This is a genomic window from Cohnella suwonensis (assembly GCF_042655365.1).
Lineage (GTDB): Bacteria > Bacillota > Bacilli > Paenibacillales > Paenibacillaceae > Cohnella > Cohnella suwonensis.
The window spans coordinates 170059-227729 of sequence record NZ_JBHSMH010000041.1 but is presented as its reverse complement, the minus strand read 5'-3'; the positions used below and the strand labels follow the sequence as shown (position 1 = coordinate 227729).

Annotated in this window: 46 protein-coding genes (1 of these 46 running past the window's edge); 9 read left to right on the top strand and 37 right to left on the bottom strand. The window is 57.6% G+C overall.

All coding sequences use genetic code 11. From position 1 onward, the window contains the following. Positions 1–265: the beginning of an NAD-dependent DNA ligase LigA gene (gene ligA, locus ACFPPD_RS13725; protein WP_209745572.1), read on the bottom strand. The gene continues 1763 nt to the left of window position 1, outside the view; 265 of the gene's 2028 nt are visible here — the first part of the coding sequence; its start codon is at positions 263–265; the stop codon falls past the left edge of the window. Positions 266–445: 180 nt separating this feature from the next. On the opposite strand from ligA, the gene ACFPPD_RS13720 reads away from it, so the two are divergent. Next, positions 446–1462, top strand: coding sequence for a S66 family peptidase (locus ACFPPD_RS13720; protein ID WP_209745569.1), 1017 nt, complete (start codon positions 446–448; stop codon positions 1460–1462). A 94-nt stretch (positions 1463–1556) separates the two neighbouring features. On the opposite strand, the gene pcrA is transcribed toward ACFPPD_RS13720, so the two are convergent. The 10 genes from pcrA to ACFPPD_RS13670 all read right to left on the bottom strand — a co-directional run bounded on the left by pcrA (position 1557) and on the right by ACFPPD_RS13670 (position 16853). Then, positions 1557–3968 (bottom strand): DNA helicase PcrA, encoded by a 2412-nt coding sequence (gene pcrA, locus ACFPPD_RS13715; RefSeq protein WP_209745566.1) that lies wholly within the window; start codon positions 3966–3968, stop codon positions 1557–1559. Continuing rightward, positions 3949–4680: a heptaprenylglyceryl phosphate synthase gene (pcrB, locus tag ACFPPD_RS13710; protein ID WP_209745564.1), complete on the bottom strand. Its 732-nt coding sequence runs from the start codon at positions 4678–4680 to the stop codon at positions 3949–3951. Before pcrB ends, pcrA begins: the two co-directional genes overlap by 20 nt. A 574-nt stretch (positions 4681–5254) precedes the next feature. Continuing rightward, a complete protein-coding gene (locus ACFPPD_RS13705) occupies positions 5255–5914 on the bottom strand; it encodes a hypothetical protein (RefSeq protein WP_209745561.1) in 660 nt (219 codons plus the stop codon). A gap of 93 nt (positions 5915–6007) precedes the next feature. Further along, complete coding sequence (galU, locus tag ACFPPD_RS13700; protein ID WP_209745558.1) at positions 6008–6889, bottom strand: UTP--glucose-1-phosphate uridylyltransferase GalU; 882 nt, start codon at positions 6887–6889, stop codon at positions 6008–6010. 51 nt (positions 6890–6940) lie between these two features. Beyond that, the gene (locus tag ACFPPD_RS13695; RefSeq protein ID WP_209745553.1) at positions 6941–8308 is read right to left on the bottom strand and encodes a UDP-glucose dehydrogenase family protein; all 1368 of its coding nucleotides are present in this window, start codon (positions 8306–8308) and stop codon (positions 6941–6943) included. Between the two features lie 184 nt (positions 8309–8492). Then, entirely contained in the window at positions 8493–11012 is a 2520-nt protein-coding gene (locus ACFPPD_RS13690; protein WP_378082473.1) for a U32 family peptidase, read from the bottom strand. A 141-nt stretch (positions 11013–11153) separates the two neighbouring features. Beyond that, complete coding sequence (locus ACFPPD_RS13685; RefSeq protein ID WP_209745550.1) at positions 11154–13130, bottom strand: stalk domain-containing protein; 1977 nt, start codon at positions 13128–13130, stop codon at positions 11154–11156. Positions 13131–13175: 45 nt separating this feature from the next. Further along, positions 13176–14306, bottom strand: coding sequence for a S1C family serine protease (locus ACFPPD_RS13680; protein WP_209745547.1), 1131 nt, complete (start codon positions 14304–14306; stop codon positions 13176–13178). Between the two features lie 92 nt (positions 14307–14398). Further along, positions 14399–16306 carry a copper amine oxidase N-terminal domain-containing protein gene (locus ACFPPD_RS13675; RefSeq protein WP_209745544.1) on the bottom strand — a complete coding sequence of 636 codons (1908 nt, stop codon included), beginning with the start codon at positions 16304–16306 and terminating at the stop codon, positions 14399–14401. 328 nt (positions 16307–16634) lie between these two features. Further along, a complete protein-coding gene (locus tag ACFPPD_RS13670; RefSeq protein ID WP_209745542.1) occupies positions 16635–16853 on the bottom strand; it encodes a DUF2759 family protein in 219 nt (72 codons plus the stop codon). A 311-nt stretch (positions 16854–17164) separates the two neighbouring features. Here ACFPPD_RS13670 and ACFPPD_RS13665 point away from each other — a divergent pair, with 311 nt between their 5' ends. From ACFPPD_RS13665 to ACFPPD_RS13655, 3 genes are all read left to right on the top strand, one after another. After that, positions 17165–18781 (top strand): nitrite/sulfite reductase, encoded by a 1617-nt coding sequence (locus tag ACFPPD_RS13665; protein WP_209745539.1) that lies wholly within the window; start codon positions 17165–17167, stop codon positions 18779–18781. Between the two features lie 103 nt (positions 18782–18884). Further along, on the top strand, positions 18885–19058 hold the full coding sequence (locus ACFPPD_RS13660; RefSeq protein ID WP_209745536.1) for a hypothetical protein: 174 nt from the start codon (positions 18885–18887) through the stop codon (positions 19056–19058). 96 nt (positions 19059–19154) lie between these two features. Then, positions 19155–19754: a hypothetical protein gene (locus ACFPPD_RS13655; RefSeq protein ID WP_209745533.1), complete on the top strand. Its 600-nt coding sequence runs from the start codon at positions 19155–19157 to the stop codon at positions 19752–19754. 81 nt (positions 19755–19835) lie between these two features. Here ACFPPD_RS13655 and uvrA read toward each other — a convergent pair whose 3' ends face one another. Together uvrA and uvrB are read right to left on the bottom strand one after the other, a co-directional pair. Next, positions 19836–22691: an excinuclease ABC subunit UvrA gene (uvrA, locus tag ACFPPD_RS13650; protein ID WP_209745530.1), complete on the bottom strand. Its 2856-nt coding sequence runs from the start codon at positions 22689–22691 to the stop codon at positions 19836–19838. Between the two features lie 192 nt (positions 22692–22883). Continuing rightward, positions 22884–24887, bottom strand: coding sequence for an excinuclease ABC subunit UvrB (gene uvrB, locus ACFPPD_RS13645; RefSeq protein ID WP_209745526.1), 2004 nt, complete (start codon positions 24885–24887; stop codon positions 22884–22886). A 192-nt stretch (positions 24888–25079) separates the two neighbouring features. Here uvrB and ACFPPD_RS13640 point away from each other — a divergent pair, with 192 nt between their 5' ends. The 4 genes from ACFPPD_RS13640 (at position 25080) to ACFPPD_RS13625 (ending at position 28394) form a co-directional block, all read left to right on the top strand. Continuing rightward, a complete protein-coding gene (locus ACFPPD_RS13640; RefSeq protein WP_209745523.1) occupies positions 25080–26117 on the top strand; it encodes an SPFH domain-containing protein in 1038 nt (345 codons plus the stop codon). Between the two features lie 17 nt (positions 26118–26134). Beyond that, the gene (locus ACFPPD_RS13635) at positions 26135–27262 is read left to right on the top strand and encodes a TFIIB-type zinc ribbon-containing protein (RefSeq protein ID WP_209745520.1); all 1128 of its coding nucleotides are present in this window, start codon (positions 26135–26137) and stop codon (positions 27260–27262) included. 173 nt (positions 27263–27435) lie between these two features. Further along, entirely contained in the window at positions 27436–27702 is a 267-nt protein-coding gene (locus ACFPPD_RS13630; RefSeq protein ID WP_209745517.1) for an autorepressor SdpR family transcription factor, read from the top strand. Positions 27703–27707: 5 nt separating this feature from the next. Next, a complete protein-coding gene (locus tag ACFPPD_RS13625) occupies positions 27708–28394 on the top strand; it encodes an SdpI family protein (protein WP_209745514.1) in 687 nt (228 codons plus the stop codon). A 42-nt stretch (positions 28395–28436) separates the two neighbouring features. Here the strand turns inward: ACFPPD_RS13625 and ACFPPD_RS13620 are convergent, their stop codons facing one another. The 7 genes from ACFPPD_RS13620 to ftsE all read right to left on the bottom strand — a co-directional run bounded on the left by ACFPPD_RS13620 (position 28437) and on the right by ftsE (position 35583). Further along, a complete protein-coding gene (locus ACFPPD_RS13620) occupies positions 28437–28754 on the bottom strand; it encodes a DMT family transporter (protein WP_378082483.1) in 318 nt (105 codons plus the stop codon). Beyond that, positions 28754–29104 (bottom strand): DMT family transporter, encoded by a 351-nt coding sequence (locus tag ACFPPD_RS13615; RefSeq protein ID WP_209745508.1) that lies wholly within the window; start codon positions 29102–29104, stop codon positions 28754–28756. The genes ACFPPD_RS13620 and ACFPPD_RS13615 overlap by 1 nt, the downstream gene beginning before the upstream one ends. Positions 29105–29605: 501 nt before the next feature. After that, the gene (locus ACFPPD_RS13610) at positions 29606–31027 is read right to left on the bottom strand and encodes a PDZ domain-containing protein (RefSeq protein WP_209745505.1); all 1422 of its coding nucleotides are present in this window, start codon (positions 31025–31027) and stop codon (positions 29606–29608) included. Between the two features lie 145 nt (positions 31028–31172). Next, the gene (locus tag ACFPPD_RS13605; RefSeq protein ID WP_378082467.1) at positions 31173–32651 is read right to left on the bottom strand and encodes a S41 family peptidase; all 1479 of its coding nucleotides are present in this window, start codon (positions 32649–32651) and stop codon (positions 31173–31175) included. A gap of 93 nt (positions 32652–32744) precedes the next feature. Continuing rightward, the gene (locus tag ACFPPD_RS13600; RefSeq protein WP_209745501.1) at positions 32745–33926 is read right to left on the bottom strand and encodes a murein hydrolase activator EnvC family protein; all 1182 of its coding nucleotides are present in this window, start codon (positions 33924–33926) and stop codon (positions 32745–32747) included. Between the two features lie 63 nt (positions 33927–33989). After that, entirely contained in the window at positions 33990–34907 is a 918-nt protein-coding gene (gene ftsX, locus ACFPPD_RS13595) for a permease-like cell division protein FtsX (RefSeq protein ID WP_209745498.1), read from the bottom strand. Then, a complete protein-coding gene (gene ftsE / locus ACFPPD_RS13590) occupies positions 34897–35583 on the bottom strand; it encodes a cell division ATP-binding protein FtsE (RefSeq protein ID WP_378082465.1) in 687 nt (228 codons plus the stop codon). The genes ftsX and ftsE overlap by 11 nt, the downstream gene beginning before the upstream one ends. Positions 35584–35882: 299 nt before the next feature. Here ftsE and ACFPPD_RS13585 point away from each other — a divergent pair, with 299 nt between their 5' ends. Beyond that, positions 35883–37370 carry a VanW family protein gene (locus ACFPPD_RS13585; RefSeq protein ID WP_209745495.1) on the top strand — a complete coding sequence of 496 codons (1488 nt, stop codon included), beginning with the start codon at positions 35883–35885 and terminating at the stop codon, positions 37368–37370. A gap of 5 nt (positions 37371–37375) precedes the next feature. Here the strand turns inward: ACFPPD_RS13585 and ACFPPD_RS13580 are convergent, their stop codons facing one another. The 17 genes from ACFPPD_RS13580 to ACFPPD_RS13500 form a co-directional block, all read right to left on the bottom strand. Next, entirely contained in the window at positions 37376–39124 is a 1749-nt protein-coding gene (locus tag ACFPPD_RS13580) for a hybrid sensor histidine kinase/response regulator (RefSeq protein ID WP_209745493.1), read from the bottom strand. After that, complete coding sequence (locus tag ACFPPD_RS13575) at positions 39121–39660, bottom strand: heme NO-binding domain-containing protein (protein ID WP_209745491.1); 540 nt, start codon at positions 39658–39660, stop codon at positions 39121–39123. The genes ACFPPD_RS13580 and ACFPPD_RS13575 overlap by 4 nt, the downstream gene beginning before the upstream one ends. Positions 39661–39804: 144 nt before the next feature. Continuing rightward, a complete protein-coding gene (argH, locus tag ACFPPD_RS13570; protein WP_209745489.1) occupies positions 39805–41226 on the bottom strand; it encodes an argininosuccinate lyase in 1422 nt (473 codons plus the stop codon). A gap of 196 nt (positions 41227–41422) precedes the next feature. Continuing rightward, positions 41423–42664: an argininosuccinate synthase gene (locus tag ACFPPD_RS13565; RefSeq protein WP_209745487.1), complete on the bottom strand. Its 1242-nt coding sequence runs from the start codon at positions 42662–42664 to the stop codon at positions 41423–41425. Between the two features lie 170 nt (positions 42665–42834). Beyond that, complete coding sequence (gene argF / locus ACFPPD_RS13560) at positions 42835–43794, bottom strand: ornithine carbamoyltransferase (protein WP_209745485.1); 960 nt, start codon at positions 43792–43794, stop codon at positions 42835–42837. Between the two features lie 117 nt (positions 43795–43911). Beyond that, on the bottom strand, positions 43912–45111 hold the full coding sequence (locus tag ACFPPD_RS13555) for an acetylornithine transaminase (RefSeq protein ID WP_209745483.1): 1200 nt from the start codon (positions 45109–45111) through the stop codon (positions 43912–43914). A 13-nt stretch (positions 45112–45124) separates the two neighbouring features. Then, positions 45125–45916 carry an acetylglutamate kinase gene (argB, locus tag ACFPPD_RS13550; protein ID WP_209745479.1) on the bottom strand — a complete coding sequence of 264 codons (792 nt, stop codon included), beginning with the start codon at positions 45914–45916 and terminating at the stop codon, positions 45125–45127. A 16-nt stretch (positions 45917–45932) separates the two neighbouring features. Then, entirely contained in the window at positions 45933–47162 is a 1230-nt protein-coding gene (gene argJ, locus ACFPPD_RS13545) for a bifunctional ornithine acetyltransferase/N-acetylglutamate synthase (RefSeq protein ID WP_209745477.1), read from the bottom strand. A gap of 223 nt (positions 47163–47385) precedes the next feature. Beyond that, entirely contained in the window at positions 47386–48438 is a 1053-nt protein-coding gene (argC, locus tag ACFPPD_RS13540; protein ID WP_378082461.1) for an N-acetyl-gamma-glutamyl-phosphate reductase, read from the bottom strand. Between the two features lie 438 nt (positions 48439–48876). Beyond that, positions 48877–49812, bottom strand: coding sequence for a YitT family protein (locus ACFPPD_RS13535; protein WP_209745474.1), 936 nt, complete (start codon positions 49810–49812; stop codon positions 48877–48879). A 208-nt stretch (positions 49813–50020) separates the two neighbouring features. Continuing rightward, positions 50021–51140 (bottom strand): peptide chain release factor 2 gene (gene prfB, locus ACFPPD_RS13530; protein WP_378082460.1). Its coding sequence is split into 2 segments (ribosomal slippage): positions 50021–51061 and positions 51063–51140, totalling 1119 coding nucleotides; the frame shifts between segments, so codons are not numbered across the junction. Positions 51141–51175: 35 nt separating this feature from the next. Continuing rightward, positions 51176–53692, bottom strand: a complete 2517-nt coding sequence (gene secA / locus ACFPPD_RS13525) for a preprotein translocase subunit SecA (RefSeq protein WP_209745471.1) — start codon at positions 53690–53692, stop codon at positions 51176–51178. Between the two features lie 202 nt (positions 53693–53894). Next, complete coding sequence (locus ACFPPD_RS13520) at positions 53895–54155, bottom strand: hypothetical protein (protein WP_209745468.1); 261 nt, start codon at positions 54153–54155, stop codon at positions 53895–53897. A 221-nt stretch (positions 54156–54376) separates the two neighbouring features. After that, a complete protein-coding gene (gene hpf, locus ACFPPD_RS13515; protein ID WP_209745465.1) occupies positions 54377–54940 on the bottom strand; it encodes a ribosome hibernation-promoting factor, HPF/YfiA family in 564 nt (187 codons plus the stop codon). 230 nt (positions 54941–55170) lie between these two features. After that, positions 55171–55368, bottom strand: coding sequence for a cold shock domain-containing protein (locus ACFPPD_RS13510; RefSeq protein WP_209745463.1), 198 nt, complete (start codon positions 55366–55368; stop codon positions 55171–55173). Positions 55369–55484: 116 nt separating this feature from the next. Continuing rightward, on the bottom strand, positions 55485–56669 hold the full coding sequence (gene pseC / locus ACFPPD_RS13505; RefSeq protein WP_209745459.1) for a UDP-4-amino-4,6-dideoxy-N-acetyl-beta-L-altrosamine transaminase: 1185 nt from the start codon (positions 56667–56669) through the stop codon (positions 55485–55487). A 39-nt stretch (positions 56670–56708) separates the two neighbouring features. Further along, the gene (locus ACFPPD_RS13500; RefSeq protein ID WP_209745455.1) at positions 56709–57656 is read right to left on the bottom strand and encodes a dTDP-glucose 4,6-dehydratase; all 948 of its coding nucleotides are present in this window, start codon (positions 57654–57656) and stop codon (positions 56709–56711) included. Positions 57657–57671: the final 15 nt, after the last annotated feature.

The window sequence follows — 57671 nt, the reverse complement described above, 5'->3', positions numbered from 1 at the left end:
GATTTTGCGCCTTGTCCAAGCTCCACAGACGGGACAAATGACGATGGGGCTCGAAGCCTTTCAATAGCTCCCCTCCGACCCTGCGCGTAGGAGAGGAGGGCAGAACGGTTCCGTTCGCTTGTTCCAGCGCGACCAATTCATCGTAAAGCGCGTCGTATTCCTTATCGCTGATCGTCGGATTATCTTCGGTATAATATCGATGGCTATGCGCGTTAAGCTCGGCGACGAGCTCTCGCATCCGCTCCGGCGCGTTCGTATGTGCCATAGGGCAACCTCGCTTTTTCAAGTGGATTGTAAGCTTTTCCGATAGGGGTGGATTGAACTCGCACCCATAGTCTATTTCAGAGCCCGTACGCTGTCAAATCCAGACAATCCGATCTATAATAAGTGTCATTCCTAGCACGATGATTTCCATTTCGATAGCCAAGATAAAGGAGATCTGCGCATGATCACGTATCCTCGATTGAAGCCCGGCGCGACGATCGGCGTCACCGCCCCCTCTTCCGGTCTATCGCCGGATCTGCATTTCCTATTGAAGCAGGCAAGCGAGCGAATGACGCAAGAAGGGTTCGAAGTACGAATCGGAGAGACGCCATGGCTGCAAAACAAAGCGAAATCGTCTCCGGCGACCGTTCGCGCCCATGAATTCACGGAGATGCTTCGGGACGACGCGGTCGGTCTCGTCTTCCCTCCGTGGGGCGGGGAACTGTTGATCGAAATTGTCGAGCATCTCGACTTCGGCGCCATTCCGCCGAAATGGGTGCTCGGCTACTCCGACGTCAGCGTGCTTCTGCTCGCGATCACGCTGAGAACGGGCATCGCGACCGCGCACGGCACGAACCTGATCGACTTGCGCGGCGAATATTCGGACGAGACGACGGCGGCTTGGCGAACGGCGCTCTCTACGCCGGCCGGCGGAAGCTTCGAACAACGCTCGTCCCCGTTCTATCAGAAGGAATGGAACCACGACCATCCCTCTCCGTGCATATTTCATCTGAATGAACCGACAGAATGGAAAACCGTCTCGGGCGAAGACGCCGCGTTCCAAGGCAGGCTGCTCGGCGGATGCGTGGACGTCATTCGGCATCTGATAGGTACGCCTTACGGAGACGCGGCGAAATTCCGGCGAGAACACGTAGGCGGCGATCCGCTTGTCTGGTACTTGGAAAACTGCGAGCTGAACGCGGCGGACTTGCGCAGGTCGCTCGTGCAGATGCGGCTCGCGGGCTGGTTCGACGGATGTTCGGGCATCCTGTTCGGACGCAGCGGGGCGAACCGCCCGATGGGCGATTATGCCGAGATCGACGTCTACGAAGACTTGGCCCGCGAGCTCGGCGTGCCGATCGTCTACGATATCGACTGCGGGCACGTCCCTCCCCAAGTCACCTTCGTCAACGGCGCTTACGCCGAGATCGAGGTCACCGAGGGCAAAGGAACCGTCAAGCAAACGTACCTTCCTTAACCAAAGGGGCTTCAGCGTCCTAAAGATGCTGAAGCCCCTTTATGCGAGTAGAGATCGAGCCGATCGAATGCGAATAAAGGTCACGCCGTTCGAATCAGATCTTCGTCACCGGGGCGAACGAAGCGAGCAGCCGCTTCACGCCGGTCGGCGCCGGAAACGCGATCTGAAGCTCCGTGTCGTTGCCCGTTCCTTTGACGGAGACGACCGTTCCGATGCCCCACTTCGCATGCTGGACTTTGTCTCCGGCGACGATCGCCATGCCGTCTCCGGCCGGCTTCGCCGCGGAAGGCGTCTGCAGCGGCACGACATTGCTTCGATTGGCCGGAGCGATGGTCGGACGGGCGCCGAATCCGGATGGCGCGAGTCCTCCGCCCGCTCCCGAGTTCCCGCTTCCGCCGTAGCTAGGCGCGGATGGCCGGGCGCCGAAGCCTCCCGCGGAACGCGAGCCGTACCCGCCGCCTCCGTAGGAGCTTCCGCCGTAGGAACCGCCCGAGCCCGAGCGGCCTCCGCCTCCGGGAGAGAGAAGTTCTTTCAGCGTCGAAGGTATCTCCTCCAGGAATCGGGACGGCGGATTCATGCTCGTCCGCCCGTATAGCAATCTCGAGCGGGCCGAAGTCAGGACGAGCTTCTTCTCGGCGCGCGTGATGCCGACGTAGGCGAGCCTGCGCTCTTCTTCCAGCTCGTCTTGTTCCGCCAGCGAACGGCTGCTCGGGAAGATCCCTTCCTCCATGCCGACGATGAAGACGATCGGGAACTCCAAGCCTTTGGCGCTGTGCATCGTCATGAGGACGACGGCGTCGTTGTCTTCCTCTTCGTCGTCCATCGAGTCGATGTCCGCGACGAGCGCGAGCTCGGTCAGGAACGACGTGAGCGACTTGTCTTCGTTGCGTTTCTCGAATTCCTGCGTAACCGACAGGAACTCCTCGATGTTCTCGAGGCGGGACTTGGATTCGAGCGTATTTTCCGCCTGCAGCTCCAAGCGGTAGCCGGACAGCTCGAGCAGCTTCTCCGTCAGCTCCGTGACGGATAAGTATTCGACCATCGCGCTCAAGTTGCGGATCAGTTCGCGGAACTCGGACAAGGCCGTCTTCGCGCGGGTTTGGATATCGAGATGATAAAGCCCGTCGCCCAGCAATCCGTCTCCTTCGTTAAGAAACCGAAGCACCGAAATGCCTTTGCGGTTCGCTTCTTCGTGAACCTTCGCCATCGAAGTGTCCCCGAGCCCGCGCTTAGGCACGTTAATGATCCGGTCCAAGCTATTATCGTCGTCCGGATTGTTGACGAGTCTAAGATACGAGAGAATGTCCTTGATCTCTTTGCGGTCGTAGAACTTGATGCCGCCGACGATCTGGTACGGAATCTCCGACTTAATGAGCACTTCCTCGACGACCCGGGACATCGCGTTCGTCCGGTACAGGATCGCGTGATCGCCGTAACGTTTCGCGCTTTGGCGGTTTTTGCGGATTTCGCCGGCGATGAAGTAACCTTCCTCGTGCTCGGACTCGCCTTGGTACACCGCGATTTTGTCCCCGCCGTCTTGATCCGTCCATAAGTTTTTCGCTTTGCGGCCCGTATTGTTCTTGATGACCGCGTTCGCCGCTTCCAAGATGTTGGACGTCGAACGGTAATTCTGCTCGAGCAGAATGCTCTTCGCCTCGGGGTAATCCGCTTCGAAGTTCAGGATGTTCGTAATGTCCGCGCCGCGCCAACGGTAGATCGATTGGTCGCTGTCGCCGACGACGCAGATGTTGTGATGCTTGCTGGCCATCTGCTTGCAGAGCGTGTACTGCGCTTTGTTCGTATCCTGGTATTCGTCGACGTGGATGTATTTGAATTTGTTCTGGTAGAATTCGAGCACTTCCGGAACGTCCTTGAACAATTGGATCGTCATCAGCAGCAGATCGTCGAAATCGAGCGAGTTGTTCGCCTTAAGACGTCTCTGATACTGCGCGTACACCTTGGCCACGATATTCTGAAAATAATCCCCCTGCTGCTGCTCGTACTGAGCCGGGGAAATCAGTTCGTTCTTCGCCGCGCTGATCGCCGCTTGGACGCCCTTCGGCTCGAATTTCTTCACGTCGATGTTGTTATCCTTCATGACGTTGCGAATGACGCTCAGTTGATCCGTGGAATCGAGAATGCTGAAGTTGGAGCCGAAGCCGATCCGCTCGATGTCCTTGCGCAGAATGCGCACGCACATGGAGTGGAACGTGCTGACCCAGATGTCTTTGCCCGAGGGGCCGACCAGCTTGGAGACGCGTTCCTGCATTTCGCGCGCCGCTTTGTTCGTAAAGGTGATGGCGAGAATGCTCCATGGCGCGGCCATTCGCTTGGCGATGATATAGGCGATGCGGTGCGTCAGCACGCGGGTCTTGCCGCTTCCCGCGCCGGCCATGATGAGCAGCGGGCCTTGCGTCGTGATCGCCGCTTCCTTCTGCCTCGGGTTCAATCGATCGATGGACGCGTCGATATCGACTGCGTTCTCGTTATCGCGTTCGAAAAACATGAGCTTGCTCCTTTGCCGCGGGACGAAGCACGGCTTCAACCGTCGCCAGCGCCGCGTCCAGATTATCGTAAATGACGTTGCCGACGACGACCGTATCGGCCGATTCCGCGGCTTGCGCCGCCTTGTCGGGCCCGTCGATTCCGCCGCCGTAGATGAGATGGGCTTGCTTGAGCCCTTGCTTGATGCGCTTCAGAAGCGCCATATCGCCGAAGGCGCCGCTGTACTCGACGTACAGCACGGGCATGCGCCACAACCTGTCCGCCACTTGGGCGTAAGCGATCGCTTCATCCGCCGCGAGGTTCGCGTCCGCTCCGGTGAGCCGCGCCACCGTCGAATCGGGATTCAGCACGAGATAGGCTTCGCCGACGATCGATTCCCAGGGCAACAGGTGCCCGAAATCGCGGATCGCCTCGGCATGGTGGCCGATCAACCATTCGGATCGCTTCGTGTTGAGCACGCTCGGGATAAAATAACCGTCGAAGCCCGGCACGCCGCAAGAAGGGTCGGACAGCTCGAACGCGCAAGGCACCTCGTACCTGCGAATCCGGCTCATCAAATCGACCGTATTGTCGAAAGTCACGCCGCTCGAGCCGCCGACGAGTATCGCGTCCGTGCCCGACAGGCACACCGCGTCCAGCGTCGCGTCGTCGATCTCGCGGTCGGGATCGAGCTTGAAGACGTGTCTCCAGGAACCGTAAAAAGAAGGGAGCATGACAGCCTCCAATAAGAACATGCGTTTACGTTCTAGTCTACAGGAATTCGGCTGATCTTCCAAGAAGCAATGAGAGGAAGGCGCGGACGGCGTGCGGGTCGGGGATCGCCCGCAGGCGGGTCCTGATCGGTTTCCGGTCTTGCAGGCACTCCGCATCCTCCACCAACGACTCCTGGACCGGATTCCGGTCTTACAAGCCCTCCGTACCCTCCGCCAAGGCTGTTGGACCGGATTCCGGTCTTACAAGCCCTCCGCACCCTCCGCCAACGAATCCTAGACCGGATTCCGGTCTTACAAGCCCTCTGTACCCTCCGCCAAGGCTGTTGGACCGGATTCCGGTCTTACAAGCCCTCCGCATCCTCCGCCAACGACTCCTAGACCGGATTCCGGTCTTACAAGCCCTCCGTGCCCTCCGCCAAGGCTGTTGGACCGGATTCCGGTCTTACAGGCCCTCGCACACTTCGCCAACGATTCCTAGACCGGATTCCGGTCTTACAGGCACCCGACACTCCCCACCGCGGGCTCCTAGACCGGATTCCGGTCTTGCGAACATTCCGCCCCTCCACCCGACTCCTCATAGTACCAATTGACGCGCCGCTTCCTCCAACTCGTAGGCATGGATTCGCGTCGCCGAGGCTCCCAGCGGCCTAATCAAACCTTTTTTCCACAGAAGTCGCAGTAGCTGGATACTCGCCGTCTTTCCCGCCTGAAGGCAATGGCCCGCATCCCGATACCCGAACGGACGCCGCAGGCTTCGCGCGTACCGAATCATTTCTCGCTCATTCACCGATAACCCGTAGTGCGTCGCGTCCCCTTTGCTCGTCCGCTTGCCCAATATCGCGTACAGCTGGCGCCTGCAAACTTCCGGCCGCTTATCGATTTCGTCCCAACTGAACGGCACGAACGCATATCCGTATTGCGCGATCGTACGGATTCGCATTTGTTCGAAATCGAACCGGTCGCGCGTAACCGTCTCCGCATGGCTGACGAATCCTTCGCATTCGATGACGGCGCCCAGAGTCCGGTAGAATAAATCGCCGTAAATTCTCACCCCGGTCAACCCGACCATCTCGTACTCCATCTCCAAACCGTCTAATGTACCGATAACCGGCCACACGACTTCTTTCAACAACCGGATCTCCCCTGTCAGATTTCGCCGAAGCATCTCCAGTCTCCTCCCGCTGGCCGCACGTATCTGCTCTTCGAAATACCTTTCGAACTCTTTCTCGAACATTCTTCGCTCCCCCTCGTGTTCAAATGAAAAACGCCGCCTGTTCCCAAAGGAACAAACGGCGTGTGCTTCACGCGAATCAGTACGCTCGATCGTCTACCGGACGCCGAGCTTATGCAATAAATAAGAACGCACTTCGTCCTTCAGATCCGGGCGCTCGAGCGCGAAGTCGATGATCGTCTTCAAGTAGCCGAGCTTCTCCCCCGTATCGTACCTCGTGCCGACGAAGTTGTAGGCGAAGACGGATTCGTCCGCCATGAGGCGGGAGATCGCGTCGGTCAGCTGGATTTCCCCGCCCGCGCCGACGTCCTGCGTCTCGAGAATATCGAAGATCGCCGGGGTCAAAATATAACGTCCGATAATGGCCACGTTGGACGGAGCGCGATCGGCCGAAGGCTTCTCGACGACCCCGCGCACTTTCAACACGCGATCCCCGTCGCCGCCCGACGGGTCCGGATCGACGATGCCGTAACGGGACACTTCCTCGTCCGGCACGTTCTTGACCGCGAGAACCGAGCCTTGCACCCGGTCGTACACGTCCATCATCTGCCTCAGGCACGGCACGTCGTCCGATTGGACGATATCGTCGCCGAGCAATACCGCGAACGGCTCGTCGCCGATGAACTTCCGCGCGCACCAGATCGCGTGGCCGAGACCGCGCGGTTCTTTCTGCCGAATATAATGAATGTCGATCAGGTCCGACGGCTTCTGGACTTCCGATAACAAGTCGAGCTTGCCCTTGGCAAGCAAGCTTTGTTCGAGCTCGTAGGAGCTGTCGAAATGGTCCTCGATGGCGCGCTTGCCTTTGCCCGTCACGATGAGAATGTCTTCGATCCCGGAAGCGACCGCTTCCTCTACGATGTACTGGATGCCGGGCTTGTCGATAATCGGCAGCATTTCCTTGGGCATCGCTTTCGTCGCCGGCAAGAACCTCGTTCCCATCCCTGCGGCGGGGATGATCGCTTTGCGTATTCTCATGGCTCTGGCACCCTCTCTGTCTCTCGCGAGAAACGCAACGCTCGTAACGCCTTACGCCTGCGAAGCCAGCTCGCCGGGCTTGCGCGGGACGGGAGCGGCATCCTTCGGAACGGCCGGCAACCGGCCCACCCCGATGCAGACGACGCCTTGCGCGTTCAGCGCGGCCGCGTCGAGCGCGTTTCTTCCATCCATAATTATAGGTCTGTTCATCCAGTTTTTAAAGTCGTCCGCCTTGATCTGGCGAAATTCGCGCCATTCGGTCACGACGATCGCGGCATCGGCGCCCCTGAGCGCCTCTTCCGCGGAATCGCAAATGTCGACGCCGGCCGGCACCACCTTCTTCGCGGAGCCGTTCGCTCCCGGATCGTACGCGGCGATCGAGATGCCCGGATGCCTGCGCTTTAGCTCCGCGATCAAGCGAAGCGACGGCGCTTCGCGGATGTCGTCCGTGCCCGGCTTGAACGCCAGCCCGAGCAGCGTCACTTTCCGTCGGGACGGATCGGTCAGCGCGGCTTCCAGCTTGCGTACCATCCGCAGCGGAAGCATCGCGTTCGCCCTCATGGCCGCTTCCACGACCGTCTGCGGCGCGCCGGCTTCGTCCGCGATTCGCACGATCGCTCGAGCGTCTTTCGGCAGGCATGATCCGCCGAAGCCGAGTCCCGCGGCAAGGAAGTGCGGTCCGATGCGGGGATCCAGCCCCATCGAGTGGGCGACGGACGGATAATCGGCCCCCGTCTGCTCCGCGAGCCCGGCGATCTCGTTGGCGAACGAAATCTTCACCGCGAGGTAAGCGTTGGCGGCCAGCTTCGCAAGCTCCGCGCTGCGGCGATCGGTCGCCATGATCGGCCCGGGCAGCCGTTGATGCAGCTGCGTCAGCCGCTCCGCCGCCTCCGCGGAAGCCGTGCCGATGACGATCCGCGTCGGCTCGAAGAAATCGCGGACGGCGCTCCCTTCCCTCATGAATTCCGGAATGGATGCCACGTCGACCGCGCAGCCTGCCGGCAGCCTGGCCCTTAACCGCGCCTCCGCCCGCTCCGCCGTCCCGATCGGAACGGTGCTCTTGATGACGACGATGCGCCTCGCGCCGCCCGTCCACGGTTCGAAGCGATCGACGACAGACCAGAGCGCTCCGAGCGACATTTCCCCGCTATCTTCGGAAGGCGTCCCTACGGCCAGGAACGTCATCTCCGCTTCCGCGAGCGCCTTGGAAGGGTCATGCCCGAAGCTCAGCCTGCCCGCCGACACGTTACGCGCGACGAGCGATTCGAGCCCGGCTTCGTGATAGGGTACCGCCCCCTTCGACAAGGTGGCGATCTTGGCCGTGTCGATGTCCGCGCAATGCACGTAATGCCCCAAATCCGCGAATCCCGCCGCCGTCGTCAATCCGACGATCCCTGCTCCCACGACTGTTATTTTCATCGTATCCACGCTCCTCGACTTCTTCTGTACCGAGACGGCGCTTTCGCCGGTATCTGTACAGAGTGTAGCATCGGATTGAAAACAGCCATGCGCGATAATGTTAGCGGAACGTAAATTCGCAATCGTCGGCATACAAAAAACTCCCCGGCATCCGCCAAGGAGTTCCATGTTGACATCTCGCTATTTATTTCACCAACTGCCCGCGGGTAACGCCGAGCTGATTGGTCGCTTTCAGTTTCTTCCACACTTCCGGTCCGCGGACTTTGCCGTCGATCGCCGCGCGATACAGCGTCAGCACCTCGCGTACTTTGTCCGCCGTCTCTTCCAGGAATTCGACGCGGTACGAACGCACGCCAAGCTCCATGAACAGATCCAAATACTCGGCGCCCGATTGCTCGATCGCGTTGTACACGGTATTCCTGCAGCCTTCGTCTACGCGCACCGGGTGGGACATGCCGATCCGGTCCTGCAGCGACGCCCGTTTCTCTTCGCACGGACGGCCGCAGTTCGTGTAGTTCGTTCCTTCGCTCATGAACGTGCAGTACACGCAGTGCTCGGTATGGAACATCGGCATGTGCTGGTGGATGACCATCTCCAGCCTTGACGTATCCGCGCGGCGAAGCATGTCGACCATCTGCTGAATGTTCAAGTCGTACGAAGGCGTGACCCAATCGAGGCCCGCTTCGCGGAAAAGATCGATCGTCTTATGGTTGGCCACGTTCAGCGAGAAGTCTCCGATCAGCGTCGGGTGCTCCTTGCCCGGGTTTTCCATCCGATCCTTCAAGTAGTAGTAGAGAGCGCCCGTATTACGCACGAGCACCGCATCCGGCTTCAGGTTCAGAATGTTCCGGTGGTAGCCGTTCTCGCCGGGCATATGGATTCGCGGCGTAACGAGCGCGATCTTCTTGCCCGCTTCGCGGCATACCTTGATCGCTTCGGGGAACTGCTTGATGAATTCGAAGTCGGCGTAAATGAGCGCGACGTCCGATTTCGCGACTTCCTTCACCTGCTCCAGCGTCCGGCAAAGCGCCGTCAGCTCGACCTGATCCGGCCCGACGGAAACGTCTCCCCGGCCGGCGGCGTCCGCGAACTCGTCGATCTCTCTCTTGATATATCGAGGCGGTAGCTCGCGCATGAGCTCCAGCTGTTCCGCCGCTTCCCTGCGAATCCGGTTCAGCTCGCTCTTCGGCACGATAACGTCGCCCTTCAAAGCGACTTCGAGCCGATCCAAATAATAGAGCGTTCCGCCGAGACGGCCGAGTTGCTCTCCGAGCACTTCTTCTCCGAGCGGACGCTTCTCCGCGCGTTCGAGCGGCATTTCGGATTCGACCGCGACCGTCGTGCCTTTGCCGATATCGGTCCAGATCGTACGCAGAGGCGCGCCTTCGTGTCCGAACACCGATACGGCGAGAGGGAACGTCCGGTAAGGCTTCTCCGTCTCGAACGTGCTTCTCAGCCTGCGATCGAGCGCCGGGTCGCTCGTCTTCCAGATCCGATCCCCTTCGTGCAGGCGGTTGAGGTCGACGTCGTTACGCCCCGGCACGATCTCGATGCGCAAGCCTTCGGCGGCTTCGCCATCGAGCTTATTGCCGTTCGCGCGCACGTCGTACACGCGGCCGCCCTCTTCCTTCTTCGTCGGGTCGCCCGCGTCGAATACGATGCCGTCGCCCCGCTTCAGCGGCGCTTCAAGCACGCACACGACCGAGTCGCGCAGGATTTTCTCTACCCTGCCCAAGTATACGCCGCGACTCTTCGGGAACGTCCCTTCCACGAGCTGCTTATTGTTCGTTCCGTCCAAGAAGCCGTGCGTGAAGCCGCGGGAGAAGCTTTGTTGCAGCTCGCGCACTTCTTCTTTGGAAGGTTCGGATTCGTCGCCCGCGAAAAACTTGTCGATCTCCTTGTTATACTTGCTTACGACGTTCGCGACGTATTCCGGGCTCTTCAGCCGACCTTCGATCTTGAACGAAGTCACGCCCGCTTCGATCAATTCCGGAACGATGTCGATCGCGGCCAAGTCCTTCGGCGACAGCAAGTACGCGATGTCGCCCATCGGCTGCTGCACGCCGTCGACCATCAGATCGTACGGCAGGCGGCAAGCTTGCGCGCATTCGCCGCGGTTCGCGGAGCGGCCTCCCCATACTTCCGACGTCAAGCATTGGCCGGAATAGGAAACGCATAACGCGCCGTGCACGAACACTTCCATCGGAAGCTTCGCTTGTTCGCCGATTTTCTGAATCTGCTTTAGGTTGTTCTCGCGTCCGAGTACGACCCGTTCGATGTTGAACGGCTTCGTGAACTCGACCGCTTCGGGAGAGGTGATCGTCATCTGCGTCGAACCGTGAATCGGGAAGTCCGGGGAAATCTCGCGAATCATTTTCACGAGACCCAAGTCTTGCACGATGACCGCGTCCACGCCCGCGTCGATGCAAGCTTCGATCAGCTTGCGCGCTTCAGGCAGCTCGTCCTCGAAGACGAGAATGTTAAACGTCAGGAAACCCTTAACGCCGTACTTATGCAGGAAGGCCATGATCTCCTTCAGTTCGTTCGTCTGGAAGTTGTGGGCGCGCGCCCGCGCGTTGAACTTCTCCACGCCGAAGAACACGGCGTTCGCCCCGTTCGCGACCGCCGCCCGCATGCATTCCCAATCTCCCGCCGGAGCGAGCAATTCGATATCTTCGCGCCTTAAGGCGTTTTTCTCCACCATGCTTCGTTACCCTCCAAGCCGCGACCTCGCGCGGCGCATATCTCCCGCTAGTATACCAAAAACCGGGGAGGCGGGCCAAAAAAAGAGGAAAGCCGCCCTCCGGAGGAATGTTCCCCCAGAGCGCGGCTATCGAAGAGATTGTTAACGTACGGTTACGACGAACGAGTTCAATGCGGATTCCAAGTTTTTCTTGATGAAATCCGATCCGTTCGCCAGGTAATACAATCCCCACACGGTATAGACTTGGCCGTTGTTGTAAACGTAATAAGTGATCATTCGGTTAGGCGTATTCTTGTCGTCGTTCGTCTTGTCGTCAATCACGACCTTCTTCGCTTGGAGACCGCCCAAAGTCGTCATCGTATTTTCGACGATCGTCATTTTTGCGTTTTTGGAAAGCAAATCCTGATAATGCTGATCGATGAAACCCGCCACTTCCGCGAAGCTACTCTCCGGCTCTGTCCAAGCGTCGACGCCGAAGCCGCCGCCTCCGAAGGAGTACTCAACGCTTTCCTCTTCGAAGTTCTTGCTCACGCCCGTCCAATATTGTTGGAACGTTACGCCGTATCCATATTTCTCGCTCTTCTTCGTGACGGTAGACGTCCGGTCGGCATCATCGACGTCGTCGAGAATCAGACCGAAGTTTTTCTCTACCGTCGCCGTATTGACCGTCAACGTGCGCAGCACCGTATCGAACAAGCTCGCATATGTCGTTTTCTGGCTGTCCAAATACGAGATTTCCGTATAGTACCTGTATTCTCCTTGGATGGCGAATACTTCGTATTCTTCCCACCACGTTTCCGTATCGGCGGAATAAGAAATCTTCAACGCTTTCGCGGGAACGCCGTTCCACACGACGTCTTTCTGCTCGAGCACTTTCCGGTATTCGGGCGCGAACGTCTGCTCGAAACGAGATAGCTTGCGCTTCAGCCAAGCGTCCGCCGTATCGCCCGCGTTCTTGGAGCTGATATCGACGAATACGTAAGCGCCGTCGGTGTAGAAGGAAGGATAGGCGGACTTGTCGTCGATCGACCATTCCTTCGGCAGCTTCACGTCCATGCCGTAGTCGGCGTCGGAGAACGTCTTATACCCGTCGATGATTTGAGTGAAATCCTTTAAGGAGACGTCGGAACGGTCGAAGGACGTCTTGAAGCTATCGAGCACCTTCGAGTACCGGTCCAGCTCGGAAGCCGATGTCGCCAGCTTGCCGAAATAAATCACGTATAGGAAACCGTTCGCCTGAATGGCGCGGGACTCGAAAAAGTAGCCCTCGTTATTCTTGGAAACGATCTTCTCGTACGAACCGGCAGCGCCGCTTACCGTGCGAATATCGACCGCTTTTTCGGTTTTCGTAAAATGATCGTAGATGGACGTGCGCTTCTCGTTCGTCGTCAGCTCGTTCTTCGCCTCTTCGACGAATACGCCGAGCTCGTATTCCTTCTTGACGTCCTGGAAAATGATCATGTCCCCGTCCGACGACTGATCGGCTTTTAACAGTCCGGTCGGATAACTCATCGACCAGCCGTAGTAGCTGTCGCCGATTTTCGATTTGCCGAAGTCGCTGTCGATGATGGAGATCGAGCTGCCGCTTCCCGCATTGCCCGCGCTACCCGTTCCGCCTGCCGGAGCGGTCGCCGATTTGAACGAAAGCACGATTTCTTTCGTCGCCGCATCGTTCTTCTGGGCTGCCCCGAACGCTTTCGCGACGGGAACCAGCGGAACCATCAATACGCTGTTCTTGTTCGCCGGAGCGACGGCGAGCGTCGACTTCTTCCCGTCGATCGTCGCCGCTTTGCTGCCCGTCGTCATCGTGACGACATGCTTCAGGTAAGTCAGCTTGATCACTTTATTGTTCGTCATCTGCAGCTTCGCGCCGAAGCCTTTCGCGTTCGTGAACACGCTAAGCGGAACCATGACGTTGTTCGCGGACAGGAACGGCGCCTGAATCTTGATCGCCTCCCCGTTGATTTTCATTTGGGCGCTTCCGACTTTCACGCGAATCTCTTTCGTGCCCGCCGCAGCCGCTTCCGCGGGAATTGCCGCCGCGATCAACATCACTAGCGCGAGCAAGAGCGCCAGCCCTTTTTTACCGATACCGATACCGTTACCTATTCGAGTCATCAATAGTGCCTCCCAATCGATTGCATGAGTGGTATGATTGCAGCTTTATTTCGCAAGGCTTTCGGACAGCACGAGCGACCTCGTGACCAAATCGCCGTCCGATAACACCGTTACGTTCACCTTCTGCCCGGGCAAATACGCCTTGAGCAGTTCGTTCAGTTCCACTTGCGTCGCGATTTGCTTGTCGTTTACCGAGTAGAGCTGGTCCCCGGCCTTGAATCCGGCATTGGCCGCGTTCGGCGACGACACCGCGAGGATCGTCATCGGCTCCTCCGTCGGCAGTCCGACGACCGCGGACCAGCTTTCCTCAAGCTCCAGGCCAAGCGACGCGCGTTTAACCGTACCGTATTTGTAAAAATGGTTCAGAACGTACTGCACCGTATCGGCTGGAATCGCGAAGCCCATGCTGTCGATATCGACGTCGACGAACTTCATCGAGTTGATGCCGACGATCTCGCCTTTCATGTTCACGAGCGGCCCGCCGCTGTTGCCCGGATTAATCGCCGCGTCCGTCTGCAGCAGGTTATAATCCGACGAGACGGATCGGTTCATGCCGCTGATGACGCCGACGGTCGCCGTATTCCGAAGCGAGAAGGACACCGGCGTTCCGATCGCCACGACCGTTTCTCCTACTTGGGTTTTAAGCGGAACCGGCGCGAAGACGGCCGTCTTGAGACCTTTCGCCTCGATCTTCACGAGCGCGAGGTCGCTCGTCACGTCAATCTGCTTGCGCGTTCCCGAGTATTCCTTGCCGTCCGCCGTCACGATGACGATCGCGTTCATGTCCTTAACGACATGGGCGTTCGTGACGATCCAGCCGTCGCTCTTCACGACGACGCCCGTCCCGTGAGCGAGCGAGAAGCGATTGCCTTGCCCGGCGCCCGTCGGCTTGCCGATGATGGCGACGACCACGGGCGAAACCTTCTTCACGACATCCGGCACGCTCGGCGCCGGCGTAAACGTGTATTTCTTCGTCTTGGCGTCGTACGAGCCCGTCGCACCGAGTTGCGACGCGACCGACGAAGCTTTCACGTATACTTCGCCTCCGATCACCTTCGCGTCGAGCGATGCGCTTCCCCCCGCGTTCGTTGCCGCGAAGGCCGTTCCCGCAATGCTTCCCAATAACACGATTGCTGCGACGGCTATCGAAAGCCGCCTACGATGTTGTCCGAACAATCCGTCCCTCTCCCCGATTATTCCAGTTTAACAGGCTAACTCTATCATAATTAGCGTTTTCTGGAATCCGTTTTTCTTTGCTAGATTTCGCCTTATTGCGTAAACGTGAACGACGCGAGCGCGTCTTCCACTTGTTTCTTGTTTAATTCCGTCGCGTGCTTGTCCTCGATCGAACCTTGAACCATGTAAACCTTGCCGTTCTTGTCCATCAGGTACATCGTCATGCGACTGTCGACATCCGATCCGCCGACTTGCGTAATCTCGAGCTTATAGGCGTCGACTCCCGCGAAAGTCGCTTTGGACTTCGTGAAAGAGACTCCTTCTAACGTATCGGTAGCGACGATTTTCTCGAACGTGGCGATGAGCTCTTCCGCCGTTGCGTCTTCCTCGACGGCAACTTCGACTTCAACGCCGATGCCCTCGAAACCGACCATATCGTCTTCCATTGTCACGCCGCGAGTCCAATACTTCGGAATCGCGATGCTGTAGCCGTATTCCTTGCTCGTTTTGGTGACGACCGTCCGGAGATCGACGTCGTTCGCGTCCGGTACCGACCCGAAATCCTTCTCGATTTTGGCGAAATCGACCTTCATTCCCTGAACGGCTTGCTCGTACACGGGCTTGATTTTTTCTTTGTTTTTCTCTAAGTACGAGAGCTTTACGTAGTACTTATGAGTACCATAGAACGCGTACAGTTCGTATTCGCTCGTCCAATCCTTCTTATTGTCCGTATGCGAAAGCTCGAGGACCGTCGCCGGAATCCCGTTCCAAGTAATCGACGTCTTCACGGGCTGCTTGTGGTAGTCGGCGTTATTGACGTCGGCATACAACCGAAGCCTGCGATCGACCCATTGATCGAGCGTATCTCCTGGTTCAAATGAACTGACCTCCATGCTTAACCTTTCGCTTGAAGGTCCGACGTAATAGGGATACGCCATATAACTTCTCTTGTTCCAACCAACGGGCAGCTTCAGGCTGACGCCGTATTCCGGATTCGAGTAGGCGACCATGCCGTCGACGACTTTGGCCAAATCTTTCAACGCTTTATTGTTCGCGTTGAATTCGGGCTTGAAGCTGTCGAGCAGCCCGGCATGCGTGCTAAGTTCGGCAGCGGATTTCGCTTTTTTACTGAACATAACCACGTAAAAATTGCCGTTCGCTTGAAACCCGCGGTATTCGGTATAGTATGCGGACCCTTTCGCGACGATTCTTTCGAATTTGGCGCCGGATTTAGAGATCGTCCTCACATCGACGACCGTCTCTTCATCCAAGTAATTCTCCGTCAAATAATCCCTGATCTCGTCGCTATCCATCGGTTCGTCCATTTCTTCGATGGCGATGGCCAAATAATAATCGCCTTTAACATCGCCGAACGAAACCCAGCTGCCGTCGGAAGACGCATCCCCGTTCTGCACGAGCCCGGTCGGATAATTCATCGACCATTTGTGGAAGCTGTCTCCGATCATCGACTTGCCGGAGTCCGAATCGATACCCGAGTTCCCCGCGGAAGCCGTACCGGCGACGATGCCGGCGATAATGTATTCGTTCGTCTTCGCGTCTTTGGATATCGTCGCTCCGAACGCTTTGACGACGCTGGCGAGCGGAACCGTCATGACGCCCGACTTTTGGACGGGCGCTGCGGGTAACGTCGCTTTCTTGCCGTCGAACGTGGCCGTCTTCTGCCCTACCGTCATGACGGCAATATGCTTCCGATAAGTCAGTTTGATGATTTTATTATTCGTAAGCTGCACTTTCGCTCCGAACCCCTTCGGATTCGTGAACACGCTGAGCGGCACCATAACATTGCCGGCCGTTAAATACGGCGATTGAATTTTGACGACTTCGGAATTGATTTTCATTTGCGCGCTTCCGACTTTAATCCTGATCGCGATGCCGCTTGTCGCGGCGGAAACAGGTACGGCAAGCACGACGAATAACGCCGCCGATAGTACCGACATGAGGAATACTTTGGCCACGTTGCGAATTCGCGTCATTTTCATCATCTCCGGCCCCTTATTACTCAACATCTTTCGGCCATGCCCCTTTCTCCAATGCGAGTCAACAACAGGCTTACTCTATCATATATTGGCGAATTCTGGAAGATGTTTTGATAGAAGATAGTACCATTTCATTAGAAAGAGATAGATGTGAAACTGATTAATTCTGGTTCATTAAGAAAACCCGTCAGTGAAGTTCGCTCTGATCGGGGGACTACGAGGCTCGCCCCTCCTCACCCGAACTCGCGCCGAGTTACAAAAAAACGGGCAGAGGAGTCGTTCTCCTCGGCCCGTTAGTGCCGTTCCCTGTTCCGTTCGCGATACGCTTAAGTTAGAATACCCAACCGCTGACCATCTTGTAATCGGCGACAAGGAACACGAGCAAAGAAACCGTCGCAAACCCGATGGCCAGGACGTTCTTGCGCGGTCGCTGCATGAGCAGGCGCACGAGTCCGATTGCGATCAAGATCGTAAACACGATCATAAAAATATCGAAGTGGGAGTATGTACTTTCAACGGCTTCCGTTGCATTCTCGGCAAGAAAATTCATAAAGGGGACCTCCTTTATTGACCTAATGAACCCATCTTCATCTATGTTAGCTTCTGCGCGCCCCGCTTGCAAGTCCGAAGTTCGCGCCGTAACAACTTTGTCACACTTCCGGCATGAGTATGTCCCGATTTTCCGCCATTCATTTCGGACCTTCATTATAAGAAGAGTTTGCGATTAGTATCAGTTTTTTTTATGAATCGTATTCCGGCGCGCTCATTGTCGCTACCTCTAATCTATGTTACGATTTAGACACAATTTCAAACCAAGCTAATCGGAATTATCGTTATTCCGACGAAGGGAGTCGCCACAGCATGGCCTACGAGGCGGTATGGATGGATCGCGACCCGTCCAAACTCAATAAATTCGAATTCTACAAAATGGAGAAAGACGGCCTGGACATCATTCGCGACATTGTCGAGAAGTATTCCAAGGAAGGCTTCGCCTCCATCCCCCAAGAGGATTTCAATCTATTCAAATGGGCGGGCGTCTATCAGCAGAAGCCGAATACCGGCCACTTCATGATGCGCATCCGGATTCCCGGCGGCGTGCTGACTTCGGCCCAAGCGAGAGTGCTGGCCCAACTCGGGCGCGACTACGGACGCGATCTGATCGACGTCACGACCCGTCAGGCGATTCAATACCACTGGCTCGAAATCGAGCATATGCCGGATATATTCAACCGCCTCGAAGCGGTCGGCATGTCGGCCTTCGAAGCTTGCGGCGACTGCCCTCGCACGATCGTCGGCAATCCGCTCGCCGGCGTAGATCCGAACGAGCTTTTCGACACGACGCCGTGGGTGGACGAGTTCGAACGTTTCTTCCTGGGCAACAGAGACTTCTCCAACCTGCCTCGGAAATATAAGATTTCCATTTCTTCGAATATCTATAACAGCGCGAACGCGGAAATCCAATGCTTAAGCTTCACGCCGGCTTCCAAAACGATCGACGGACAAGAGGTGCTCGGCTTCCACGTTCTCGTCGGAGGCGGACTTTCCGCCAAGCCTCACTTGGCCAAGCGGCTCGACATGTTCGTCCGTCCGGAAGAAGCTCTTAAAGTCGCCATCGGCGTCACGACGCTGTTCCGCGATCACGGCTACCGCGAGAAACGCCACTACGCCCGTCTCAAGTACTTGGTGGCGGAGTGGGGCATCGAGAAATTCCAAGAGGAGATCGCGAAGCTGATCGGCGAGATGCCGTCTCTCGGCGACGACCGTACCGTCGGCTGGAACGCGGCTTACTTCGACGGCGTTCACCCGCAGAACAAGCCCGGCTTGAACTACGTCGGACTTAACGTACCCGTCGGACGCACGAACAGCGACGAATTCGACCTGCTTGCCGATTATGCGGACAAGTATGGCGACGGAACGATTCGCACGACCGTTTCCCAGAACATCATGCTGACCGGCGTCGCGGACGACAAAGTCGATGCGTTGCTGAATGAGCCGCTCCTTCAACGGTTGACGCCGAACCCGAACCGGTTCATGAGCCGTACCGTCTCTTGCACCGGCAACGAGTTCTGCAACCTCGCGATCGTCGAGACGAAGGAATACGCGCGTCGCATCGCCCTTTACTTGGACGAGCACGTGCAGATCGACGAACCGATCCGCATTCACTTCATCGGCTGCCCGAACGGTTGCGGCCAGAAACACGTCGCCGACATCGGCCTGCAGGGTTCGCTCGTCAAGACGCCCGAAGGCATGGTCGACGCTTACGACATCGCGGTCGGCGGCACGCTCGGACCCGGCGCGAAATACAACACGGCGCTCAAAGGCCGCGTGAAGAGCGATCAAGTCGGCAGCGTATTAGCCCAATTGATCCTCCATTACAAGGAATACCGCGAATCCGGCGAATCGTTCCACCGATTCGTCGAACGCGTCGGCATCGAATCGATGCAAGCGAAGCTCACCGAAATACTGGCCGCGGCATAAGCCGCATCCGATTCCCGGTTAACCGACCATCTCCCGACAGGGGGATGGTTTTTTGCTTCGCGGAGCCATACTAGAAGCAAAACCGAAGGAGGCGTCCACCCGAATGGAATCCGGAATCAGCGAAAACAGCTTCTCGCTCGCCATGCTCAAGCCCGACGAAGTCGAGGAAATCCGGGCAATGGAACAGAAAATGTCCGAGAAGGTCGGACATCCGATCAGCTTGATCGTCTATCAGGCGGATATCGGCGAAGACATCGCGAGCGGAAGACCGAACTAACTTGTTTTACTGGCAAGCGCTCTTTTGCGCTCCAAAGAATGGAAAAGGAAATGATGTCCATACTAATGGGGAATCCATCAATTGGGAGGAACCTCTATGCGTATCAAACGAATGGCATTGCTTGCGCTGGTCGCGATTCTGGCGTTCGCCTCGACCGCTTCCGCTTCGAGCGTCGAAACCGCTTCTCATCCGGATCGCGATCGGCATGGCCACGACGGAGATCCGTCTCTCGCTCCCGGCCACCGGCACGGCGAAGGACCTGCTCCTGTCGTTGACTGGAGCGGCTATCCCGCCGATATTCAAGCTCTCAAGGCCGAGCTCGATCGGATTCGCGGAGAGCAGAAAAGTCTCTTCGAGAAAATGAACGCGAACCGCGACCAGATCCGGGAAGCCCGCAAAGCGCTGTCGACCGATCAACGGAGCACATTAAAGAAGCCGGCGCTGAAGCTGATCGAGAAAATGAAAGCGAACCGCGAGGACATTCACGATCTGCGAGGAAAGAAACGCGAAGCTTGGGAAAGCTTCCACGAGCACGCCGGTTATAAGCAATGGGCCGAAGCGAAGAGCGACCTGGAAGGCATCGTCAAGCAGAAGAAGCAGATTCTGGCCTATCAGAAAGAAATCGTCGGTCTTCAAGGCCAATTGTTGAAGCTGATCGGTCCTTCCAGCCAATCGAACGTCAACGCGAAGAAATAACGAAAAAAGACGGGACCGCCTATATCGGCGGGTCCCGTCTTTTTTCGTTATGGCCGTTAGCGCGCCATCGATCATCGCGACTTACCGCGTCAACGCCGCTTCCGTCCGGGCGCGATCCCTCTCCAGTATCGGAGCGAGGTACTTGCCGGTATAAGAGCCTTTCACTTTGGCCACTTCCTCCGGCGTGCCCGTGGCGACAATCGTGCCGCCGCCGTTGCCGCCTTCCGGCCCGAGGTCGACGAGGTAATCCGCCGTCTTGATGACGTCCAGGTTATGCTCGATGACGAGCACGCTTTCCCCGGAGTCGACCAGGCGATGCAACACCTGCAGCAACCGGTCGATATCGTCGACGTGGAGGCCGGTCGTCGGCTCGTCGAGAATGTACAGCATCTTGCCGGTGCTGCGCCGGTACAGCTCGGCGGCCAGCTTCACGCGCTGAGCTTCTCCGCCCGATAGGGTCGTCGCCGGTTGGCCGAGATCCATGTAGCCCAGGCCGACGTCCATCAACGTCTGCATCTTGCGATGAATCTTCGGAATGTTGACGAAGAACTCCGTCGCGTCCTCGATCGTCATCTCGAGCACTTCGGCGATGTTCTTGCCTTTGTATTTCACTTCGAGCGTCTCGCGGTTGTATCTCTTGCCCTTGCACACTTCGCAAGGCACGTAGACGTCCGGGAGGAAGTGCATCTCGATCTTGATGATGCCGTCGCCCTTGCAGGCTTCGCAGCGGCCGCCCTTGATGTTGAAGCTGAAGCGGCCTTTCTTATACCCGCGCACCTTCGATTCGTTCGTGATCGCGAACACGTCGCGAATATCGTCGAACACGCCCGTATACGTCGCCGGATTGGAACGCGGCGTTCTTCCGATCGGGGACTGGTCGATGTCGATGACCTTCTCCAGATGCTCGAGTCCGAGGAACTCCTTGTGGTGGCCGGGACGGGTCTTCGCTCTGTTCAAGTCGCGAGCGAGCGTCTTGTATAGAATCTCGTTCACGAGCGTCGATTTTCCCGAACCGGACACGCCCGTCACCGCCGTGAAAACGCCGAGCGGGAACTTCGCGTTAAGGCCCTTCAGATTGTTCTCCTTGGCTCCCTTGATCTCCAGCCACTTGCCGTTCGTCTTACGGCGTTCGCTCGGAATCGGAATGAACTTGCGGCCGCTCAAGTAAGCGCCGGTGAGCGAGTTCTCGTCCGCCATCACCTGCGCGGGCGTTCCTTCGGAAATGACGTTCCCGCCGTGCTTGCCCGCTCCGGGACCGATGTCGATGATCCAATCGGCTGCCATCATCGTGTCTTCGTCGTGCTCGACGACGATGAGCGTATTGCCGAGATCCCGCATATGGTTCAGCGTCTGGATCAACCGGTCGTTATCCCGCTGATGAAGGCCGATGCTCGGTTCGTCCAGGATGTACAGAACGCCCATTAGACTGGAGCCGATCTGAGTGGCGAGACGAATGCGCTGCGCTTCTCCCCCGGACAAAGTGCCCGCCGCGCGGGATAACGATAAATAGTCCAAGCCGACGTTCACGAGGAAGCCGAGCCGGTTGTTGATTTCCTTCAAGATCAGATTGGCGATCGCCCGCTCTTTCTCGTTCAAATCAAGGCCCTCGAAGAAACGTTGCGCGTCTCCTATGGACAGGGAAGTCACGTACGCGATGTTCTCGTTGCCTACCGTGACGGCGAGAGACTCGCGCTTCAGGCGCTGGCCTTTGCACTTGCCGCAAGGCTTCGCGCTCATATAGGCTTCGATGAATTCCCGGATGCCTTCGGAAGCGGTCTCCCGGTAACGGCGCTCCAGGTTATGGACGACCCCTTCGAACGGGACTTGGGCGTCTCGCGTATGGCCGAATTCGTTCTCGTAACGGAAGCGAATCCGCTCTCCGCCCGTGCCGTACAGTATCACTTGCATCTGCTTCTCTTCGATCTGCTCGACCGGAACGTCCGTCGGGATGCCGTAGTGCGCGCAGACGGCCGCGAGAAACTGCGGATAGTAATTGGACGTGCTGCCCGCCCAAGCTTCGAACGCGCCTTCTTCGATGCTCAGGTTGCGGTCCGGAATGAGCAAATCCGGATCGACGACCATCTTCACGCCGAGACCGTCGCATTCCGGGCAAGCCCCGAACGGTGAGTTAAAAGAAAACATGCGCGGAGCAAGCTCGTCGATGGAGAAGCCGCACGCGGGGCAAGCCAAGTTCGCGTTGAACATGAGCTCTTCCTTGTCGATGATGTCGACGAGGATCTGGCCGCCGGACAGCTTCAACGCGGTTTCCAGAGAATCGGCCAGCCGCGACGCGACGTCATCCTTCACGACGATCCGGTCGACGACGACTTCGATCGAATGCTTCTTGTTCTTCTCCAGGTCGATCTTCTCGGACAGGTCGCGAATTTCGCCGTTCACGCGAACGCGGACGAAGCCTTGCTTCTGAATGTCCGTCAACAGCTTGGCGTGCTCGCCCTTGCGTCCGGATACGACCGGTGCCAGAATCTGAAGCCGGGTGCGCTCCGGATATTCCATGATCCGGTCGACCATCTGCTCGATCGTCTGGGACGTAATCTCGATGCCGTGATCCGGGCAATGCGGCCTGCCGACGCGGGCGAACATCAGCCTTAAGTAGTCGTAGATTTCCGTGACCGTTCCTACCGTCGAACGCGGGTTGCGGCTCGTCGTCTTCTGGTCGATGGAGATCGCCGGGGACAAGCCTTCGATCGAATCCACGTCAGGCTTATCCATCTGCCCGAGAAACTGGCGGGCGTAAGCGGATAGCGATTCCACGTAGCGGCGCTGGCCTTCGGCGTAGATCGTGTCGAACGCGAGAGACGACTTGCCAGAACCGGACAAGCCCGTAAGGACGACGAACTTATCGCGGGGAATGGTAACGTCGATATTTTTCAAGTTGTGGGCGCGCGCGCCCTTGATGATGATTTTCTCGTTGGCCATGAACGAAAAAAGCCCCTTTCGCGACTGCGCGGGGCTTCTTGAATCATGCCTGCCTCAGTCGCACTCCGATAGGAATGTGTGTTCCCGTACATTATAACGGACTGTCGGCAGGCATGCAAATCTTTTGTAATTTTATAGCAACGCTTTGCTGATCTGCGCGGGAGACTTCGGCAACAGTAAACCGCCGTATTCCTACAAGCTCGCCTTCAGCTCCAACAAGGCGTCGCGAAGCTCCGCGGCGCGCTCGAACTGAAGGCTCTTCGCCGCTTCCTTCATCTCGAATTCGAGCCGTTCGACCATCGAGGCGCGTTCCTTCTTCGACAGCTTGCCCAGATCCTCGGCGCCGGCCAGGAACGAGCTCTTCGTCTCTGCCGCTTTGGTCGCCTCGATCAGGTCGCGCACCTTCTTGACGATGGTCTGCGGCGTTATGCCGTGTGCTTCGTTATACGCCAGCTGAATGCCGCGCCTACGGTCGGTCTCGCCGATCGCCCGCTCCATCGACTCGGTGATGCGGTCGCCGTACATGATGACCCGTCCGCCGGCGTTCCGGGCGGCGCGTCCGATCGTCTGGATGAGCGACCGTTCGGAACGAAGGAACCCTTCCTTGTCGGCGTCGAGAATGGCGACGAGCGACACCTCCGGCAAGTCGAGGCCTTCCCGGAGCAAGTTGATCCCGATCAGCACGTCGAACGTGCCGAGGCGAAGATCGCGCAAGATGGCCATCCGCTCCAACGTCTTGATATCGGAGTGAAGATAACGCACCTTGATGCCGACTTCCTTCATATAGTCGGTCAGGTCTTCGGACATCTTCTTCGTCAATGTCGTGACGAGTACCCTCTCGTCCTTCGCGATCCGGTCGCGAATCTCGCCGAGCAGGTCGTCGATCTGCCCCTTCGTCGGGCGCACCTCGATGATCGGATCGATGAGTCCGGTCGGGCGGATGATCTGCTCGACGACCGTCGGCGTCTGTTCGAGCTCGTAAGGGCCCGGCGTCGCCGAGACGAACACGAGCTGCTTCGCCTTCTCTTCGAATTCCTCGAAGCGGAGCGGCCGGTTGTCCTTGGCGGACGGCAAGCGGAAGCCGTGCTCGACGAGCACCGTCTTCCGCGCTTGGTCGCCGTTGTACATCGCCCGCAGCTGCGGCAAAGTCACGTGGGACTCGTCGATGACGATCAGGTAGTCGTCCGGGAAGAAGTCCATGAGCGTGTACGGAGTCGCCCCGCGCTCCCGGAACGTCATCGGCCCCGAGTAGTTCTCGATGCCGGAACAGAACCCCATCTCCGCCATCATCTCGAGGTCGTACCGAGTGCGTTGCTCGAGCCGCTGCGCTTCGAGCAGCTTGCCGGCGTCTCTCAGTTCGACGAGACGTTCCTCCAGCTCCCGCTCGATGTTGACGAGCGCTCTCTTCATCTTCTCCTCGCCCGTCACGAAGTGAGAGCCCGGGAAGATGACGACGTGATCGCGCACGCCCGTAATCTCGCCCGTGAGCACGTCGATCTCCGTGATCCGTTCGATCTCGTCGCCGAACATCTCGACGCGAATGGCCGAGTCCCCGCGCGAGACGGGGAAAATCTCGATGACGTCGCCGCGCACGCGGAACGTTCCCCGCACGAAGTTCAAGTCGTTGCGCTCGTATTGGATGTCGATCAGCTTATGCAAAATGTCGTTGCGCGACTTCTCCATGCCGACCCGCAGGCTAAGGCGCAAATCCCGGTACTCTTCCGGGGAACCGAGACCGTAGATGCACGAGACGCTCGCCACGATAATGACGTCGCGGCGTTCGAACAAGGAGGCCGTCGAGGAGTGGCGCATCTTATCGATCTCGTCGTTGATGCTGGAATCCTTCTCGATGTACGTGTCCGTGGAAGGGATATACGCTTCCGGCTGGTAGTAGTCGTAGTAGCTGACGAAGTATTCCACCGCGTTCTCCGGGAAAAATTCCTTGAACTCGCTGCACAGCTGCATCGCCAGCGTCTTGTTGTGCGCGATGATGAGCGTCGGCTTGTTCACCTTGGCGATCGTCTGCGCGATCGTGAACGTCTTGCCCGTGCCCGTCGCTCCGAGCAGCGTCTGAAATCTCTTTCCGTTGACGATGCCTTCCGCCAATTGGCCGATCGCCGAAGGTTGATCCCCCGACGGTGTATATTCCGAGACGAGCTTGAACGTATTGTTTTCCGGTTCCAACACTGCCGTCATCTCCCTATCCCCTCCCGATTCGTTCTTTCATAAGGTACTCTATCGTCATGATTCGCGTTTATCCGAATGTGTGTTCCCATACTCCGATATTATAGCCTTTTCCTTCCTTATCGTCAAAAAAAGTCCGCCGACAACCCGCTTCGGATTTCTGGTATGATGAGGGAAAACGGAAACCAGCTGGGAGCGTGAAGCATGGGTTTGTTCGATTTCATTAAAGGCCAGTTCATCGAGGTGATCGAATGGCTGGATGACCGAGGCATCATCGTCTACCGGTTCCCCGCGTACGATAACGCGATCAAGATGGGAGCCAAGCTGATCGTGCGTGAATCCCAAGCGGCGATCTTCGTGAACGAGGGGCAGCTCGCCGACGTGTTCGGTCCGGGCACGCATACGCTCCAAACCCAGAATCTGCCGGTGCTTACCGCGCTCAATTCGTGGAAGCACGGCTTTAATTCCCCGTTCAAATCGGATGTTTACTTCGTCAGCACGGCGAACTTCACCGATCTGAAATGGGGCACGACGAATCCGGTCATCATGCGCGATCCCGAATTCGGCATGATCCGCATGCGCGGATTCGGCACTTACGCGGTCAAGGTCGGGGATCCCGCGTTGTTCTTGAAGGAAATCTTCGGCACGAAGCAAGAGCTGACGACGGCCGCGATTACCGGCTACTTGAAATCGATCATCGTATCGGGCCTCAGCGACCTGCTCGGTGAAGCCAAAATTCCGGTCGCCGACTTGGCCAGCTCCTACGACGAACTCGGACAGCTGGCGATCGGCCGGCTGCAGCCGCGCTTCGCCGCGCTCGGACTTACTCTGTCGGGCGTGACGATCGAGAACATCTCGCTTCCGGAGGAAGTCGAAAAGATGATCGACAGACGGTCGTCGATGAATATCGCCGGCAACCTCGACCAATATATGAAGTTCCAGACGGCCGAAGCGATCCGCGACGCGGCGAACCAACCGGACGGCGGCATCGCGGGAACCGGCGCGGGTCTCGGCGCGGGCATGGCGATGGGGCAAATGATGTCGCAAATGATGAACCAGACGGCGGCGCGCGCGGCGGACCCGCAACAAACGCAACCTCCGCAACAAATGCCCGCGGCGCAACCGGCGTCACCGTCGAATGCCGGAGCGGGGCCGTCTGCCGGCAAAAAATTTTGCTCCGAGTGCGGCGGCAAGCTCACGGAGAACGCGAAGTTCTGCTCCGAATGCGGCAGCAAAATCTGACGAAGGAGTCCGATCCCATGACGAACGAGACCGGCGCCGCGGCGGCGGCCATCCGTTTTCCTTGCGCGGCTTGCGGGGGAGCTATGGCCTTCGATACGGAAAGCCAGAACCTGAAATGCCAATACTGCGGCGACGAGCAGCAGATCGACAGCGTCGCCGGCGAGCAGAAGGAGCACGCCTTCGACGACGCGAACGAGGACCTCGACGCCCTGCACGATTGGGGTACGGCGCAGCGGGCCGTCCATTGCGAAGCGTGCGGCGGCGAGACGCTCATCCCCGGCGGACAGACGACTTCTACATGCGTATTCTGCGGTTCTCCGAAAGTTCTCCTCGAAGATAACGTCCGGAGTATCCGGCCGGAATCGGTCATTCCGTTCCGGCTGTCGCGCGAAGAAGCGCTGACCTCTTTCGCCAAGTGGAAAAAAAAGCGCTGGTTTCTGCCGAACGCGTTCAAGAAGCAGGACGTTCGCTCCGAGCTGAACGGCATCTACATTCCTTATTGGACGTACGACACGGAGACGTATTCCGTCTATTCGGCGGAGGTCGGCATCTATCACTACCGGACGGTGACCCGTACACGCGTCGTGAACGGCAAGACCGAGACGTATACCGATACGGAACGGTATACGGTGTGGCACCATGCGAACGGCGATTACGACCGTTCGTTCGACGACATTCTCGTTCCCGCATCCGGCCATTACGACGGCAAGCTGCTCGACAAGCTCGGCGACTTCGACCTTGGGCAACTGCACGGATACGCGCCGGAATTCCTGAGCGGCTTCATCTCCGAGAGATATAACGTATCCCGCGAAGAAGGATGGGGGCAAGCCCAAGAAGTCGCGGACGGCACGCTGGACGACGAGATTCGCGACATCATCGGCGGCGACGAGATCCGCAATCTGAGAATCCGGACGAACTACGAAGACATCACCTACAAGCACCTGCTGCTCCCCGTCTGGAACGCCAGCTACACGTACAAATCCCGGCCTTATTATTACATGGTCAACGGACAGACCGGCACCGTGTCCGGCCACGTCCCTCGAAGCGCGATCAAGATCACGCTCTTCACGCTCATGTGTCTAGCGATCGCGGGCGCGGCCGCGATTATCATCCTAAGCCAGCAATCGACGGCGACCGGCACGTAAACCAAGCCAATCTGTTTATCCATACCGAAACGCGCCTAAAGGGCAAGCCGACTTACGGCTTGCCCTTTCTTTTCCGCGGCCGCCCCTTGACGCGATTTGATATTTAGCTTATTATCTAAATATAAGATTTAGCCAATTAGCTAAATATCAAAACATTAAACGGAGGCTCCCCCATGAACGACGCCTTCAAAGCGCTCTCCGATCCGACCCGGCGCACGATCCTTCAACTATTGAAGGAGAAGGACATGACCGCCGGCGACATCGCCGATCGCTTCGACATCTCGAAGCCGAGCATCTCCCATCATTTGAGCATCCTAAAGCAAGCTAAGCTCGTCCAAGACGAACGGCACGGGCAAACGATCGTGTATTCCTTAAATATGACCGTCGTGCAGGAAGCCATGAGCTGGTTTCTAGGCATGATCGGCAACAAAGGAGAGTAATCCCCATGACGAAAACGACAAACGCCGCGACGGGCGTCCCCGCCTGGTCGGTGAAAGACTGGATTCTGCTCGGAGCGAACGCGGCCGTATTCCTGGTCATGTTCCTCGTATTCGACGGAAAGTTGCCCGACCAGGTCGCTTCCCATTACGATATTAACGGAGATATGGACGGGACAATGCCCAAATGGGGCTTCTGGCTGCTCTACGGCGCGCTTAGCATCGGCCTCCCCCTACTGATTACCTTATCCCGGTATATCGATCCAAGGAAAAAAAACTACGCCCGGTTTCAAGGTTACTTCGATCTGATTCGTTGGACGATTTCGGCGTTCCTTCAAGTCATGTTTCTCTTTATCGCGCTGGATAGCTCGGGTCACCGGATGCCCATACCAAACTTGATCATCGGCGCCATCGGTTTGTTGTTCGTCGTGGTCGGCAATCGGATGAGCCAAGTGCGTAGCAATTTCTTCGTCGGGATCAAGACCCCATGGGCGTTAATGGACGAGGACAACTGGCGGCGAACGCATCGGATCGGCGCCCGGCTGTGGGTCGTATCCGGACTGCTGATGGTCGCGGCGGCGCTAATCGCTTCTTCCGTCTGGCTGGCGGTCGTCACGATCGCGGCCGTCGTGATCAGCTCCGTCATTCCGACCGCGTATTCCTATCTGCTGTTCAGACGCAAGTCGGCAAGCTAGCGATAGTACCGAGGATACTTCAATCATGAAGGCGTTAGGCGCTTAATCACTTAGCGCCTTCAGTCCGACGACGGCCGCCGCGACGACGCCGAGAAAGAAGATCCGGCTCGCCCTGCGGGATTCCCCGTAGAAAATCATGCCGACCAGCGTGCCGCCGACCGTACCGATCGCCGTCCAGATCGCGTAGGCGGTCCCCATCGATATCGATTTCATCGCGACGGACAGGAGCAAGAAACTCGCGGCGAATCCGCCCAGAAGCAACGCCCAGCTGCGGAAGTCCTTGCGTTCGTTCAACCGGTTCATGGCGAGAACGCCGACGACCTCGCACAAGCCCGCGAACGCGAGAGCGATCCAAGCCATCATTGTTCCTCCTCCTTCACCGCATGCCCGGCCGTCATTTTTAATCCGCCGATTCCGAACACGAGTACGATAACGAGCGCGAGCTTGCCGCTGTCCAGGTCGATGCCGAAGAACGCCGACTCCGCGAGCACCATGCCGGCCGCGCCGACGCCCGTGAACACCGCGTACGCCGTGCCGACCTCCAACACCTTCGACGCGACAAGCAATCCCGCGAAGCTGAGCGCGATGCCCAGCACCGTTAACGCCCACTCCCCCGCACCGTCCGCGTGTTTCAATCCCGACACCCATCCGATCTCGCAAATTCCCGCGCCCAGCAGCAAGAACCAGAATTTATTCTCGCCCTTGAACATGATGCCACCTCCGATAAGTCTTCGCGATCGTTAGCGTGTCGCCCGCATAGCAAAAAAACCCGAAAGCATCGCAGGCTTCCGCAGCGCTGTACGCGCCGCCGCAAGCCTTCATCGATACTCCCGGGTTTTTGAACTCCTTACACGACACTTCAATCCGAGCCGGTCGTCAAACCTATTTGCGCGGTGACGCAAGGCCGCTTGCTCGAGAATGACCCTCACAAGAGGAATTAACGGTCAAAATGAACGTAATGGCTAAAGAAACGGTCTACCCGTGCGCGGGTAAAGGTCATTTGGGCGGTTAAAGCCCTCACTTCCCTTGGTTATACGGATTTGAAGAGGACTTTACATCCTAAATGACCGTTAAGCATAGGGGAATTGACGATATGAACAGTCAATTACCGACAAAACGGCTGTTATCAAAACAGTCGACTCGACTAGCACGACTCCTGCCGATCCGTGAACTCGTAAGCCATTTCCACGCGGCACCAGCTTCAGCGAGTCCTATTTGCGCGAGACGGTCAAGCTCCGCGGAGGAAGTCCCCCGTTCTCGTCCGGCAGACGGGCAGCGGCTTCGGCCGCCTCGAACGCCGCTTGCTGCGCCGCCGCCATCTCCGCTTCCGCCCTCTTCGCTTCCCGGCGGGCCAGCATCGTCGGCGAACTTTCGAGCCTGCGCGCGCCCGCTTCCCTTAAGCCCTGCCAGATCGATGAAGACCGCGGCGCAGCGACGAATTCAACGTCCTCGTCCGGAGCGAGAATAAGCCCCAACTGGTAATGCTCGCCTTCATACCTCGCCCGCTGCAGAAACTTCAAGTTACCTTCGCGATTGAGAACTTCGAGCTTGCAGAAGGCCGACTGCCGCTGAAGGGCGGCGTGCAGCTCTTCCTTGCTGCGAACGGCGACTCCGTTCGCCTTCCGGATCGTTTCGCCGGCTTGGAAACCGAGCTCGGCCGCCGGCGTATTCGGCAGAACGGCCAGCACCATGACGCCGGTACCGTCCTGAGAGAACCGCGGAGTTCTTCCCGTCTCTTTCATTCGGCTCCATAGCAGCAGCCCTTCATGCAAGACGAACGCGGCGACGGCCGCGACCGCCGTCAACGGGCTCCAATATTCGGCTCCGGCCGCCAGACCCGCGATAACCAGCCCGTAGACGATGAGGGCGTTTCCGGACGAGCGGGCCTTCTCTTCCGGCCAGCGCGTCGTCGTCCTGTCGCTGAAGCCGATCAATACCGGGAAAGCGAGCATCGCCCATGCTGCGGTGTCCCCGCCGAACAAGGGAGCCCACGGCAGCGACAAACCGTCGCCCCCCGTCGCCGGCACGAGCCACAGCAGCGGAACGGGCCATACGCCGGTGAGCGAGTAAGCGCCCATCGGCTTGCCCCGTTTTCCTTGAAGGAATAACGGAATGGACAGCTTTCCCCCTTGCACGCGGACGAGCACGCCTTCCGCGACATGCAGCAAACCTGCGATCGCGAGCAACGCCGGCACGTCGACGGCGTTCACCGCGCGAACGGCTTCTGCCGCGGCGCTATCGGAGAAATCGGCTCCGATCCATCCGAGCACCGCTTGCAGTAACCCCAAAGCGCCCGCCGCGTAAGCCAGGCACACATATCGCAACCGGAATAACGCTAATACTGCCATCGCGATCCACAAGCAGGCAAGCGTCTCCGTCGTCAAGCCGGCTCCCGCGCCGATGCCGACGCCGGCAATCGACAGAACGAGACCGGCCGCGAAACCGAAAGCGACCCGCGTCAACGTTAAATACAACGCGCTGTACAGCCGCACGTGAAACAGCTTTCGCTGAAGCGTCACGCCTTGACGCGCGTGCCACCAGACGAGCAATACCGCTATATATAAGTAAGGGAGAACGAACAGCCCGATCGTCGCCTGTCCCGCTTCCCGCAATAGATCGAGCGCTACGTCCACTCAACCTCTCCCCCTATCGTCCGTCCGCTTTTCAAGAAAAAGAGAGTTGACCGTGAGGCCAACTCCTACTCATTCGACGGCTGCCGCCGAAATCCTGCACCGCCGGTTCTCTTTCTCTTGGTTCCGCTGGAAATAATCGCCGGGATCAACGCGCCGCCAGTTCTCTCGCCTTCTCCGTTGCCTTCTGCAATTGCCGGTCGTTCGCCGGGTCATTCAGCTTCTCGTACAGCGCTTCTTCCAGACGCTGCGCCGTCTCGGCGTCCACTTCCCCGGTCTCGGGCAACGCTTCCCTTTTCTGGAACGCCTTGACCGCTTCCTTCGTCCCCGCGCTGAAATAGCCGTCGCTTCGGTCCACGGTCATGCCGACGCCATTCAGTATGCTTTGAAGGTTCTTCACCGCTTCTCCCGTCTCGTCGAACTTCAGCACCCTGTCCCTTGGAAGCCGCGAAGCGAGGAAATAAGCCGGCTGATGCACGATCACGTCCGGTTCGATCCCCTTGCCGTTAATCCACGAACCGTCCGGCAGCAGCCACTTGTACACGGTCAGCTTCAGCATGCTGCGGTCTCCCAGATCCCCGATGTTAGGGACTTGGACCGTCCCTTTGCCGTACGTCGTCTCGCCGACGAGAGTCGCGTCGCCGGATTGCTTGAGCGCCCCGGCCATAATTTCCGCGGAGCTCGCGCTGCCCTTGTTCACGAGCACGACGAGCGGATACGTTCGTCCCCCGGCCGCGCCGTGTTCCGCCTCGTCGACTTTGCGTTTGCCGTCCCGATACTCGGATTGCACGATCGGCTTTCCCTTCGCAAGCAGTTGGTCCGCCACCTCGATCACGGCTTGCAGCATGCCGCCTGGATTGTCCCGCACGTCGACGACGAGCGCCTTTAAGCCCCCCGCTTCCATTCGCCGAAGCGCTTCGGCGACTTGCGCCGACGTATCAGCCGAGAACTGGTTGATCGTCAGGAGGCCGACGCCGTCCGTCCCGATGTCGGCACCCACCGATTCCAGATCGATCCGGTCGCGGACGAGCTCGAGCTCGAGCGGTTCCATGGCGCCTTTGCGCTGCACCTTCAGCTTCGCCTTCGTGCCCTTCGGCCCTCGGATCTTGGAGACGGCGTCGTTCAAGGTAAGCCCGTTCAGGCTTTCCCCGTTCACCGAGAGGAGCACGTCGAGCGGGCGTAAACCCGCCCTCTCCGCCGGCGAGCCCGTCATCGGCGACTCCACGACGATCGCGCCGTTATCGATGCGAAGCTTCGCGCCGATGCCGGAGAACGCCCCTTCCAACGAGTCGTTGAACTCCTCCGCATCTTCCGCCGACAAGTACGCGGAGAACGGATCGTCGAGCGACTGGACCATCCCTTGCACGGCGCCGTCGACGATCTTCGAACGATCCGTCGGCAGAATAAACCGGTCTTCGATCAGACCGATCGCCTTGTTCAGCTTATCGAGCTCGGCTTGGGTCAAGCCTTCCGTGCGGTCCGCGGATGCCAGACCGGGCTGCAAGGCCGGCGGACGGATGCCCCAACCGGAATATTCGAAAAAACCATATGTCGCCATGCCGGCTCCTAGCGCCGATAACACGGCGATCGCGACGACCGCGCGCCCCCGAAACCACACGTATGCCACGCCCTTTACCCTGCTTTTAGCTTCCTGTCGTCCGAAAAGCAGCCTCCGGCCGACCCCTGAGTCGGCCAAACGGCTGCTTCTCTCGACGTTCCCTTATTTCAAGTTCAAATACGGCTTCGGATTGACCGGCTCGGAGTTCTTGCGAACTTCGAAGTGCAGATGATACCCGGTCGATACGCCGGTAGAACCGACGAGGGCGATTTTCTGCCCGCGCTTGACCGTTTGATCCTTCTCGACGAGAAGTCCTCCAGTCATGATATGCCCGTATACGGTCCATAATCCGCCACCGTGGTTGATGAAGATGACGTTTCCGTATCCGCTCATCCACTGCGCGAACATGACAACGCCTGTCTCCGCCGCATAGATCGGCGTTCCCTTGGGCGCTGCCATATCCAAGCCATTGTGAAGCTTTCGCTTTCCCGTAACCGGATGGGTACGGTAACCGAAAGGAGAAGTTTCTCTCCAGGCAGACTTTAGCGGCATACCTAACTTACCGCCGGTATAATAATTTTTGATTTTATTCTTTTTCGCTTGCAGCGCTGCCACTTTCTTCGCGAATTCTTTGATCTGCTCCTGCGCTTCTTCGCTAATTTCCTCATTGTCGTCAATCTGCTTGGCGATCTTGGACATGAGCACTTCCTTGTCGGCCTCGTCCTGGCGCAGCTCCGCTTGGTGGGACTGGAGTTCCTTGTACAACTTCTGGACGTCCGCGAGCTCGCTCTCGCGCTGCACCTTCATGTCCGCGACTTCTTCGGTATATTTCTTCTTCTCTTCGGCGATGTTCCTATCTTGCGAAGTAATCGACTCGACGACGTCCATCCGCCCGAGGAAATCGGTGAAGCTCTTCGCGCTCAGCAGCACGTCCAGGAACGAGACCGGTCCGGATGTATAGGCCATCCGAACGCGGGCGTCCATGAGCTCCATCCGGTTGTCGCGCTGCCGGATCGCGTCTTCGAGCTGCTGGCCGGTTTCGTAGAGCTTGTCCTCCGCGGCTTGAATCTTAATGGTCGTATCTTGCATTTTCTTGGAAACGCCGTCGATCTTATTGAGTAAATTCTGAATATCGTCCTTCGTCGCTTCCTGTTTGCCGGTCAGATCCTTGACGGATCTCTCAGCGTTCTTCTGATTCTTCTGCGCTTTAGCCATCTCCTGCTGCAGCTTCTTCAGGTCGCGGTCGATCTTCTCGAGCTCGGACAGGGCTTGTCCGTCGTAAGGTCGCAGCACCATCGCCACCGTCAGCAGCAGGGCGAGCACAAGCGCGATTTTCCTCTTCACGATAATCCTCCTTCGGGAGCGGCGCGTCGTCCGCCCCCACGCATCGGGATTGACATTGGCAATCTATACTTTCAAGTAGCGACGGACGGATATCGTGCTTCCCCACACGCCGAGCAGCGTGCCGAGCGCGACGATCGTGCCGCCGACCATGAGGCGGACGTCGGACATCGAGGCGAACTCGATCATATACAGTCCAACGGTCGCGCTCGTGTTGTTCACCAGTTGGGAATAGCCGAACAACAGGGCGATCGCGCTGAGGAGCGAGCCGCCGAAACCGATGATCGCCCCCTCGATGAAGAACGGCCAGCGGATAAAATTGTTCGTCGCGCCGACGAGCTTCATGATCGAGATTTCGCGGCGGCGCGCGATGATCGTCATCTTGATCGTCGTCGAGATGAGGAACATCGCCATGATCGCGAGGCCCAGCACGATGAAAATGCCGATATTGCGCACGGCGTTCGTGATACGGAACAGTTTCTCGATCGTGTCCTTGCCGTACTTGACCTTGGAGATCGTCTTCTCCGGGTCGGTGACGTTCAGTGCCTCGATCTGCTTAGCGACGTATCCGACCTTCTGCGGGTCGAACACTTCGATCTCGAACGCGTCGGGCAGCGGATTGTTCTCGTTTTCGTAGCCTTCGAGCGCGTCCTTGCCTTCTTCTCCCATGCTCTCGCGGAACCGCTGGAGCCCTTCTTCCTTGGAGACGAAGGTGACGGTTTTCACTTCCGGAATGCGCTTGATCGACCGTTCGATCTCGTCTTCCTTGGCTTTCTGCGTATCGACTTGCATGTAAACGCTGATCTGCACTTGGCTGTCCAATTGATCCGCGAGCTTGTTCACGTTAAGCGCCAGCAGCATGAAGACGCCGAGGATAAAAAGCGATACGGCGATCGAGCTCATCGAGGCGAACGTCATCCAGCCGTTGCGGCCGACGTTCTTGATGCCTTCGCGGGCATGGCGGGAGACCGTGCTAATTCTCATAGCCGTAATCCCCTCTCAGCTGGTCGCGAACGATCGAGCCGCGCTCGATGGCAATGACCCGCTTGCGCAGCGTGTTCACGATTTCCTTGTTGTGGGTGGCCATGACGATCGTCGTCCCGCGGAAGTTGATCTCTTCCAGCAGATTCATGATGCCCCACGACGTCTCGGGATCTAGATTCCCGGTCGGTTCGTCGGCGACGATGACGGCGGGGTTGTTGACGATGGCGCGGGCGATGGCCACGCGTTGCTGCTCTCCCCCGGATAATTGGGCGGGCAGGCTACTCGCCTTATGCTTCAGGCCGACGAGCTCCAACACTTCCATCGTGCGACGGCGGATGAGCCTGCGCGGCGTCTCGATGACTTCCATCGCGAACGCGACGTTCTCGAAAGCCGACAGCTTCGGCAGCAGCTTGTAATCTTGGAAAATAACGCCGATGTTGCGGCGGACGTACGGAATCTTGCGGTGCTTCAATTTGCCTATATTGAACCCGTTGACGGAGATCTGGCCCTTGGTCGGCACTTCTTCCCGATAAATCAATTTCATGAACGTGGACTTGCCCGCGCCGGACGGACCGACGATATAGACGAACTCGTTACGGTCGATGACGACGTTGATCGCTTGCAGGGCCGTCGTGCCATCGGCGTACGTTTTCCAAATATCTTGCATTTCGATCACGGTATCACTTCCTGTTAAGATTCAGACTTTAGATACTTCGACAACATGCGCGATTATCCTTTCTCATTCGATGGCATAATGGGGAAACGTGTCGGATGAAATACCGCGAACCTAGACGTAGCGTGGATTTTAGGTAAATTTTAAGAATTTTTTAATATTCCGGGATAACCGATCGCTCGTTGTTACGTCTAATTGATTAGCAACATTTGTAAAAGCGCAAAAAGTTCGTTAATCAGCATCGCTTCGTGATCGTCGTCGGACTTTTTGAAATACCTCTTTGGAGCGGAGTGGTTGTCGGAATGGGAAAAGGGATATGGATCGCGGGGATATCGGCGGTTCTGCTCGTCGGCATCGGAACGGGCGCCGGGGCGGCGATCCGTTACGGGGAGAACGACGCATTGCCCGCGGGGTTCGAAGTCGCCGGATTGCGGCTCGGAGGTTTATCGTCCGAGGACGCTTTGGCGCGGCTTCGTTCCCGCGTCGCGGAATTGGAATCGGCGAGCGTCGTTCTGGCTGGCGTTAGCGATACCGCGGGCGAGGCCGAGAACGCGGGAGCTAAACCGCTGACCTACAAGCAGCTCGGCTTGCGGATCGAGATCGGAGAAGCGACCGCCGCCATCGAACGATACCGCGATTATTCGTGGTGGGAACGGGCGCGCGTTCGCTACTCGGGGGACATGGACGTCATCTACGGCTGGACGGCTAGTTGGAACGAGGAAGCTTTCCTTAAAACCGCCGGAACGGCTTGGGGCTCCCTCGTTGCCGGCACTCCCGAGAACGCGACCCGGGAGATCGACGATTCGGACCGCGTCGTCTATACGGACGGCAAGCCGGGGCGCCTCATGGACATCGACGATCTTTTCGCGCAAGCGCAAGCCCATACGCCGGGATCGCTCGCCGCCGTCGAAGGGGATATAGCGGCGCTGACGCTTAACGCGAAGATCGAAGAAACCGAGCCGGAGATTACCCTCGCCGAGCTGAAGGAAGAAGGCATCGACCGCAAGATCGCCGAGTTCGAGACGTCGTTCGAGACGAGCGGCGAAGGCCGTTCCCATAACGTGACGGTCGCTGCCAAAGCGCTGAACGAGACGTTGCTCCTGCCGGACGAAGTGTTCGAGTACGGGAAAACCGTCGCCAAAGCGGAGAAGGAATACGGCTATAAGGAGGCGCCCGTCATCCTGAAAGGCAAGCTTACGCCGGGCGTCGGCGGGGGCATCTGCCAAGTGTCCAGCACGCTGTACAACGCGGCGCTCCTGACCGGCCTCGACATCGTCGAGCGGCGCAACCACTCGCTCGTCGTCCACTACTTGCCCAAAGGACTCGACGCGACGTTCGCTGACGGCTTCGTCAACTTCAAGTTCCGCAACTCCACCGGCAAGCAATTGCTCATCCGGACGGTCGTCGAGGACAAGACGCTCACCGTAAAATTATTCGGCACGATGCCGGACAATGTCTCTTACCGCGCGGAAACGGAGGAGCTCAAGGTCAACCCGCCCCGGACGATATACGTCGCCGACGCCAAAGTCGCTTTAGGCAAACAAACCGTTCTGCAAAAAGGCGAGGCCGGCTACGTCGTGCAATCGTATTTGGTCAAGTTTGTAGACGGCGCGGTCACCGAGCGCAAGAAGCTGTCCAAGGACACGTACCGCGCGCAGGATCGAATGATCTCGGTGAACCCGGCGGATCCGCGGCTGGCTCCGGGCGGCGCGAAAGCGGAGGAGCCCGGAGCGTCTCCGTCACAGGAGCCCAAGCCGATCGAAGACGAAGGCCCGGTCGAGCCGATATAAGAAGCTTACGTACGGCCGGTCTCCTCTCCATCCCGAATCTCAGATGGGCCACAGTCTATCAGATTGCGTATTTCCGCTAACAAAGCTTCGCGCTGCAACTGGCCTTTTTGAACGATGTTCTCGACATATCCGTTAAGCCGCAGCCGATCCTCCGCCGTCAAGTCTTTAGCCGTTACGACGACAACGGGGATCGGCCGCCATTCCTCTCGTTTGCGCAGCTCGGCGACAAATTCGAACCCATCCATATTCGGCATCATCAAATCCAGCAAAATCAATTGCGGAATGGATTGAGAGACGCATGCCAAGGCCATTCTCCCGTCCTCGGCTCTCATGACCCGATACCCTTCCTTCTCTAGCATCCGGGACATCATCTGGCTTGTCGGGAGATCGTCTTCTATGATCAATACGGAATGGGTTTGCCGTTCTCTAATGTGCTTATCCACCACGGAGACGATTTTGTCGCGATTCACCGGTTTGATTAGAAACTCCGATGCTCCGAGCGTATATCCTAGCTTTCTATCGTCAGTCATCGAAATCATAATAATCGGAATGCCGGAAAGCTCCGGATCGGATTTAAGAGCGGTCAGGACGCTCCACCCATCCACTCCGGGCATCAGGACATCCAGGGAAATGATCGATGGCTTCAGTTCCTTCGCCAGACGAATGCCATCGTCCCCGTTCCTGGCCCCGATGACCGAATATCCCTCTTTGCCGAGATAACGCTGCATCAATTGCAGCATGGCCGGATCATCGTCGATGACGAGCACGACGCAACGTTCATCGCGGCCCTCCGTCCCTTGGCTGGCATCTTCCCGTAATCCGTCAGTGCCGCTCTCGGAACTTTTGTTTAATGCCGGCAACCACACGGTAAAAGCCGTCCCCTGACCTAAGACGCTCTCGACGGTAATACGGCCCCCCATCATGTGGCATAGCCTCTGACTGATCGCAAGTCCCAGCCCCGTGCCGCCGTATTTCCGAGTCGTCGAGGAATCGGCCTGCTTGAACGCTTTGAATAAATTTTCAAGTTGTTCGGGAGTCATGCCGATACCCGTATCTCGGATGCAAAAAGAAACCCCGGATTCCCCCTGGCGGGCTTCAAAGCTTACCGTTAACGAAATCGTTCCGTCTTTCGTAAACTTGCCGGCATTGCCTAGCAGATTCATCAAGATTTGTCTGAGCTTCGTAATATCCGTTCGCATTAAGCCATGCGGAATGGCGGATTCTAGACGGTTTCCGTTGGCCTCCAAAAGAGGAGTGACGGTAGTCAACACATCCTGAACCGTCGTTCTGATCTCGCAGCTTTCCAAGTAAACGTCCATTTTGCCGGCTTCGATCTTGGAGAGATCGAGAATGTCGTTAATAAGCGAAAGCAGATGCTTGCCCGCTTGATGGATTTTGCCGAGATCGTCCGAGAAGACCGCGTTGCCGTCATCCTCGGCATCTTCTTTCAACATTTCGCTGTAGCCGATAATGGCATTCAGAGGTGTTCGCAGTTCGTGGCTCATATTGGCGAGAAACTGGCTTTTGATCCGGTTGGCTTCGATCGCTTCGTCTCGGGCCTTGGAAAGCTCGGCGGTCCGCTCCTTAACCAATTCCTCCAGTTGATCGTTCATTTGTAGCAGCTCTTGATTGACAAAATAAATTTCACGGGTTTTCTGCTCCGCGATTTGCTCGGCTTCTTTACGCGCCTTTCTCTCCCGTTCGATTTGTCTCCGCAGCACTTCGATTTCCTGCATCGCCGTCACGATCGTCACTTCCGTTCCGTCAAGATAAAACGGGCGGCGTTTCCTTCGCTCAAGTTATCCCGTTTGACCTCGATGTTCTCGCCGTAATATTGAATACAACCTAGAATGAGTCCTTCGGCCAAATCGGCGAAAGGCCGCGATGAGCGATAAATCATCGCCATCGAGCCCGGTTCCGAAGCCTCGTATTCGAATGCGGGCAGTTCCGCGTCGGGATAAAGCTTGCGGACCTCGACATGGATATAATTGTCCACCTTCCGCAGGAAACTGAATGCCGTTCGGTGTTCCTGAATAAACTGCGGGTACATCGCGATCAGCTGCGTAAATAAATATTCTCCGAACGTACGCACCAAGTCGGCTACGGGAATACCCGTCCGCTCGGCCAACTGAACGACGAGCTGAATCATTTCGTTATGGTGATACGTACCTACCGACGTGTAGCTGCCTCCCGACGGCAAATCGGAGGCTTCGATAATTTGATCGGCCATTCCCAGCGAAAACTTATTTTCTACCATTTCCAAAAACGAGGTGAAGACCATTCCTTTCATAGCAACAACTCTCCTGTTCGAATGGGATCTCGCAGTCAAATCATGACAATTTCCGACACGAAGCGTTCAATTAAACGCAAGACGTCCCGATCACCCGGCGAGGGTAATCGGGACGTTTAACTTCATTATCAAGTTGCGCAATTCTTATAGCAGCCCCGACTTCGCCTCGTATTCGGAGATCCACTCCGAGGTGCGGGCGAGCTCGGCTTCGGCGCGTTCGATCGCGGCCGCGACTTGCGGCGTGGCGGTGCCGCCGTAGACGTTGCGGGCGTTCACGACCGCTTCCGGCTGCAGCACGGCGTAGATCCGGTCGTCGAACAGCGGCGAGAACTGCTTGAACTCGTCCAGCGTCAAGTCGAGCAGGAACTTGTTCTGCTGGATGCAGTACAGCACCGTCTTGCCGATGACTTCATGCGCCTGGCGGAACGGCAAGCCTTTGCCGACGAGGAAGTCGGCGATGTCCGTCGCGTTCGAGAAGTCTTGGTCGACGGCTTTGCGCATTTTCTCTTTGCGCACTTTCATCGTCTCGATCATCGGCGCGAACAACTGAAGCGCGCCTTGCAGCGTCTTCACCGTGTCGAACATGCCTTCCTTGTCTTCCTGCATGTCCTTGTTGTACGCGAGCGGAAGGGACTTCAGCACGGTCAGCAAGCCGACCAGGTTGCCGTAGACGCGACCCGTCTTGCCGCGGACGAGCTCCGGCACGTCCGGGTTCTTCTTCTGCGGCATGATGCTGGAGCCGGTGCAGAACGCGTCGTCGAGCTCGACGAACTGGAACTCGGTGCTCGACCAGAGAATCAGCTCTTCGCTCAGGCGCGACAAGTGCGTCATGATAAGCGCAGCACCGCTCAGGAATTCGACGATGAAGTCGCGGTCGCTGACGGCGTCGAGGCTATTCTCGTATACGCGTCCGAAGTTCAATTGCTGCGCCGTGAAGTGGCGGTCGATCGCGAAAGTCGTGCCCGCGAGGGCGCCCGCCCCGAGCGGCAACGCGTCGATGCGCTTGTAGCTGTCCTGCAGGCGCTCGATGTCGCGGCCGAACATGGACACGTACGCCATCAGATGATGGGCGAACAGAATCGGCTGCGCGCGCTGCAAGTGGGTGTAACCCGGCACGATCGTGTCGAGGTTCGCTTTGGCTTGTCCGACGAGCGCGGCCTGCAGCTTCTGCAACATGCCGACGAATTCGACGACGCGCTTGCGCAAGTACAAGTGCATGTCGGTCGCGACTTGGTCGTTGCGGCTGCGACCGGTGTGCAGCTTGCCGCCGACCGGGCCGATCTCGTCAATGAGCGCCTTCTCGACGCTCATATGAATGTCTTCGTCGGCGACGAGGAATTCATGCTCCCCGCGTTGGATGCGCTGGCGGACTTTAAGCAGTCCGTCTTTAATCTTCTCGACGTCGTCCGCCGGAAGGATGCCGCACTTGCCGAGCATCGTCACGTGCGCGAGGCTGCCTTGGATGTCCTCGTAGGCGAGCTCCTTGTCGAACGTGATCGACGCCGTATATTCTTCGACCAGTTGGTCAGTTTTTTTCGTGAAACGACCGCCCCACAGCTTGCTCATGTTCGGGTAACCTTCTCTCTTCGGTAAATAGGCAAAAGGGGAGAGCGGACGAGGAAGGTGCCGCCCGCATGGCCCTGGGTATCGGATGGCTCCGATACTTCCGCAAAGCTTCTTCGGCTATTCATGCCGAAGACGTGTTTGCTTATAGGGGATGGTTTGGCAGGCTTCCCGTTCGCTGCTCCCTTTTTGTCCTTTATCAGTTAATGCCGGAAGCGCCGGTGACGCCCGAAGATACCTTCAAGCGGAGCGCGTTCAGGCGGATAAAGCCGGTTGCGTCGCCTTGATCGTACGCTTTCGTAGGGTCCGCTTCCATCGTGGCGATGTGCGGGTTGTACAAGCTGACCGGGCTCTTGAGGCCGGCGGCCATGACGTTGCCTTTGTACAGCTTCAGACGGACCGTGCCCGTCACGTTCTTCTGGCTTTCGTTCACGAGGGCTTGGATCGCGAGACGCTCGGGCGCGAACCAGAAGCCGTTGTAGACGAGGGAGCTGTATTTCGAAATGAGGGAATCGCGAAGGTGCATGACGTCGCGGTCCATCGTGAGCGATTCGATCTTGCGATGCGCGGTGAAAAGAATGCTGCCGCCCGGCGTCTCGTACACGCCGCGGCTCTTCATGCCGACGAAGCGGTTCTCGACCATGTCGACGCGGCCGATGCCGTGCTTGCCGCCGATCTCGTTCAGCTTCTCCATCACGTCGAGCGGGCTCAGCTTCTCGCCGTTGATCGCGACGCAGTCGCCGGCTTCGAAATCAAGTTCGACGTATTCCGCTTGGTCCGGCGCTTTCTCCGGGGAGACGCTCAGCACGTACATGTCTTCCACGTCGGCCGCGCTGGAGTCGAACCAAGGATCTTCGAGCATGCCGCTCTCGAAGCTGATGTGTAGCAGGTTGCGATCGGTCGAATAAGGCTTCGACGCGGACGCTTGAACCGGAATGCCGTGCTTCTCGGCGTAAGCGATCATCTCCGCGCGTCCCGGGAACGCTTCGCGGAACGCTTCGTCGCGCCAAGGGGCGATCACTTCGATGTTCGGAGCGAGCGCGGCCGCCGTCAGCTCGAAGCGGACTTGGTCGTTGCCTTTGCCCGTCGCGCCGTGGGCGATCGCGGTCGCGCCTTCCGCCAGCGCGATCTCGACCATGCGCTTCGCGATGAGCGGGCGCGCGATCGACGTGCCGAGCAGGTATTGGCCTTCGTACAAGGCGCCCGCTTGGAACATCGGGTAGATGAAGTCTTTCGCGAATTCCGCGCGGAGGTCGTCGATGTACACTTTGGACGCGCCCGTCTTGAGCGCCTTTTCTTCGAGACCGTCGAGTTCGTCCTTCTGGCCGATGTCGGCCGTGAACGTGATGATCTCGGCGTCGTATGTTTCCTTGAGCCAAGTCAGGATTACCGAAGTATCGAGGCCGCCGGAGTAGGCGAGCACGATTTTGTTTTTAGCCATGGGATTGATGAGCTCCTTTGAAAAAGTTGCTTTGCGATTGTGTGCATTCCAGCGCTATAAGCAGGTTTTTCCGGCTTACGGGCTCGTTTGGCGAGTCTTTCGGTGCTGTAAGCAGGTTTTTCCGGCTTACGGACTCGTTTGGTGAGCCATTTGGCGATAGGCAGTCAGCTTTACATAATCGCGGCCATGATCGCTTTCTGCGCGTGCAGGCGATTCTCGGCTTCGTCGAAAATAACGGAGTTTTTGCCGTCGATGACGCCTTCGCTCACTTCCTCGCCGCGGTGCGCGGGCAGGCAGTGCATGAACAGGTAATCCGGCTTCGCGTATTGCACGAGCGCCTCGTTGACCTGGTAGTTCTTGAACGCCTTTTCGCGTTCCTTCTGCTCTTCCTCGAAGCCCATGCTCGCCCACACGTCGGTGTAGACGATGTCCGCGCCTTCGATCGCCTCGCGCGCGTCGCGCACGATATCGATACGGGAGCCGGTCTCGCGGGCCGCTTCCTTCGACTGCTTCACCGCCGTCTCGTCCGGGTCGTAACCTTCCGGGGACGCGCTGGCGAAATGCATGCCGAGCTTAGCCGCGCCCATCATGAGCGAGTGGAGCACGTTGTTGCCGTCGCCGATGTAGGCGACTTTAAGCCCTTCGAGCTTGCCCTTGTGCTCGAGAGCCGTCTGGTAGTCGGCCATCGCTTGGCAAGGGTGAGATTGGTCGGATAGGGCGTTGATGACCGGAATGGTCGCGCCGCGGGCGAGCTCGACCACGTTGCGGTGGCCGAACGTCCGCAGGATCATGCCGTCGAGGTAACGGGACATGACTTGCGCCGTGTCGCGGATCGTCTCGCCTCGGCCCATCTGGATGTCGTTGCGGCTCAGGAACAGCGCTTGGCCTCCCAACTGGTACATCCCTACTTCGAAGGAAACGCGCGTGCGCGTGGACGATTTCTCGAAAATCATGCCGAGGGACTTGCCCTTCAGCGGTTGGTACACTTCGCCCGCCTTCTGTTTGCGCTTCAGCTCGATGGCGTAGTCTAGCAAATACCGGATTTCTTCCGGCGTAAAATCGACGAGACCGAGAAAATCGCGACCTTTCAGCTGCGCCGCGATTTGTTCGGCATTGATAGCCGTCGTCATGGCCAATCCCCCTTCTATATCAAGCAAACATGCCTTCCGCGTCCTTTGGACGCGAAGTAACTTTGCGGAGCGATCGGATCAGGAATAAGCAGATCTTATGCTAGCCTTTCCAATCGTTCAGGACTTGGCGGTTTGCGCCGCCGCCTGTTCCGTTAGCACTGCCGCGATCAAAGCGACCGCCGCGTCGATGTCTTCGTTCGATACGAGCAAGTTCGGCAGCAACCGAATCACGTTCGGGCCGGCCGGTACGACGAGCAAGCCGCGCTTGTGCAACTCCGAGATAGCTTCCGCGGCCGGTCCGTCGCACAGGATGCCGACGAGCAAGCCTTTGCCGCGCACGCCGACGACGTTAGGCAGTCCGTTCAGCTTCGCGTTCAATTGCCCCATCAAATACTCGGAAGCCGCCGCGGCGCGCTCGACCGCTTTTTCCGACAGCATCGTCTCGATCGTCGCGATCACGGAAGCCATGATCAGCGGCGTCGCGCCGAAAGTCGTCGCATGCGCGCCCGGAACAAACGCGTCCCTCACGTGCGCCTTCGCCAGCATCGCGCCGACCGGAACGCCGCTACCGAGACCTTTGGCCAGCGTGAAAATATCCGGCTCGACGTCGTAGTGCTCGTAAGCGAACAGCTTGCCCGTGCGCCCCATGCCCGTCTGGATCTCGTCGACGATAAGCAGAATGCCGTGACGGTCGCACAGCGCCCGCACTTGCTTCAGGAAGTCAGCGTCGACCGGGATAACCCCGCCTTCCGCTTGCACGAGCTCCAGCATGATCGCCGCCGTCTTGTCGTTCACGGCCGCTTCCAGCGCCGGAAGATCGTGCAGAGGCACGTGCACGAAGCCTTGCGGCAATGGCAGGAAGCCCTCTTTCACTTTATCTTGCCCCGTCGCCGTCAGCGTCGCGAGCGTCCGCCCGTGGAACGATTGCGTGAAGGTAATGATCTCGTAACGGTCGTTGCCTTTCAGCTTCTGGTGATACCGACGCGCGAGCTTGATCGCCGCCTCGTTCGCCTCCGCGCCGCTGTTGCAGAAGAACACGGCGTCCGCGCAGCTGTTATCCGTCAGCAGCTTCGCGGCTTTCTCCCCGTTCGGAGTGTGGAACAGGTTCGATACATGCCACAGCTGGTCGAGCTGCCGCACGATCGCGTTCTTCACCGCGTCTGGCACGTGTCCGAGATTCGTGACCGCGAGCCCGCTCATGAAGTCGATGTATTCCTTGCCTTGATCGTCCCACAGTCGGCTTCCTTTCCCCTTCACCAAAGTGATTGGAAATCTCGCATAGGTCGAAAACAATGCGCTATCGCTCATCCCGCTCATCTCCTTCGCTTGCTTATTCCCGCACGATCCGGGTTCCGATATTACCTTCGTTCACCGCGCGGCTGAGCACGCGTTCCGCGGAGCCGTCGACGATCAGCACTTCCTTGACGTTGCCGTGCAGGCAGCTCATCGCCGCGCGTACTTTCGGGATCATGCCGCCGTAGATCTCCTCGCTGTCGATCATCTCTTCGATGTCCGCGAAAGTGACTTGAGGAAGGACGACCTTCTCGCCGTTCACCTTGCGCATGATGCCGGGCACGTCGGTCACGACGATCATCGTATCGACGCCGAGCTCGGACGCGACGGCGCCCGCCGCCGTGTCCGCGTTGATGTTGTATCGTTGTCCCGCTTCATCGATGCCGATCGGCGCGATGACGGGTAAGTATCCGAGGGCGACGACGCCCTCCACGAGCGCCGCGTTCACGCCGGTGACGTCTCCTACTAGGCCGACGTCGGCCGCGTTCGCGACCGGCTTCGCTTCGATCAGCTTGCCGTCCGTGCCGGACAGCCCGATCGCCTTCGCGCCGTTCTGTTGCAGCTTGCGGACGATTTCCTTGTTGATCCGTCCGGCGAGCACCATCTCGACGACGTCGAGCGTCGCTTCGTCGGTGACGCGCAGGCCGTTCAGGAAACGACTCTCGATGCCGAGCTTGCCGAGCGTCTCGTTGATCGCCGGGCCGCCGCCGTGCACGATAACCGGCTGCGTGCCGCCCGCCTGCAAGTCGCGCAAGTCTTGGAAGAACGCGTCGGGCAGTGCCGCCAGCGTGCTTCCGCCGCATTTCATTACGAATTTGCCTGTGCTCATCGTCGTCCGCTTCTCCTTACGTCCGGTAAGCGGCGTTGATGCGCACGTAATCGTAAGTCAGATCGCAGCCCCACGCCTTCGCTTGCCCGCTTCCCATATTCAAATTCACGTGAATGGCGACGGTGTCGCCTTTTAAGTATTCCAATGCTATCTCTTCGTCGAAAGGAATCGGACGGGATTGCTCCAACACGACGATGTCCCCCAGGCGAATGTCGACCGTGCCGACGTTAACCGGTTGGCCCGCGCGACCGACGGCCGCGATGATGCGTCCCCAGTTGGCGTCCGCGCCGTAGACGGCCGATTTCACGAGGCTCGAGCCGATGATCGTCTTGGCGATCGCTTGGGCCGCTTCGTTGCTGTCCGCGCCGACGACGACCGTCTCGATGAGCTTCGTCGCGCCTTCGCCGTCGCGGGCGATCGCTTTCGCCAATTCGGCGCACACGTGCAGCAGGCCCGCCGCGAAAGCTTCGTAGTCCGGATGCTCGCGCGTCAGCTCGTTATTCTCGGCCAAGCCGCTCGCCATCGCCACCAGCATGTCGTTCGTGCTCGTGTCGCCGTCGACCGTGATCATGTTGAAGCTGACGTTCGTGATCTCGCGAAGCAGCCCTTGCAGCAGCGGAGAACCGATCTTGGCGTCCGTCGTGACGAAGCCGAGCATCGTCGCCATGTTCGGGTGGATCATGCCGGAGCCTTTGGCCGCTCCCGCGATCGTCACCGTCTGTCCATCGACCGTCAACGTCACGCAACTGACCTTCTTGACAAGGTCGGTCGTCAGGATCGCCTGGCAGAAGTCGTCGGAACCTTGCGCGTCGCTTCGCAGCCGTCCGGGCAGCTTCTCGATGCCGGCGTTAACGCGGTCCATCTTGAGCAGTTCGCCGATGACGCCGGTTGAAGCGACCGCTACTTGGCTCGCGCCTAGGCCGAGCGCCGCGGCCGCGTTCGCTTGCATCGCCTTCGCGTCCGCGTCGCCTTGCGCGCCCGTGCAAGCGTTGGCGTTGCCGCTGTTTACGAGCACCGCGCGCAGCATGCCGTCTTCGGCAAGCGCTTCGCGAGTGACCTGCAGCGGCGCGGCTTGGAACAAATTCGTCGTATAGACGGCCGCCGCGGTGGCAGGCACCTCGCATAAGATGACGCCCAGATCGTGGCGATCCGTTTTCTTCAGGCCGCAGTGAAGGCCGCCGGCCCGGAAGCCCTTGGGCGTCGTGACGCCCCCGCCCTCGACGATCTCAAATAACTGTTTTCCCATCGTAGTTCGTCCGTTCCTCTCGTCCGCTTGCGCTTATTATTAAGGTAATTCAAAAAGTCCAATTTGGATCATGAAGTCATCCAGGAAGCATATTCGACGTCGAATCTTGAATGCTGCACGGGACTTCCGGTTCTCACGTAGGTTTGCCTACGCTCCGATCCTCATTCCCTAGCTTCTTTCAACCTTCTCGATGCTACAAACCGGACTTTTTGAACAGGTTCTATTATGGATACACCGGCGAGAACTGCAAGCCGAGCGTCTCGTCCCAGTTCATCATCAGGTTCAAGTTCTGGATCGCCTGGCCGGCCGCGCCTTTGACCAAGTTGTCGGTGACGGAGATAATCGTCACGCGTCCCGTTCTCTCGTCGACGGAGAAGCCGATGTCGCAATAGTTCGTGCCGTACGTTTCTTTCGTCGCAGGCCACTTGCCTTCCGGACGAACGCGAACGAACTTGCGCCCTTCGTAAAATTGCCGGTACAGCTCCACGAAATCCGCGTCGGTGCGCTTCTCCGTCAGCTTGCCGTACATCGTCGCCATGATGCCGCGCGTCATCGGCACGAGATGCGTCGTGAACGTCGTCACGACCGGACGGCCCGCCGCTTCCGAGAGCACTTGCTCGATCTCCGGCGTATGCTGGTGCTTGTTGACTTTATAGGCTTTGAAGTTCTCGTTAATCTCCGAATAGTGGGTGCCGAGGCTTGCGCCGCGACCCGCGCCGGATACGCCGGATTTGGCGTCGATGATAATGCTGTCCGGATCGATCCAGCCCGCCTTGACCGCGGGATACAGCCCGAGCAACGAGGTCGTCGTGAAGCAGCCCGGATTGGCGACGAAATCGGTCCTCGCGACCTTGTCGCCGTACACTTCGGCAAGGCCGTACACCGCGCGTTCGACGTAGGCGGCGTGCGCCGGCTCGTGCTTATACCATTGCTCGTAGACGTCCGCGGACTCGAGCCGGAAATCTCCGGACAAGTCGATGACTTTCAGTCCCGCGTCCAGAAACTGCGGCGCGAGCTTCATGCTGACGCCGTGGGGCGTCGCCAGGAACACGACGTCCGCCTTGGCGCTAATCGCCTCTACGTTCAGATCGTCTAGCAGATCGGTATGGATTTCCGTCAAATGAGGAAACCCTTCGGCGATCGACATGCCCGCCGTAGAAGAAGAAATGACCGACGAAATCGTCACTTTCGGATGGGATTGCAACAAGCGGATCAATTCGACGCCGCCGTAACCGGTCGAGCCGACGATGGCCGCGCGGATGTTCGATGAATTCATATCGATTCCCCCATGTATTGCGTTCGTAACGCGAATAATCGGATGAGACGAGCAAAAACGCCTTCGGCGTCCCCTGGGCGCCGAAGCAGCTTTGCGGAGACGATTCAGAAATGGATAAGGCGAAGCTTATAAATTCTGAATCGTCAAGCAAAAACGCGATCCGCGTTCATGGCAAACCTTCCTAATTGTAACGGATTACGGCTCTAAATTGAAGCCGGATATCCGACGAAAATCCAAACTCTTCTAGCCGAGCCTATACAAGTCGCTCTCCGTCTCGTTATGCATTATTATACATACAAAGTATTATTTATTCAACGGTCGAATTCATCAAGCAAAAACGTCTTCGGCGTCCCTAGGACGCTGATGAAGCTTTGCGGAGGTTATTCAGAAATGGATAAGCGCGAAACTTATAAATTCTGAATAACGAACAACGCCCGTTCATAGCAGGCGTTCGTCATGGAATCCTTCGCCGAGAACCTCGGCCGCGTTCGTAATGATGATAAAGGCGTCCGGGTCCGCGTCCCGCACGAGCAGCTTCAACCGAACGACTTCGTTCTGGCCCACGACGGCGAGCAGCACCGGACGATCGTCGCCCGTATATCCCCCGACGCCCTGAAGCCTGGTCAGTCCGCGATCGAGTTCATGCAGAATCGCGCTGGACACGCGCTCGGGATTTCTCGAGATGATGAACGCCGCCTTCGACGTCTGCAACCCCGTCTGAATGATGTCGATCGTCTTGCTGGTCGCGAACAAGCCGATCAACGCATACAGGGCATTTTCGAGAGAGATGAACAGTCCCGCGGACAGGATCACGAGCCCGTCCAACATCGCGACGGCGAGACCGAGCCGAATGTCGAACACCCTATGGACGATCTGGGCCGCTACGTCCAGCCCGCCCGTCGACCCTCTCCCGCGAAAGACGATGCCCAGTCCGAGGCCTACGCCCAGCCCTCCGTACAACGCGCCGAGAAGCGGCTCGCGAGTAGGCGGATCCCAGTGGGACGTCAGCAGGACGAACAACGGCAACATGACCGTACCCACCGCCGTCTTGAAGCCGAAATGGCGGCCGAGCACGAGAAAGCCCGCGATGAAGAGCGGTATGTTAAGCGCCCACTGCATGTAAGCCGGCGCGATGCCCGCGAGCGAATTGAGGATAACGGAAATGCCGGACACGCCGCCCGAGGCGATCTGATTGGGCAACAGGAACAAGTTAAAGCTGGCCGCGATGAAGAACGATCCGACCAGGATGGACAAATAACTGAAAATCGTGCGTGTATTCTTGGAAAATCGGGGCGTGGCCCTCTTGTTCGGAATGACCGGCACGGAATGAATGCGCTGCGGATGCGAATGCGGATGCTGCTCCTGATCGGACATCGGTTCTCCTCTTTCCCACGTTAAAGCGCTAGGCTAATTGGCATCTATACGGGCAAAAACGCCTTCGGCGCCCTTTGGGCGCTGAAGAAGCTTTGCGGAGGTTATTCGGTAATGAATAAGGTAAACTTATAATTTCCGAATAACCGAAGAAAACTCCTTACACTTGTCAGTGTAAGAAGTTTCTTCATTAGCTATGCATGTATTGATTTTATTGAACGTCTTGTTTGATCTGACTGCGCAAGTAGCCGTCGATGAAGGAGTCGAGATCGCCGTCCATGACCGCGCCGATGTTGCCGGTCTCGACGGACGTGCGATGGTCCTTGACCATGCTGTACGGGTGGAAGACGTAAGAGCGGATCTGGCTTCCCCACGCGATGTCCATCTGTTCGCCGCGCACTTCGGCCAATTCCTTCTGTTGCTCTTGGATTCTCAGCTCGTAAAGCTTGGATTGGAGCATCTTCATCGCCTTATCTTTATTCTGGATCTGCGAGCGCTGCGTCTGGGACGCGACGACGACGCCCGTCGGCAAGTGAGTGAGCCGAACGGCGGAATCCGTCTTGTTGATATGCTGTCCGCCGGCGCCGCTGGCGCGGTACGTGTCGACCCGCAAATCCTCGGGACGAATCTCGATGTGAATCTCGTCGTTGATCTCCGGGATGACGTCGCACGACACGAACGACGTGTGGCGACGGCCGGAGGCGTCGAACGGCGAAATCCGGACGAGCCGGTGAACGCCTTTCTCCGCTTTCAGATAACCGTAGGCATTGTGGCCGCGAATCTGGATCGTGACGCTCTTGATGCCGGCTTCGTCGCCGGGCAAGTAGTCGATCAGCTCGACCTTGAAGCCGCGCTTCTCCGCCCACCGCGTGTACATCCGGTATAGCATCGACGCCCAGTCCTGCGATTCGGTACCGCCCGCTCCGGGATGGAGCTCCAAGATGGCGTCCAGCTTGTCATACGGCTGGTTCAAGAGGAGCTGGAGCTCGAAGCCGTCGACCTTGGCGACGAGCGCCTTGACGCTGTCCGTCCATTCGACGGCCATCTCCTCGTCGAACTCTTCGTCCAGAATCTCGAGCATGTCCTCGAGATCTTTCGATTCGTTCTCCAGCGCTTCGTATTGGTCGACCACCGATTTGATCGCGTTCATCTCGCCGATGATCGCTTGCGCTTTGTCGTTGTCGTCCCAGAAATTAGGATCGCCCATTTTGACTTCGTAGTTCTCGATCTGTTCTTTCTTCAGATCTAAGTCAAAGGGACCCCCTAAGTTGCTGGAGTCGCTTCGCGTTGGCGCGAAGGTCTTGCTTCACGGATACATCAAGTTCTAACATGATGAAATCACCTCATATGGAAATACCTTGCCGCATTAGTCTATGCGGCCATGGCACATTTTGTATTTCTTTCCGCTGCCGCAAGGGCACGGATCGTTTCTTCCGACCGCCGCGGCGTCGCGCGTCTTCGGCTTCTTCGGTCCTTCCTCGGCTTTCGTATCGACGGCTTGCCCTTCGGCGACCGCTTCCCGCTTCGGAGGCGTCGCCTGCACCGTCGCCCGCATGACGTACATCGTGATCTCTTCCTCGATGCGTTCGATCATGGAGAGGAACATGTTATGGCCTTCGAATTGATACTCGCGCAGCGGATCGTTGCCGCCGTACGCGCGCAAGTGAATGCCTTGACGCAGGTGATCCATCGCGTCGATGTGATCCATCCACTTGCTGTCGACCGCGCGAAGCACGACGACCTTCTCGAATTCGCGCATCGTTTCTACGCCGATCATCTCTTCGCGATCGTCGTACAGCTTGCTTACGCGCTCGACGATCATCTCGATCAGCTCTTCCTTCTCTTTGCCCCACAGATCGTCTTTGCTCAGACGGTCTTCCGGCAGGAAGTGCGCATGGGCGTAAGTGAGCAAGCTGTCCAAATCCCAATCTTCCGGCACGTCCGCGTCTGAGCAGTGGCTCTCGACCGCGCGGGCGACGACGGAACGGATCATGCCTTCGACCACTTCGCGGATGTTCTCCGTGTTGAGGATGGAACGGCGGTCTCCGTAGATCCGCTCCCGCTGCAGGTTGATGACGTCGTCGTATTGCAGGACGATGCGCCGGGCGTCGAAGTTGCTGCCCTCGACGCGCTTCTGCGCGGATTCGATCGCTTTGGAGATGAGGCGGCTCTCGATCGGCGACTCTTCGTCGAAGCCGAGGCGCTCCATCATGCCCATAATATTGTCGGCGCCGAAACGGCGCATCAATTCGTCTTGCATCGACAAGTAGAACTGGGACGAGCCTTGGTCGCCTTGACGGCCCGCGCGGCCGCGGAGCTGGTTATCGATCCGGCGCGATTCGTGCCGCTCGGTGCCGATGATGTGCAAGCCGCCGAGATCCGCGACGCCGGATCCGAGCAGGATGTCCGTTCCGCGTCCCGCCATGTTCGTCGCGATCGTGACGGTGCCGCGTTGGCCGGCGTTCGTGATGATCGCCGCTTCCTCGGCATGGTACTTCGCGTTCAGCACTTGGTGGCTGACGCCCTTCTTCTTCAGTAAATCGGAGATGCGCTCCGAGTTCTCGATCGAGACGGTACCGACGAGAACGGGTTGTCCGGTCGCGTGGCGGCGGACGATCTCCTCGACGACGGCTTTGTACTTGCCGTTCTCGGACTTGTAGACGACGTCCGGGGTATCGACGCGGATCATCGGACGGTTCGTCGGCACTTGAATGACGTCGAGGCCGTAAATGCGCTTGAACTCTTCTTCCTCCGTCTTCGCCGTACCGGTCATGCCCGCCAGCTTCTTGTACATCCGGAAGTAGTTCTGGAACGTGATCGTCGCGAGCGTCATGCTCTCGTTCTGAACGGTCAGCTGTTCCTTCGCTTCGATCGCTTGGTGGAGTCCTTCGCTATAGCGACGGCCGGCCATCAGGCGTCCGGTGAATTCGTCGACGATGACGACTTCGTCTTCTTGGACGACGTAGTCGACGTCGCGCTTCATAATAAAGCGCGCGCGCAACGCTTGGTTGACGTGGTGGTTCAACGTGACGTTCTCGTGAGCGAACAGGTTCTCGATGTTGAAGGCGCGTTCGACCTTCGTGACGCCGGCTTCGGTTAACGTGACCGTGCGCATCTTGATGTCGACGGTGAAGTCTTCGGCGTCCTTCAGCTTGCTAACGAGTCGGTCGGCCGCATAGTACAGCTCCGTGGACTTCTGCGCTTGACCGGAAATGATCAACGGCGTGCGCGCTTCGTCGACGAGGATCGAGTCGACTTCGTCGATGATCGCGTAGTGAAGCGGACGCTGTACCATCTGTTCCTTATAAAGGACCATGTTATCGCGCAGGTAGTCGAATCCGAATTCGTTGTTCGTGCCGTACGTGATGTCGCAAGCGTAAGCCGCTTGCTTCTCTTCGTGGGTCAGGCCGTGCAGGTTGCAGCCGACCGTCATGCCCAGGAAATTATAAATCTGGCCCATGAGCGCGCTATCGCGCTGCGCCAAGTAATCGTTGACGGTGACGACGTGAACGCCTTCCCCTTGGAGCGCGTTCAAATATACCGCGAGCGTGCCGACGAGCGTCTTGCCTTCGCCCGTTCTCATCTCGGCGATTTTACCGGAATGGAGCACCATGCCCCCGATCAATTGCACGTCGAAGTGGCGCATGTTCAGCACGCGTTTGGACGCTTCCCGGATCGTGGCGAACGCCTCCGGCAGAATATCGTCCAAGGACTCGCCTTTGGCGATGCGTCCGCGGAATTCATCCGTTTTGGCGCGAAGCTGCTCGTCGCTCAGCGGCGATACGGAAGCTTCCAGGCCGCTGATCTGGTCGACGGTTTTGAGAAGCCTTTTTACTTCGCGCTCATTGGCATCTCCGAATATTTTTTTGACAAGTCCCAGCATGTGGATATACCCCTCTCTAGTGCGGGTCTAACAGCATCTTCTCATTTTAGCAGTTTGGCGAAAATGGGGCAAGGAAGCGGGGCGAGTATTGACGGGAGGCAGGCGGGAGACAAGCGGGGGAAGGCGGGCGTTCGGCAACAAAAAAGCCGCGACGCGAGAGGCGGGAGAGCCTGCTCCGTACGGCATAGATCGATTCGCGAAGTTATTGTCTGGCGCCTTGCAGCTCGCGGATTCTCGTTTCATGGTCCAGCATATGAACCGCGACGGATCCCATCACGCTCTCTAATCTTGCTTGTCCGGCCTTGAGGCCGACGACGTCAGACTTCATTACGGCGACGTCTGCTTTCAGCACTTCGACGTCTTTTTGAATCTCAGCAACCCTCGTGTCCAAACCAGTGACTTTTGCGTCCAACACTTCGACTGCATGCTTGATCGATAGCAGGATTTCTTTCGTTTCGTCCATCCGATCAACTCCTTTGTCCCTATTATAGGTTTTCGACTATGGCATGTGAAGAGACAAAAAAAGCCGTGTTTCTCCTTCACGAGAACAACGGCGTGTGCTTCACGTCCATGGCGTTTCTGCTTCGTTCAATTTAACATTTTATTGTCGAATGGACAACCTTTTCCTGTTTGTAAAAAAGCCCCGGCACGGTGGCCGAGGCTTGTTCGTTGTCGTTATTAGGGTTATTCGGCGGATTCTATCAATCCGTATTTGCCGTCGTTGCGGCGATAGACGACGCTGACTTCCTTCGTCGACGTATTCACGAATACGTAAAAGTTATGTCCGACCAGATTCATCTGAAGGATCGCTTCTTCCACGTCCATCGGCTTCAGGTTGAATTTCTTGGATTTCACGAGCTCCAGTTCATCCTCTTCGTCTCTAGCGATCGTCGAGACGGCATGGCCGTTGCCGAAGTCTTCCTTGAACAGCGCCCGAGCGGAGCCGGCTTCGCGGAAATTGCGGTTGATCTTCGTCTTGTGCTTGCGAATTTGCCTTTCGAGTTTGTCCACTACGAAATCGATCGACGCATACATGTCTTCTCTTTTCTCTTCGGCTCGCAGGATCGCGCCCGGGAGAGGGATCGTAACCTCGATGGCCTGATGGCCTTTCGTTACGCTGAGGGTTACGTTGACATCGGATTGGGGAGGTGCTTCAAAATACCTTTCCAGACGACTGAGTTTCTTCTCGACGTACTCGCGAAGAGCATCTGTCACTTCCATACGCTGACCACGGATGTTGTATTTCATCTGGCATTCCTCCTTTGCGTACCCCCATGATACCACACCCGGAGGGCCCATTCAAAACATTCCGCTAATAATTTTGAATTATCTGATTATTTTACGAATATGCGCTTGCAAGCTTTCAATCGCCGGTAAAAATAAAAAACCCTGGATAGGAATCCAGGGTGCGTGGCAATACCGTCATGACGTGTAACCCACAACTTGTATGATCGTTCGGCGGCATACCGCCGGGATGATTACGCTTTGGTAACGTTAGCTGCTTGAGGGCCTCTTGCGCCTTGAACGATATCGAATTCTACCGATTGGCCTTCTTCAAGCGATTTGTAACCGTCCATTTGAATAGCGGAGAAGTGAACGAACACGTCGCCACCTTGCTCTGTTTCGATGAATCCGTAACCTTTTTCTGCGTTGAACCATTTAACTTTACCTTGCATGTGTTAAACATTCCCTTCATATTCAAATGACGTTAGACGTAAGCAATAATGCCTAGCCCACATCACGAATATAACATCAGGTAAATTTTGTGTCAATCAGTTTTTTGTAAGCGGTGTCATTGTTTGTGCGTTAAGCTCTTAGCAACTTCGCGAACGGCATGGATAACGTCAGCCGCATCGTCATCTGTCATCGCCGGAAAGAGGGGCAAGGTCATCGCTGTCCGATAGTAGGCCTCCGCCTCAGGAAGCGAGATGTCGGCATATCCTATACTCTGATAATAAGGCTGCCGGTACACCGGAATATAATGCACATTTACCCCTATGTTTCGCGCGCGCATTTCAGCGAATACGACATCACGAACACCGCGTATTACCCGTTCATCCCAGCGCAAGACGTATAAGTGCCAGCTTGAACGAGCATCAGGATGCTGATAAGGGATTGTAACGCCCTGCAGATCGCTAAAAGCCCGGTTGTATTGTTCCGCGATTGCCCGTCTGCGTTCTACAAACCGATCCAGCTTGTTGATCTGTGAAGCGCCAAGAGCAGCTTGCACATCCGTCATGCGGTAATTGTACCCGAGCGCCTGCATTTCGTAGTACCAAGGGCCGTCGTTTGACTTCATCCGCTCCGTATCCCGAGTCATTCCATGATTACGGAACAGCAGAAGCCTGTCGCGATATTGTTCGCTGTCCGTTACGATCATGCCGCCTTCCCCAGTCGTAATATGCTTAACGGGATGGAAGCTGAACATGGTCATGTCCGCCAAGGCGCCGACTTTTCTACCGCTATATTCCGCACCGAGCGAATGCGCGGCATCCTGGATCAGAACGAGCCCCTGATCGTGCGCCAGCATGGACAAGCGGTCGTTCTCTACAGGCTGCCCGGTAAAATCAACCGCGATGATCGCTTTGGTCTTGGGCGTAATCCGCCGCTCAACCTCAGCCGGATCGATGTTATACGTATCCGGACGGATATCGGCAAAAACCGGCGTTCCCCCGCAATAGAGCACGGAATTGCTGCTGGCCAGGAAGGTGATCGGTGAAGTGATGACTTCGTCCCCCGGACCGATGCCTGCGGCGAAGCAAGCGCCATGAAGCGCTGCCGTGCCGTTGCAGAAGGCTACCGCGTATTTAGCTCCCACGAAGTCGGCAACCGCCCGTTCAAACCGCTCGATAGCGGGGCCCTGGGTAATAAAGTCGCTCCTGAGAACCTGAACGACCGCTTCGATATCTTCCTCGTCAATGGATTGCCTGCCATAGGGAAGCAAGGCACTCCTGAAGCTTTTCTGACGTAAATCCATGCTGCACGACCTTTCCGAAGGCATATCCGGGTTCCCCGGTCAAATCAAATCGGTACCCCGAATCCAATCTTCAGTCCTGCGAATTCCTTCTTCCAGGCTGACTGCCGGTTTCCAACCAAGCAGTAGGCGCGCTTTATCGAAGTTGCAAAGCAGCTTATGAATTTCGCTTTGCGGATGAATATGCTCGACGTGTGCGATACGCGATTTATCTCCGACGATCAGCTCGGCCAAATCGTTAATTGCAATGTCGCGGCCTAACCCGGCATTTACGATTTCCCCGTCGACCCGGCCCGAATACCCCGCTTCCGTCACGAATCGGGCGCAATCCTCAACATAAAGCAAATCCCTCGTTTGTGTACCTTCACCGTATATGTTCAATGTTTTTCCCGCAAGTTTGTTCTTGATAAAAATCGCCACCACGCCGCCTTCGCCGCCCGTTTTCTGGAAGGGGCCATATGTATTGAAAGGACGGATTACAACCGCAGGAAGCTTATAGGCGAAATAATAGGACAGCACCATATTCTCCGCTGCGATCTTGGAGCCTGCATACGGCGACGCGGGTTTGATCGGATGCACTTCGGTAATGCCTTCTTCGTCCATGCACCTGTCGTATACCATACACGTGCTCATAAAAACGATTTTCACATTATATTTTCGGCATTGCTCCAACACGTAAAAGGTTCCGAGCGTGTCGTTGTTGAAGGTCGTCCGCGGTTCGTCGATCGAATCCTGCACGTTAATAGAAGCGCCGAGATGGTAACAGATGTCAAAGCGGTTGCGGCTGAACAGCTCGCCGAGCAGCTGCTCGTCCAAGATCGAGCCTTTCACGAAAGCTTTCAATCCGCTGTGCCCGTGAAATTCTTCAATATTGGCTTCTCTTCCGTTTGACAGATCGTCCAATATCCATACATCGTGGCCGTCGCCCAGCAGCCGTTTGACGACCCATCGGCCAATGAAGCCGGCTCCGCCGGTGAGTAAGATGTTCATAATTCCGTCTCCTTG

What these genes read in the sequence shown, in the direction of transcription:
- ACFPPD_RS13720 (WP_209745569.1), top strand. Translation starts at nt 446, where the DNA reads ATGATCACGTATCCTCGATTGAAGCCCGGCGCGACGATCGGCGTCACC.
- pcrA (WP_209745566.1), bottom strand. Translation starts at nt 3,968, where the DNA reads ATGTTTTTCGAACGCGATAACGAGAACGCAGTCGATATCGACGCGTCC.
- pcrB (WP_209745564.1), bottom strand. Translation starts at nt 4,680, where the DNA reads ATGCTCCCTTCTTTTTACGGTTCCTGGAGACACGTCTTCAAGCTCGAT.
- ACFPPD_RS13705 (WP_209745561.1), bottom strand. Translation starts at nt 5,914, where the DNA reads ATGTTCGAGAAAGAGTTCGAAAGGTATTTCGAAGAGCAGATACGTGCG.
- galU (WP_209745558.1), bottom strand. Translation starts at nt 6,889, where the DNA reads ATGAGAATACGCAAAGCGATCATCCCCGCCGCAGGGATGGGAACGAGG.
- ACFPPD_RS13695 (WP_209745553.1), bottom strand. Translation starts at nt 8,308, where the DNA reads ATGAAAATAACAGTCGTGGGAGCAGGGATCGTCGGATTGACGACGGCG.
- ACFPPD_RS13690 (WP_378082473.1), bottom strand. Translation starts at nt 11,012, where the DNA reads ATGGTGGAGAAAAACGCCTTAAGGCGCGAAGATATCGAATTGCTCGCT.
- ACFPPD_RS13685 (WP_209745550.1), bottom strand. Translation starts at nt 13,130, where the DNA reads ATGACTCGAATAGGTAACGGTATCGGTATCGGTAAAAAAGGGCTGGCG.
- ACFPPD_RS13675 (WP_209745544.1), bottom strand. Translation starts at nt 16,306, where the DNA reads ATGAAAATGACGCGAATTCGCAACGTGGCCAAAGTATTCCTCATGTCG.
- ACFPPD_RS13670 (WP_209745542.1), bottom strand. Translation starts at nt 16,853, where the DNA reads ATGAATTTTCTTGCCGAGAATGCAACGGAAGCCGTTGAAAGTACATAC.
- ACFPPD_RS13665 (WP_209745539.1), top strand. Translation starts at nt 17,165, where the DNA reads ATGGCCTACGAGGCGGTATGGATGGATCGCGACCCGTCCAAACTCAAT.
- ACFPPD_RS13660 (WP_209745536.1), top strand. Translation starts at nt 18,885, where the DNA reads ATGGAATCCGGAATCAGCGAAAACAGCTTCTCGCTCGCCATGCTCAAG.
- ACFPPD_RS13655 (WP_209745533.1), top strand. Translation starts at nt 19,155, where the DNA reads ATGCGTATCAAACGAATGGCATTGCTTGCGCTGGTCGCGATTCTGGCG.
- uvrA (WP_209745530.1), bottom strand. Translation starts at nt 22,691, where the DNA reads ATGGCCAACGAGAAAATCATCATCAAGGGCGCGCGCGCCCACAACTTG.
- uvrB (WP_209745526.1), bottom strand. Translation starts at nt 24,887, where the DNA reads ATGACGGCAGTGTTGGAACCGGAAAACAATACGTTCAAGCTCGTCTCG.
- ACFPPD_RS13640 (WP_209745523.1), top strand. Translation starts at nt 25,080, where the DNA reads ATGGGTTTGTTCGATTTCATTAAAGGCCAGTTCATCGAGGTGATCGAA.
- ACFPPD_RS13635 (WP_209745520.1), top strand. Translation starts at nt 26,135, where the DNA reads ATGACGAACGAGACCGGCGCCGCGGCGGCGGCCATCCGTTTTCCTTGC.
- ACFPPD_RS13630 (WP_209745517.1), top strand. Translation starts at nt 27,436, where the DNA reads ATGAACGACGCCTTCAAAGCGCTCTCCGATCCGACCCGGCGCACGATC.
- ACFPPD_RS13625 (WP_209745514.1), top strand. Translation starts at nt 27,708, where the DNA reads ATGACGAAAACGACAAACGCCGCGACGGGCGTCCCCGCCTGGTCGGTG.
- ACFPPD_RS13620 (WP_378082483.1), bottom strand. Translation starts at nt 28,754, where the DNA reads ATGGCTTGGATCGCTCTCGCGTTCGCGGGCTTGTGCGAGGTCGTCGGC.
- ACFPPD_RS13615 (WP_209745508.1), bottom strand. Translation starts at nt 29,104, where the DNA reads ATGTTCAAGGGCGAGAATAAATTCTGGTTCTTGCTGCTGGGCGCGGGA.
- ftsX (WP_209745498.1), bottom strand. Translation starts at nt 34,907, where the DNA reads ATGAGAATTAGCACGGTCTCCCGCCATGCCCGCGAAGGCATCAAGAAC.
- ACFPPD_RS13585 (WP_209745495.1), top strand. Translation starts at nt 35,883, where the DNA reads ATGGGAAAAGGGATATGGATCGCGGGGATATCGGCGGTTCTGCTCGTC.
- ACFPPD_RS13575 (WP_209745491.1), bottom strand. Translation starts at nt 39,660, where the DNA reads ATGAAAGGAATGGTCTTCACCTCGTTTTTGGAAATGGTAGAAAATAAG.
- argH (WP_209745489.1), bottom strand. Translation starts at nt 41,226, where the DNA reads ATGAGCAAGCTGTGGGGCGGTCGTTTCACGAAAAAAACTGACCAACTG.
- ACFPPD_RS13565 (WP_209745487.1), bottom strand. Translation starts at nt 42,664, where the DNA reads ATGGCTAAAAACAAAATCGTGCTCGCCTACTCCGGCGGCCTCGATACT.
- argF (WP_209745485.1), bottom strand. Translation starts at nt 43,794, where the DNA reads ATGACGACGGCTATCAATGCCGAACAAATCGCGGCGCAGCTGAAAGGT.
- ACFPPD_RS13555 (WP_209745483.1), bottom strand. Translation starts at nt 45,111, where the DNA reads ATGAGCGGGATGAGCGATAGCGCATTGTTTTCGACCTATGCGAGATTT.
- argB (WP_209745479.1), bottom strand. Translation starts at nt 45,916, where the DNA reads ATGAGCACAGGCAAATTCGTAATGAAATGCGGCGGAAGCACGCTGGCG.
- argJ (WP_209745477.1), bottom strand. Translation starts at nt 47,162, where the DNA reads ATGGGAAAACAGTTATTTGAGATCGTCGAGGGCGGGGGCGTCACGACG.
- argC (WP_378082461.1), bottom strand. Translation starts at nt 48,438, where the DNA reads ATGAATTCATCGAACATCCGCGCGGCCATCGTCGGCTCGACCGGTTAC.
- ACFPPD_RS13535 (WP_209745474.1), bottom strand. Translation starts at nt 49,812, where the DNA reads ATGTCCGATCAGGAGCAGCATCCGCATTCGCATCCGCAGCGCATTCAT.
- secA (WP_209745471.1), bottom strand. Translation starts at nt 53,692, where the DNA reads ATGCTGGGACTTGTCAAAAAAATATTCGGAGATGCCAATGAGCGCGAA.
- ACFPPD_RS13520 (WP_209745468.1), bottom strand. Translation starts at nt 54,155, where the DNA reads ATGGACGAAACGAAAGAAATCCTGCTATCGATCAAGCATGCAGTCGAA.
- hpf (WP_209745465.1), bottom strand. Translation starts at nt 54,940, where the DNA reads ATGAAATACAACATCCGTGGTCAGCGTATGGAAGTGACAGATGCTCTT.
- ACFPPD_RS13510 (WP_209745463.1), bottom strand. Translation starts at nt 55,368, where the DNA reads ATGCAAGGTAAAGTTAAATGGTTCAACGCAGAAAAAGGTTACGGATTC.
- pseC (WP_209745459.1), bottom strand. Translation starts at nt 56,669, where the DNA reads ATGGATTTACGTCAGAAAAGCTTCAGGAGTGCCTTGCTTCCCTATGGC.
- ACFPPD_RS13500 (WP_209745455.1), bottom strand. Translation starts at nt 57,656, where the DNA reads ATGAACATCTTACTCACCGGCGGAGCCGGCTTCATTGGCCGATGGGTC.